Raw genomic sequence first — 57,671 nt, 5'->3', positions numbered from 1 at the left:
TTGGAAAAATTGACGGACAGAGAGTCGGAAGTGCTGGCACTGATCGGTGAAGGGTTATCCAATTCAGAGATTGCGAACAAGCTGCATCTCACACTGGGGACGGTCAAGGGGCATGTGCATCAAATTTTTAGCAAGCTCCAGGTAAAAAATCGGACACAAGCAATCGTCAGATTAAGAGAAAGTGAGATCGACCATTAGAATCAACCCCACCTTTACGGAGGCCACTGAAAACATGCTCGTTTTGCATGTTTTCAGTGGCCTCAGCCATTTTCGGGTGTTTGTTTTCTTTGCAAATTCATCTCATGTACACACAATGGTCACATCAGCCATCTATACTCATTTTGTAAAAACAAGGTTGGCGGTCATAGGAATGGCGACGAGATATGCATTCGTAAATGTCACGATAAACTGGTAATCTTTATGCAATAAATGCACAACCACGAGTAAGGAGTGCGGAAATGAAACGGAAAGTGTTACTCGTAGAGGACGACGAGCTCATACGTGAATTTGTATCGGATTATTTTAAAAAAGAAGCTTGGGAGGTGTACGAAGCGCAGCACGGTAAAATGGCGATGGAGCTTTTCGCTCTGCACTCTGTCGATTTAGTTGTGCTAGATATTATGATGCCCGAGATGGATGGCTGGTCGGTGTGCAGAAAAATCCGCCAACAATCCGACATTCCCATCATGATCATTACAGCAAGAGTAGACGACGATGACCAGTTGATGGGTTTCGAGCTTGGCGCGGACGAATATGTCACCAAACCGTTTAGCCCAAAAGTATTAGTGGCCCGTGCCAAAGCTCTGATGAAAAGGGCAGAGGGGAGTATCGGGAGGGGAGATGATATCGCTCAGTTTGGAGCATTAACGGTAAACAAACGAGCTCACACCGTTACGATTTCAGGCGTCCCGGTTTCATTGACACCAAAAGAGTATGAGCTGCTTCTGTTCTTCATCAAGCATGAAGGGACGGTCTTGTCCCGAGATAGCATATTGAATGGGGTTTGGGGGATGGACTACTTTGGCGACCATCGCACCGTTGATACCCACGTGAAAAAACTGCGTGCCAAGCTGGATACAGAGCAGCATCTGATTCAGACAATGATCCGTTTTGGATATAAGTTTGAGGCAAAACGATGAAACGCCATCGACTAAACGTTGTGACAAAATTATTTGCCGCCACTTTTGTTTTTGTCTTTTTGCTCTACGCTTTGATTTTAATAGGGGAAAAGTTTTTCTTTGAGCGGTTTTATTTAAATGCGAAAGTAAGCGAGCTCTCGCAAGCAATGGCATCTTTCCCAGATGAGTACGCCAAACTCCCTCCCGACAAGCACAAGCTGGATAAGCTGGTGGGTACATTGATGAATCGCACAGATGCCAGCATCGCGATCGTAGATGAGCAGCTCAGGCAATTGAATCTCGACCCCTATTTTCTGGAAATAAAAGTAGCAAATAAAAATCAAGTGATTACCTTGCCGCTAAAAGAAATGAAAAGCACCGATCTCCCTGAAGGACTTCATGTTGGAGACACGATTACCATCGACGGAATCTATATGGATGAGAACGATACGATCATGAAGCCGATACGGATTGCAAGGCAAAGTCCATCCACAAATTTGTCCGAAAATGGACTAACCCGGGTTACGGCTGTTATTTCTGAACTCATGCTGCCTAGTCAGCAGCGGGCACATAACCCCTTTTATCAGGATTCTCTCGTAGAGGATCAAATCGGACCATGGTTGACGCAGCAATACGACGAGATTACACAGATGAAAAGCGGATCATTCATCCAGCGGAAGTGGACTGATCCGTGGAGTGGTGTAAACTATGCCATCGTGATTCATCGGTTCTCCTATCAAAGCGGGGCGAATTACATGCTGGCGGTGACTACGTTGCAACCAGTGAGCGATGCGGTAAGTATGCTGACCAGCTATTCCCTATACGCGACGCCAGTCATCCTCGTCATCTTACTGCTGCTGTCCTTTGTCTTTTCGAAGATCATCACGAAACCATTAGTTACCCTGAATCATTCCGCTTCACGCATGGCTAATCTGGACTTCACAGAACTTGCTTCGATTCATTCTCAGGATGAATTCGGTGAGCTCTCTCGCCATCTGAATACGTTAGCAGGCAAGCTGGATCAGACATTAAAAGACCTGACGAGTGCCAACGTCACTCTTCGCGAGGATCTAGAGCATAAGGAAAAAATGGAGCAGCTTCGCAAAGAATTGATTGCAAACATCTCTCATGAACTCAAGACCCCGCTTGGCATTGTGAAGGGCTTTGCGGAAGGGTTAAAAGATGATGTCGCACATGAAAAGCGGGAGCGATACATGGACGTCATTTTAAGCGAAGTCGACAAGATGAACGAGCTCATTATGGATATGCTGGAGTTGTCCAAATTCGAAGCCAAAGCCATTTTGCTTCGTAGACAATCGTTTCCCGTATCGGAAATAGTAGATCGTGTAGCCGCTTCCTTTCAACTACAGCTGGCAAACAAGCAGGTACGACTATGGCTCGCCTTACCTGAAGAGATCAACGTATGGGCAGATCCAAGACGTATCGAGCAAGTGATCGTGAATTTGCTCGGCAATGCAGTCCGGCACGCCAATCCATCAAGTGAGATTCGGATTACGGGGGCCCGCGAGCGGGAGTGCATCCGGTTTCGAATTGAAAATGAAGGAGCGCACATCCCAGACGATCAACTAACGCGGATATGGGAGCAATTTTATCGAGTAGATAGCTCTCGCTGGCGGAAATCTGGCGGCACGGGTCTCGGATTGGCGATCTGTAAACATATCCTCGATCTGCATGGCAGTGATTATGGTGTGGAAAATACCGTGAATGGAGTCGCTTTTTCCTTCACGTTGGTTGAAAATGAAAACAAAGGTGGAAATGACAATGAATCTGAAAAAGAATAAAATGAAAAGCTTACTGGCAGTATTGTTCCTATCACTCGTTACTAGTGCTTGTGGCACACCGCTTCCTCCAGAATCGACTGGTCAAGTGCCGCCGCAAGTTCCTCAGGAAAACAAAGAAAACAAGGAGAAACCGAAGAACGTTGCACAAGACATGGCCGCAGAACAGCAGGAAAAAGAAATTCTCGTCGTGGTCGACCAGGAACCGAAACCCATCGAGGGGAATAGCTTCGATTTCTTTGTCGAACAGCTACCTGCCGGCTATTCGTTAGCGAGCATGCAGTGGAAGTCTGAGAAAACTGACATCGTAAACACGATAGAGCAAGCGATCAAAAACGACACAGAAGGTATCCCTGGTGGGAATGGCTTTTACATCAGTGGCAATGGACAGTTCACCGGTTTCTTTTACAAGGATGAGTTGAAGGGGGAAAAGGGGAAATTGATCTTGGTATTTCGAAATGAGCAAGGCAATGAAAAGACATGGGAGAAGGAGCTAACCCTTAAATAACGCCCGATCAATTGGAACCTCATTTTTGAGGTTCTTTTTATTTTGTTTGGCACATGTTAAGAATTTTTTGCTTTGCCAATTTTTCAGTGGCCTCCCTTTACGGTGGGGTTTTTTGTTGGGAAGAAAAACAATCATCAAAAGACATAACTTTAGTTAGTATTTTTTGCAAAAGACAGTTGTTACCATATTTTTGTTTCACCTCGTTGTTTTACTGGGGGAATGTGTCGGCAGTAGGGGGGAATTGAAATGATGAAGGAAGGAGGACAACGTTTATTGATGAAAAGAATGATTGCTCGTTTGTTGGTATTTACTTTGCTGTTTGCAATCGTCCAACCTGTGTTTTTTCAAGAAAAAGTGAATGCATCCGGTCTTACAGATATGTTTAAAGTAGAGGCAGACAAGTTCGTGGATGCATATGGTGCCTATCCTGAAGGCCTAGATTATCAAGGGGCTCCGAACACGTTGATCGTCGGCTATGCGCGAGACGCCGGGGGGGATTATGGAGCTGCGAATGCTGCCCTGCGTTTTGACCTGAGCGACGTGAAAAGTGAGAGGAAAATTGAGTCTGTTTCCCTGAAAATTTATGTGCATAAGGTAGAAACAACAGGCGGAGATGCGCCCTTTATTGATCTATGGGGCTCGTTTGATGACAGCTGGAACGATGATTATTCGACGGTGCTGCCTTCGCATCATGAAAGAATCATAACAAATGAGATGCTTCCAAGTAATTTCACAGGGTGGAAATCGTTTGATGTAACCAGCTTTGTCAAGAGCCAGATTCCAGACAAAAAAGCTACCTTTGTTTTAAGGGGACGACAAACAGCGCCACCTGTTCCCGTTTTGTATCAGCCTCAAATCGTTTTCTACGACAAAAGAAATCTTAGCTACGCCTCTCAGTTGGAAATCACTTATGCTCCTAACACTCCACCAACTGATATCCTCTTATCAACCAATTCGATTCCTGAAAACAATCAAATAGGAGCGGTAGTTGGTACGCTTTCGGCAGTAGATCCTGACCAAGGAGAAACCTTTACGTTCAGCATTTCAGACGCGCTGTCACCTTTTACTATTGAGGGAAATCAGCTAAAGGCGAAGCAAACGTTTGACTTTGAAACGCAGGCTACTTACTCTGTACCGATAACCGCAACAGACTCGGCTAGCAATACGTTGACGAAGTCGGTGACCATCCAGGTGACAGATGTAAATGAACCGCCTACAACAGCAACGGTTACGATCAATGGCGGTGCTGCCGTTACGAATTCAGCAAATGCGACGCTCACCATGACCCATGATGATCCCGACGCTGCCAAGCCTGAGTACCGCTTGACGAACGTGGAAGGTGGTCCTTGGAGTGAATGGAAGTCGTTTGAGACACCTGTTGCCTGGAGCCTCCAGGCGGGAGAAGGAACCAAAACGGTCTTCATGGAGCTGCGTGACGGAACAGGAACTGTCTTGCAAGCGCAGGATAGCATTGTGCTGGATACGACACCTCCGGCAGGGACAATCGAGATCAATAACGGGAACGCAGCCACTTCATCAGAAAAGGTAGAGCTTACCATTCAGGGAAGCGATGCGAACGGCCCGGTAGAACTGATGTTGTCGAATGATAACAGCTTTACAGGCAGTTGGATACCTGTTCCAGTCAACAACAAGCTGGAATGGAACTTGGCTAGTGGAGACGGACCAAAAACAGTCTACGCGAAGTTCCGTGATGGTGCAGGGAATCAGTTTACGACATCGGATACCATCGTGTTAGACAAAACGCCACCTGTTGTGACGGGGGTTGCGAATGGCAGCTTCTACACGGCGGATGTCACCCCTGTCTTCGACGATGGCACAGCAACATTGAATGGTGCTCCTTTTGCCAGCGGCACAAAGGTGAGTGTGGAGGGCAAGTATACGCTGATAGTGACGGATACAGCGGGGAATACGACTACGGTAACCTTTACCCTGGATAAAACCGCGCCTACTGGAACTCTTGTGATCAATAACGGAGCCACCCACACGAATAACCAGGATGTCACTTTGCAAATCGATGCCACTGACGTTTCCAGTAAGGTGAAAATGAAGCTGTCCAACGATAACATCACCTGGAGTGCGCCAGAGGATGTTGCGACCACCAAGGCTTGGAAGCTAACAAATGGGGATGGACAGAAAACGGTCTATCTACAGTTGATCGACGAAGCTGGCAACACCCATGATTTACAGGCATTGATTACACTCGATACGGTTGCACCTGTTGTCACAGGGGTAGAGATCAACAAGCTGTACAATCAGAGTGTTACGATCAGCTTCAACGAAGGAAAGGCGACCTTGAACGGAAAGCTGATAGCTGACGGAGAAATCGTCAATGAGGATGGAGCCTATACGCTGATTGTCACTGATGAAGCAGGCAATACAACGACTCTTCCATTTTCGATCGATCAAACGAAGCCGTCAGGCAGTCTCAAGATCAATGGTGACGCCAATTACACCAATACACTGGCAACTTCATTACAAATTGCCGTTACCGATTTCAGTAATGACCTACAGATGCGCTTTTCCCATGATACGAGTGATCCAGCCAATTGGACTTCTTGGGAAGCGCTGACCCCAACAAAGGCATGGACCTTGTCGACTGGAGACGGAACCAAGTCGGTTTACATGGAAGTAAAGGACAAAGCGGGGAATATCGCCAGCTTTACCGACCAGATCACACTCGATATGATCAACCCTGCGGGTGCTTTTGAAATCAATCAAGGTCAATCGTATACCAACACGAGCAAGGTTACGTTGAGTGTGGAGTCGGCTGATGCTCATGGTGTGGAAATACGCTTGTCGAATGACAACCTGACGTGGAGCGATTGGAAAACGGCACCGACAAAAGGCGACGTTCCATGGGAGCTGAGCGGTGGTGATGGAACCAAAACGGTCTATCTGGAGCTGAGAGATCCGGCCGGAAACCAATTGGCCCTTCAACAGCAAATCACGCTGGATTCTGCTGGGCCAGTTGTCACAGGAGTCACCCAGGATGGTGTCTATGCGAGCGACGTAACGATCACCTTCAGCGAGGGAACAGCTTTGCTGAACGGCAATCCGTTTACGAGCGGTTCTGTCGTCACTGTGGAAGGATCGTATGAGTTGGTCGTCACAGATGAGGCACAAAATCGCACGACGATTCGTTTTATGCTGGATAAAACACCACCGACAGGAACGCTCAGCATCGATAACGGAGCAGCGTTTGCCAAAACAGATGATGTGACGCTACACCTTACTTCCCCCGGGAATACAGACGATATCGAAATGCTTGTCTCTAACGCCGATGACAATTCGGGTACGTGGGAGCGTTTCGCGGAGTCAAAAGCATGGAAGCTGGCTGATGGCAGTACAAACGGCACCAAAACGGTTTATGTCAAGCTGCGGGACAAAGCGGGGAATGTCACAAAGCTAAGCGATACGATTGAGCTGGATGTGGTGCCGCCGACTGGATCGATCACGATCAATAACGGAGACAACTACACCAAGTCCCGTGATGTTACGCTCGCCATAACAGCGAACGACAGTACGAGCGATGTACAAATCCGCTTCGCCAATGGTGACAACGACTGGAGCGATTGGGAGGCAGCAACTGCGACCAAAGCATGGCAGTTGAAGTCCGGTGATGGAACCAAGACCGTCGAGATGCAGATCACAGACAGGGCAGGGCACATCACAACCGTTTCCGATACGATCGAACTGGATGCAGATGCGCCAGTTGTTACAGGAGTCGAGGACAAAGGAATTTACAAAGATGACGTGACCATCACATTCAATGAAGGAACCGCGACGTTGAATAGTGCTCCTTTTGCAAGTGGCGACCAGGTAACAAGTGAAGGCAAGCATGAACTGCGGGTCGTAGATGCTTCCGGACACGAAACCAAGATCACGTTTACCTTGGATAAGACAGCACCAACGGGAACGTTCGTCATCAACAATGATGATCGTCTAACCTACTCCACCAGCGTGAAACTGCATGTTACTGCCACGGACAATTTGGGAGAAGTAGAGATGCGCATCTCCAATGACCAAGGCAAGTGGAGCAGCTGGGAAAAAGTGACGGGAACAGTACCGTGGAACTTGACGTATGGCAATGGGATGAAAAAAGTTCTGATCCAGCTTCGCGACCAGGCAGGAAACACCGTCGAACTGGATGATTCCATTGAGCTATATGTGCCAAATGTGCCGAATCCGCCAATAGGAGAGCCGGTCACCGGAGTTGAGTTGGAGGAAGAGGAGTTAACGCTGCGTGTTGGCGATACAGAAAGCCTTCATGCCACTGTAAAACCAGCAAATGCCACCAACAAACGAGTCAAGTGGGAAAGCAGCGACTCTGAGATCGTCGAGGTAGATGAGGAAGGCAAGATCAAGGCTGTAGCTCCTGGGACTGCGACGATTACAGTGACGACCGTGGACGGGAACAAAACCGATTCGGTGGAAGTAACCGTTAAGGAAATAGGAGAGCCGGTCACCGGAGTTGAGTTGGAGGAAGAGGAGTTAACGCTGCGTGTTGGCGATACAGAAAGCCTTCGTGCCACTGTAAAACCAGCGAATGCAACCAACAAACGAGTCAAGTGGGAAAGCAGCGACTCTGAGATCGTCGAGGTAGATGAGGAAGGCAAGATTAAGGCTGTAGCTCCTGGGACTGCGACGATTATAGTGACGACCGTGGACGGGAACAAAACCGATTCGGTGGAAGTAATCGTAAAGGAAATAGCCACCTTCCAGTTGGAAACAAACGAACCGTCCTTCTGGATTAAGCCAAGAGTAACCACGACCTTACGACTTTATAAGGTAGAAGGCAAAAAACGCAAAGACATCACGCGAGACAAAAATGTTGAGTACGACACGGAAAACGGGTTGGTTACCGTCAAGCAGGGCCGCATTACGGCAGGCAAAGAAGAGGGAGAAGACATCGTTACCGCTCGCTATATGGGAGAGGAACTGGAGATTCCGGTGACGGTTTCTAAGAAAACGATTCGTTCGTTGACGACTTCCTTCAAGGATTTGGTGCTGGAGATCGATGAGGAGAAGCAGCTAACGCTGACAGCCGTCTTCAGTGACAAAAACACCGAAGAGGTGACAGAAAAAGCAACTTGGTCCTCAAGCGACGAAGAGGTCGTCGAAGTAACAAAAGAGGGAAAAGTGACAGCGCTGGCTGAAGGGAAGGCTGTCATTACTGCGAAATATGGCGGTAAAAAGGTAACCAATCGTGTGCTCGTCGTAGAGGAAAAGAAAGTGAAAGATTTGCGAGTATCGCGCTCTTCGCTGCGCTTGAAGGCAGACAATACTGGAGAGATCGTCCTGTATGCGGTCTATGAAAATAGATACGAGGAGATTGTCACCAAGGATGCCGAATGGACAGTAGAAGATCCTGAGATTGCGACTGTAGAAAATGGTGTCGTAACTGCACTGGAATCTGGTAAAACAACGATTACAGTGGAATACGGCGGCGAGACAATCACGATTAACATTACGGTCTGGTAAATGAAAAGGGGCTGTTCGATCTACCGTGGAGGGCAGCCTCTTTTCCATTCTGTTTAAAAGGTGAAGAAATATGGAAAATGCATTCATTGCTTTTGTCACTAGCATTTTAATTGGGGCTATTTTCTTTGGGATTTTATGGTGGGAAGGCTCGTGGTTCAGTCTTCGGTTTACGAAATGGTACTTCGGTATTTTATTGGCAGTCTCGATCGTAGTAGGAGGGTATACCCTTTTTCAAGGTTAATGGAAAAATAGACATGTTCAGCCTTCTTAGGTATCGATCAATTTCTACACCAACCTACCCGAGAAGGTAAACATGTCTATTTTTGTTTTATGATAAACCAATGTTTACGGCGGAGATTCCAGGAATCGTGACTCGTGTGGAAGATGTAGAGACCAATATTGTTTTCTTCGGATTGAACACCCAGTCCATACGTGGCAGACCTTCATAGAAGCAGCACAAGCTCATGGGCTGCGCGTAGCTGAGCTCGGTCACGGCAGAATTCAGCGGTGACTCATTCAGGTATTGAGACAGCGGATATCGACAAGTCGCTGAGCATTATACGTGAATTACTGCGGGATCAAGCTGTTTAGACAGGCATTTCACACCCCCTTCGTTAGAAGGGGGAATTGTTAAGGTTTATAAAAGAATATAAAATCATCTGATTTTTTCAAATCTTTTAAAGGGAAAATATTTTCAAATAACAGAAAATTATTTAATATTAAAAAGACAGGCCTTGGGATGTATTGCCCATTATGGAAAAGGCTTGAAAACATGTGAAAGAGGGGGAAATGATTTGAAAAAAGGGAAAGGTTGGTTGAAGCCGTTGGCGTTGCTCTCGTTAACCGGCGCGCTGTTGGTCGGTTGCTCAAGCGGGAACAATGCTTCGCCAGGAACTGCAACACCAGCACCAACAAAAAAACCGGTGGAGCAGGTGGCTCCTCAGGCGACCAGTACGGATGATGAGAAGCCAGTAGACGGTGGAACGTTCACGCATTCTACCACGTCTGACATCGTCACGATCAATCCGATTTTCGGAAATGACACGGCATCTGGCGACGTGATGGAGTACACCCAGGCGTATTTGTACAATCGAAACCCGTCTTTTGATTTAGCGGTTTACCCTTGGTCCCTTGCAGCTGAGTTGCCGAAAGTAAGCGAAGATGGCCTCACCTATACAATCAAGATGAAGAATAATGCGAAATGGTCGGATGGAACGCCAATCACGGCAGACGACTTGATTTTTACCATTAATGCCATCAAAACTCCTGAGACTGGATCACCAGAAATTACGAAATACGACAAAGTTAAAGAGATGAAAAAACTGGATGATTACACCGTAGAAATCAAATTGACTCAATTGTACGCTCCGTTTGCTTTTGGATTAATGCAAAAGTTGGCACCAGCCCACGTGTTGAAAGACGTACCGTTTAAAGAATTGCAAGCACATTCTTACGGAAAAGATCCAGCCAAGACACCTACTTCCGGACCGTACAAATGGTCGGAGTGGAAACAAAAAGAATACCATGTACTAGATGCTAACCCAGATTACTGGGGGGAAAAGAAGCCGCATATCCAAAAGGTTGTGTACAAAATCTATGCGGATCAAAACACACAAGTACAGGCTCTGATGAAAGGCGACGTTGACTTGGTAGATTCCATTCCTGTCACACAGCTCGAAGCGGTGAAGGCGAAAGGAACAATCAACATCTCGACGGAGCCAGGTCCTAGCTATGAATACTTTGCCTTCAACTTCGACAAGAAGAACTTCCCTAACAACTACGGGTTGTTTGAAGGTCAAAAAACGCGTCAGGCCATCGCTCACGCAATCAATCGTCAAGGTATTATCGACAATATCTTGAAGGGAACCGGAAAAATTATGGATGCACCGTTCCTGCCAGGTACATGGGCAGACCCGGGCGATGCAGCAGTCCATTACGAATATAGTGCAGAGAAAGCAAAACAATTGCTGAAAGAAGACGGATGGGTAGCCGGGTCAGATGGAATCCTTGCCAAAGATGGCAATCGGTTCTCCTTTGAATTTATTTTCAACTCGGGGAACAGTCGTCGTGAACAGGCAGCGGTCGTTATTCAGCAAAACCTGAAAGAGATCGGAATTGAAGCGAAGCCAAAAGCATTAGACTTCTCGGCTCTTGTCGATCAGTATGCCAACCCTGGTAAATTCCAGGTTCTGTTACTCGGATGGCAATTGTCTGATCCAGATCCGGATGGCATTTCTACTTTCGGGAAAAAGGCATTCCCGCCTGGCAACAACGCTGGCTGGTACGACAATCCGAAGCTGGATGCGCTCTGGGAAAAAGCTGTATCCACGGTTAAACAAGAGGAGCGCGCAGCGATCTATAAAGAAGTCGGAAAAGAAATCTCGACGAACCTGCCATACGTATTCATGTATCAGTACGGAACGCCACGAGGCATGACTTCTCGCGTCAAATATAAGGATGAGTTTAAACCAGTATCCATGATTCCATATGGGGAGACCTTTGGCTTCCTGAACTGGTGGATCGACGATACCAAAAAATAAGCTCGGCTGGTAGCGGTTAGCAATAGGAAAAGGGGGAAGGGCAGCCTTATGTCCCTTCCCCTTTCAAACGAAAGGAGGATGCTGATTGACTGAATATTTAGTACGCCGCGTACTACAAGCCGTGCTTGTTTTATTTTTGATCACAGTGGTTTCGTTCGGACTCATGCATGCAGCACCCGGAGGACCGCTAAAAGTCATGCTCTCACCGGGAATGTCTCCTGAAGCACAGCTCATCCAGATGAAAAATATGGGGTTGGATCAGCCAGTCCATATTCAATACATGAAATGGGTCGGTAATTTGCTGCAAGGAGATTTGGGCCATACCTTTAAAAACAACGTTCCGGTTGGTGATATTTTATGGCCGACGGTCTGGAATACGTTTGTGCTCATGTCTGTAGCGTGGGGGCTTTCCATGCTGATCGCCATCCCGTGGGGGATCTACAACAGCACAAAGCAATACGGTCTATCTGACCAGATCGCCTCCATCGTTGCCTATCTCGGATTCGCGATGCCGACCTTCTGGTTTGGGATTATGCTACAGCAGTATTTCGCAATGCAGCTGAATCTGCTCCCACTATCTGACATGTACACGATGGGGAAAGAGGGACAATTCAGCGACCTCATTTTGCACTTGATTCTACCTGTTACGGTGTTAACACTGGTGAACATTGCTGCCTATGTCAAATATACGCGCGCCAGTATGCTGGAGGTTTTGGAGCAAGACTATATTCGGACGGCACGTGCCAAAGGGATGAAGGAAAGACGCGTTATTTTCCGCCATGCTCTGCGGAACGCACTGATTCCTGTTGTGACGATCATCGGATTGGATTTGCCGACTCTGGTAGCAGGTGCAGCATTGACAGAGAGTGTATTTAACTGGCCAGGCATGGGGCGTCTGTTTGTGGAAATGGCTGTAGCGCGTGAGTATTCGGTGTTGATGTCGATTACGTTGCTGATTTCCCTGATGGTGATTATCGGAAACCTGCTTGCCGATTTAATCTACGCACTGGTTGACCCACGAGTGCAGCTTGGACGCAAAGGAGGCAGGGCAGCATGAGTCAAGTACAGCTTCAAGATGACACTGTCGTTGAAACGAATCGAACGGGCGGACAGCTCCCGACGAATCCTGTCGGCCAAAAGCCTCCTGGACTCTGGACAACCGCGGGCAAAAAATTCATGCGCAATCCGTATGCCGTTGGTGGCTTGATCGTGCTCCTGTTTTTTATTGGGATTGCTGTGTTTGCCGATTGGGTTGCACCGCATGATCCGGCAAAGGTTGATTTTATGATTACCAACCTGCCTCCTGGAACAGAAGGGTATGTGCTCGGAACAGACGAGCTCGGTCGTGATATCTTGTCCCGCCTCATTCATAGCAGCCGGGTGTCTATGCTGGTCGGCTTCAGCGTCGCTTTTGCTGCGGTTGTAATCGGGACGCTGATTGGAGCGATTTCAGGCTATTTCGGAGGCTGGATTGATACCTGCTTCATGCGTCTCGTTGACGTGATGAACTCCATTCCGAGTCTGTTCTTTAACATTCTGGTTCTGGCGCTCTTCGGAGCGGAATTTATCTACATGATTCTGATTTTGTCGCTGACGAGCTGGACAAGTGTGGCGCGTCTGGTGCGCGGGCAGTTCTTGCAGCTACGGGAAATGCAGTATGTAGAAGCAGCGAGAGCGATTGGCGTTTCGCACTGGGGCATTATTACGCGCCACCTGATACGCAATGCAATGGCTCCCATCATCGTGTATGCGACTCTCATGGTTGGTTCCGCCATTCTGTCAGAGTCAGGTCTCTCGTATTTAGGCTTGGGGATTCAACCGCCTGAAACAAGCTGGGGATTAATGTTGAGCAAGGCACAGGAATTCATGCTGGTCGATCCTTTGCAAGCACTTTATCCTGGTCTTTGTATTTTGCTCGTAGTGCTAGCGGTTAACTTCGTCGGAGACGGTATCCGCGATGCATTCGACCCACGGAAGAAAAAGAAGAACCCGAAAAGGAGGCTGAACAAGTGGAACGCAACATCCTCGAAATAAAAAATTTGACCACTTGCTTCTTTACGGATGACGGCACGGTCAAGGCCACGGATCGAGTGAGCATCAACGTTGGCAAAGGACAGACGGTGTGCTTGGTAGGGGAATCCGGCAGTGGAAAGAGTGTGACGTCACTTGCGGTCATGCGACTGATTGATTATGCGGGCGGATTTATTCAGAGTGGGAACGTCATGTTTCACGGTCAGGATCTGGCTGCAAAGGACTTGGATGAAATGATGCACATTCGCGGAAACAAAATCGCGATGATCTTCCAAGACCCGATGTCGGCTCTCAATCCGGTGTTTACGGTAGGCGATCAAATTGCGGAGAGCTTGATGCTGCATCAAAATATGAACCAGATAGATGCGTTCAAAAAAGCGATCGAGATGCTTCGTCTGGTTGGGATCCCTGCGCCGGAAGTACGAGTGAAGCAGTACCCGCACGAAATGTCTGGAGGGATGTGCCAGCGTGTTGTCATTGCGATGGCCTTGGCCTGCAACCCGGAAATGCTGATAGCAGACGAGCCAACTACTGCTCTTGATGTAACGGTTCAGGCGCAAATTTTGGATTTGCTCAGACGGCTGCAAAAGGAATTGGGCATGTCGATTTTGCTGATCACCCATGATATGGGGGTAGCAGCAGAGATGGCGGATCGTATCGCGGTGATGTATGCAGGAACGATTGTGGAGGAGGGAACGGTCGAACGCATATTTGACGAGCCCCGGCATCCTTACACGATTGGCTTGCTGCAGTCCATTCCCGGATTTGAAGGGGAGCGCGGCAAAGAATTGTACACCATCCAAGGCACCATCCCAAGCATTACCCAATTGCCGACGGGCTGCCGTTTTCACCCGCGTTGTCCGCATGCGATTGACAAATGCCGCAAAGAAGAACCTATTTTGCGCGAGGTTGTTACGGGACAACAAGTGGCTTGCTGGCTGAATGAAGATGTCAGCAATCACTTCAGAATAAATCAGCGTGCCAATTCAGTCGCTGGAAGCAAAGCAGAGGTGAACCGCCAATGAACCGGGAATATTTGCTCGAAGCAAATCAAATCAAAAAGTATTTTCCGATTAAGGCCGGCTTGTTGAGCCGTGTCGTCGGTCATGTAAAAGCCGTAGATGATGTATCTTTCGGAATTCGGCCGGGGGAGACATTTGGGCTCGTAGGAGAATCAGGCTGCGGGAAGTCGACGCTGGGGCGTGTCGTGCTGAATTTGCAAAGGGCGACGAGCGGAGAAGTGCTGTTTGACGGAACCGATATCCATCAGGTGAACAGACAAGAGAATTTGAAGCTGAGACGGGATATGCAGATTATATTTCAAGACCCGTTTGGTTCGTTGAATCCACGATTTTTGGTAAGCGATATTATTGGAGAGCCGTTACGGGTTCATTTGCGTGCATCTGCAAAGGAAATGGATGAGCGGGTAGTCGAGCTGATGAGTCTGGTGGGACTCGATCCTTCGAGGAGAAATCGGTATCCGCATGAGTTTTCCGGCGGACAGCGGCAACGGATCGGTATTGCGCGGTCGATTGCACTCTCGCCACGGTTTATTGTGGCGGATGAAGCTGTTTCTGCACTGGATGTGTCCGTACAGTCACAGGTTTTGAACCTGATGATGAAATTACAAAAAGAGATGGGGCTGACCTATCTATTTATCGCGCATGGTCTGAATGTGGTACGCCATATTTCAGATCGGGTAGGCGTGATGTACTTGGGGAAAATGGTGGAGATTGCACGAACGGATGACTTGTTTGCACAGCCACTGCATCCGTATACGGCGGCTTTGTTGTCGGCGATTCCGAAGCCTACTCCGCATCGGCGACAAGAGCGGATCGTCCTGCAAGGAGATGTACCTTCTCCGGCCAATCCGCCGTCAGGTTGTCGTTTTCATCCTCGTTGTCCGATGGCGCAGGAGAGATGCAGCAAAGAGATTCCTGAGCTCATAGAGGTTGGGCAAGATCGGCAGGTCGCGTGTCATTTCCCTTTAGCATAGAGAGAGAAATAGCCACCCATGATGGGTGGCTTCTTCTATTCTCAAAGTAACTCGATAACGGTATACTGACATTGGCTGTTTGGGGAGGGAATGGTTCTGCAAAAAAGACGGTTCCAATGAATGGTTGGAGTAATCCCTCCTGAAAATCATAAATAGAACTCGTCCCATTGTTCGAATGTGTTTTATATATATAGGAAGATGGAGAATTGTTACATATAAATCAGTATCGCCGGATTGTATAGGGAATGGGGATATCTCCGCTATGGCTATATTAGGCTATGAACGGGAGGGATGCATGGTGCAACATAAAGGAAAATGGATAATCACCATTGCGATGGCGGTGTGTCTGATTGTGGTCTCTGATTTTGGAAATCAACAAACAATGGCGACTGGGCCAACTAAAAAGCTAGTGATAAACGAAGGCTTATACAAAATCAAAAAGGATAGAAGCTCCCTTCAAAAGCTTAGCAGTGATTGGGCGGATAATTTGATGTGGTAGGTGACTGGTTATATCAGTTATTACGCAGATGGTTACGGTCCTTTGTACAGGATCGATAGGAATGGCAAAAATCAAAAGAAGCTGATTGATCAGTTTGAGGAAGTTTATTTCTATCAGGATTGGATTTTTTACACCATTGAGAGTCGTCAACTCTACCAAATAAAGCGGGATGGGACGCAGAAAAAGCTTGTAAGCCAAGACAAGGACATGGCGCTTGTCGGTCTGTCTGGCGATTTCATTTACAAGGAAGGGAAGACTGCTCTCGTCAAGAAAGGGTTGCCACCAGCAGAGAATCCGATCATTGTTGCCAGGAACTATTTATATTACATTTCCTTACTAACGGTAGGCCGAATGAGCTTGATAGAAGACATATTCAATGTGGAAAAGGTAGCCCAAAAGGCTAAGTAAGGATAAGAGCCACCCCAAGACGGGTGGCTCTATTGTTATGGGCTAATTCCTCGGGGCATGAAGCTGACTTCTTTTTCTCTCCCACTTCTTGTACAGGAGCACGGAGCCAAACAAGAATGTAGAAGCGACGAGCGCGCCTACGGGCAACATGACCACCATTTCATCCGGAAAGACAAAGGGAAGCAGGGGAAACGCGTAGGCGGCTGGGATACGCATGCCGACGATGCGTAACAAAACAAGCATCAAAATCATGTCGAGCAGCGTGACAATCACCCACGAATCAATGGCAAAGTAGAGCAAAGTACCAACTGTAGCCGAAATGGTTAACACCAGACCGAGCTTGAAGGCCATCTTGCCGTTGAACATCGGCTTGTGAAGGGATTCATAGACAACGACGAGTATGGGTGGAATAACTGCTAACTGTGGGTAACCAGCCATCCAAGATAAACCAATCCACACGAATATCAAAATCAAGAACACGAGCATATACTGATACGGTATCTTCACTTTCTTCTCCAGACCGTCATTCAGTTTAAAGGCGAGAACGCCAAGCATGATGATGAAGGAAAGCATTACGACGGAGATCATAAATGACCATTCAACTGCATTCGTGACCAGAGGTAATAAGCCAGTGGCAAGGGACGGTCCAAAATTCGACTGGATGATTCTTAAAAAGAGCATCATGAGTACGAGTGTGATACTGACCTTTCCAAGGTATGGCAAGTCTACTTGATTTATCGCAAATCCGATTGCAGCCGTAATAGACGGAGCCACAAAAATTGTAGAGGGCTGTCTGATCCATCCCGGTTCTCGGTATACCCATATGCCAATCGCCATTGCTGCAATTTCTGGTAGAATCACTTCGGGATCATCGAGTATGACGGAAGCCGCTACCATGAGCAAGATAAGCACTATGGCAATGATATAGGAAAGAATGGTTTCATTCTTCGCTATCACTGAGTTCATCCTGACTAACTCCTTTTCATTTTGTTTATCTTTTATTATTGCAAGGATTATGAAAGCCGATTGTGCCAATGGGAGCAACATTGTCTGTAACAAAACCGTCACTAACAGTGGAAAAGCAGCACCCAGAAGAGGGTCTAAACAAAATCAAAACGGCATAAGGTAAGGGGTATTACCAAGACAGATGAAGGTCAAGATGAGCATTTCGTGTTTGATAGCGGTGAAAAATGGGCAGACCAATAAGGGAGCTTTACGTTACGAATTACACCTAGTATACCGATAGGGGGAACGTGCAATTGTTGAGTTCATTTAAACCATTGAAGAGAATTGAAGAAAACAGCAAGATTGTACAGCAGACGATACAGTACATAGGTAATCAAAAAGTCAGTACGATTACGATAGAAACGCCTAAAAAACTACCTAAATGTAGGTAGTTTTTTCCTATTTGTAGAATCTCAATACAATGTTAAAATAATGTAAAATCTTACCAGAAGGAGAGGTTTACAGGTGCTAAAGAAACTCGTGCAGAGCCATGTGAAAATTGTTTTTTCTGTTCTTGGCATCTTGTTCGTTCTGGTCTCATGGCTCATATTTGAAATTTTAAAAGGTTTGCTGCCAGATTTGATAGCAGTCATACATAAGTGGATGTTTCAACCGATCGAATGGCTGTTTATCCTAGCGCCGCCAAATGAGGAAAACAAACTAGCTTCATTAGCCTCTGTTCTAGGCTTGTCTATCTTGTATTCTGCTATTTTGGCAGGAATGGTATTCATCGTCTTGTTCATTTGCAACAAGATTAGAGGGAACGAAATCGAGTTTCAGATGGAAGTGAAATATTGTGAGAAAGAATTGGCCAATGCGATTTACAGCTTGGATGGCAGTGGTCAATCAACTGCTATTATTAATGCGAATGCGATCATGTTTATGAAGGCATTTGAAATGGAAGTAAAGACGATTTATGGATTGAAACCGGACGAGCTATGCTGTTATTGGATCGTACCTACGAATAATGACAAACAGTTTGAAGTGTTCTACTTAACCGAGTTGAAAGATTTTGACACAGTACGTACGCTACTACTGTCTTCCATGCTTCAAGAGGATTGCAGAATTGCCGATAAACAAGTAAAGGGACGTATTCAAAACACGGATATTGAACAATTTGCAATTGTAAAAAATTTCGGTAAGTTCAGGCTTGGATTCGCGGTCGCTGTTTACAAGAATGACACATTTACTCCCGAAAATATGCAGGAGTTCGAGCGGTTGACTACGTATATGTTATTATTAGGATTTGTTACCAAGTTTGTGAATAAGGTCAAAACCTTAAAGAGAGCTAGTTAGGAGTGGGATACGATGAAATTAGCTGAGTTCTTCGCGAAAAGAGGCAACGAAACTGCTGTTTACTCGAAAAATCTCTCTTCCAAGAAGAAGATTCCCAACAGCAAATTTACTCCTGGCTTCGCTAGCTTAAAACAGATTGTAGATGAGCATAGTCCGAATGAGCGACATGATAATAAAGTGGTTGGAGGAAAATGACACTGCCTGTGAGCAGTGTTATTTTTTGTTTCGGGGTACTTGGGATAGAGGAAAAGCCACCTGATGAGGGTGGCTTTAGTTTTGGGAGATCTCTACACTTTGTTTGCTCTTTCTGTGGGACCAAATTAGGACAGGGACCAGCAACAGCGATAAAGCGCCTCCGGCAAGTGAAAGGGTTGCGTAGCTGGCATTGGCGACGACCATACCAGACAGGGCTCCGCCGGATGCACCAGCCAAGGCAATCAAGACATCAACCGTTCCCTGCGTTTTCGCACGAGTGGCGGGCTGTGTTGCATCCACAATAAGCGCTGTGCCACTAATTAATCCAAAATTCCAGCCCAGTCCGAGCAACACAAGAGCGGTGATGAGTAGCGGCATCGAATCGGCCGGCGCAAAAGCAGCAGTCATGCTGGCTGCAAGCAGTATGACACCTGATGCATATGCCATTGTGGAGCGACCGATCTTGTCAACGAGTACACCCGTCAAGAGCGAGGGGAGGTACATCGCACCAATATGAAAACCGATGACGATGCCTACTTCAGAGAGACCATGTCCGTGGTGCTTCATATGTACAGGTGTCATCGTCATAATTGCGACCATGACGATCTGCGTCAAAATCATGACAGTGGCTCCCACGATGATGCCCCGGTTGTTGCTTGCAAGATGATTCTCATTCATACAGGACGGAGAGCTCTGATCCACCTGTTGTGCTTCGGCGATTGCTTTCGATACGATGAACGGGTCCGGTCGAAGCAGTACCCAAAATACGAGACCAGCGAGGATGAAGGCTGCGGCTCCCAAGATGAACGGACCAGCCAGTGCGGGGACACCGATAGATGTAGCGAATCGCCCCATGACTTCCACCAGATTTGGTCCTGCAACCGCCCCGAATGTAGTGGAGACCATGGCAATACTCACGGCAGTCGCTCGCTGTTTAGGCTTTGCCAAGTCTGTGCCTGCATAGCGGGCCTGCAGGTTAGTGGCGGTGCCAGCCCCATACAGAATTAAGGAAGCAAACAGAAGGACAATACTGTTTGCGACGGCTGCGATAACCACCCCAATTGCGCCAATACCTCCGGCTAAGAATCCACTAGCGAGCCCCAAACGGCGTCCAAAGCGTTGAGAGAGTCGACCCACCAGCAATGCAGCGACAGCAGAGCCAAACGTGAGCAATGCGGAAGGGATGCCCGCGAGGCTTTCCGAACCGAGCATATCCTGAGCGAGGAGAGCCCCCACGGTGACACCTGCCGCAAGTCCTGCACCGCCGAAAATTTGTGAGATGACTACAATCCAGAGCGTTCGTTTGTATAGTCTTTGCTGTTTATCTGGGGAGTCGATGTAGCTTTGTAAATCTTTAGGTTTGAGTGACATCTGATCCACCTTTCTATAGAGCAAAAGCTTTCGTGAAGTTATGAAATTTCAGTCATCCCTGCGGGTGGAAGTGACTGGGGAATTTGCATTCAGTATAGTATTGGCGACGGGTAAACACAAGGAGAATCCAGCTTAGGAAACACTTTGCAAAAGCAAAAACACCGGACATTTTCGATCCGGTCAGCGTGTAGAGAAAGTCCCCTCCCTAAAAGGGGACTTTTCCATGTGGTTTTAGACGAGAGGTTCTCAAGCAAGAAGTGGGATGATGAAAGCAAACGGGCAGGATCATGTAATGCTAGGCACCATCTGTATGCCGTGGCACAACTGTGTTTAATACCTTCAGATCAAGATGACTTATGCGCTCAGGATCGGAGATTAAGTCGACTTCGGTAATCTTTCCGTGAGTCATTGTAAATTTGAGTACATAAAGCAATTTTCCTTGAGGAGCCACAATGATTCCTACTGTTCTGTTAACGAGGGCTAGTTGTGCAGCTTTCTGTGCACGTCCCGAAACTTGTTTCGCTAGAGCAACCGCGCCTCGCGTTACTCTTGAAGATCCTGTTTGACGATCGTCACGAAGAATAACGTGCGGATCGAGCGCGGCTACTAGAGTATCGAAATCGCCTGCATGCGCTGCAGCAAGAAAAGCTTGAACGACGTCGCGTTGGAGAGCAAGGTCTACTTCCTCCATTGCTTTCGCCCCGCGAACCCGGTGGCGTGCCCTGCTCGCAAGTTGTCTTGTAGCGACCTCCGACTTACCTAAAATAGGCGCAATCTCATTGAAGGGCATGGCGAAAACATCGTGCAGGACGAACGTGATGCGTTCCGCAGGGTTCAAATTACCAAGCACGACTAGCAGTGCAATACCGACAGAATCTGCCAATATGGCTTCTTGTTCGGGGTCAATAATATTCTCTTGGCTTGTGAAAGCATCGGGCAATTGAGTTTCTATCGATTCTTCGCGCCTAGATTTTCGCGATCGTAACATGTCGAGACAAACCCGTGAAACAACGGTGGTCAACCATCCTCCCATGTTCTCAATGCCGCTTGCATCCACACGACTAAGACGTAACCAAGACTCCTGTACCGCATCCTCCGCTTCGTTCAATGATCCAAGCATTCGATAAGCGACTGCCTGAAGGTGCTTTCGGTGTGATTCGAATATATTTGCCAACCAAACCTGTTCGCTCATCTTTCAAACTCCCTCGCACAAAAATAAAAAGGCCTATATAAATTCTGACGGATGAACTCTTAGCAATGTGACAAATACCGATCATTTAATTTTGTCACAAGTCCGGGGGGGCGAGCCGTCAACATAGTAAGGAGCCTAAATCGGTTCTAAGAAAAATAAGAGGAGTGCTTCACATGCAATCAAGAATGGATAGTCCGGCTATGATCGTTCCCGATGCGACTCAAGCTTTACAAGCCTTGGGCAAATCTCTATTTACATCCGCAGAGAAAACGGGTATTCCGAGCCGTACGCTCTTCCTTACCTATCTTCGGGCAAGCCAAATCAATGGGGACAGTGTATGCGTCGAACTTCATTCGCGTAATGCCTTGGCGGTAGGTGAATCTACAGAGCGTCTACTGGCCGTATCGGCATGGCGTGAAACACAATACTTTAATGATACCGAGCGTGCTGCCCTTGCTCTCAGTGAAGCTGTTACCCGGCTCAATGATCGAGTAGATCCCGTACCCGATGAAATATTTAATGAGGCAGCCCGACATTTTGATGGCCTGGCACTGGCGACTCTGATCGCCGGGATCGCCACGGCCAACCTATGGAATCGACTTAACGTTTCTACCAGACAGATCGTAACAGTTTCTGCGAGCGAATAATTGAAAGTGGGTGCTACATTATGGCAACAGTATTATATATTACGGCAAATCCACATGATTATGAAAAATCATACAGCATGTTAGTAGGTAAAGAGTTTGTACAGACTTATCGAGCTGCAAATCCAAATGATGCAGTTATTCATCTTGATCTGTATAAAATGGATGTACCGCAACTTGATTCCGACGTTTTTAGTGGTTGGGGCAAACTGAAAGCAGGTATTGCATTTGATCAATTGACCGAAGTGGAGATAAGGAAACTCAGCCGTATGGATGAGTTGGTTGATCAATTTGTTGCCGCAGATAAATATATATTTGTTACTCCGATTTGGAATTATTCGTATCCACCGGTTATGAAGTCATACATTGACTCCATTTGCATAGCGGGTAAAACCTTTAAATATTTACCGGATGTCGGCCGAGTTGGCTTGCTGAGTGATAAAAAAGCCGTTCATATTCAAGCTAGCGGAAGTTTCTTGTCACCATGCTCAGAGGATGCAGACTTAGAAATGGGTCACCGCCACCTGAAGGCCATTATGGAATTCGTTGGAGTTCCTACTTTTGAGGCGATATTTGTGGAGGGCATGGCCGCGAAACCCGAGCAAGAGCCTGCGATAAAAGAAAAGGCGATTCAACAAGCGCGCGAAGTTGCCATGAAATTTTGACGATTTTCCCCTTTTGGGGGAATGGAAAAAGAGGATAGCCTGCACCTAACTTGCTTTTGCTAGGTGTAGTGCTATCCTTTTTTTCATTCATTTTCCTACGATAAGCAATAGCTCACGGAGGTTTTGTATGAGAATTTGATTTTCCTCCAGCGTACCTACACTGATTCGAATATACTCCGGTAACCCCCAAGTGTCTCCGTAACGCAAAATGATTCCTCTTTCCAGCAGCTCTTGATAAATCCTACCTGCATTTGGTCCCAATTTTGCCAAGATAAAATTAGACATACTCACGGTATAGGGGATATTCATTTCATCGAATGCATCATACAGCTGCTTGCGGCCTTTGGTGTTTTCCGTGAGGGATTTTTCAAAATGCTCCACATCTCCAAGGGCGGTAATTGCGGCTGTTTGTGCCAAAGAATTGACGTTAAACGGCTCTTTTACTTTCAGGATTTTTTGGATCACGGATGGGTGAGCGACGCCAAATCCGACGCGAATACCGGCAAGCGCGTAAATTTTCGAGAAGGTTTGCAAGACGAGAACAGGATATCCTTGGCGGACGAATTCAATACCCGTTGTGTAATCGTCAGCCGTTGCATAGTGACTGTAAGCAGCGTCGAGTACCACAAGCACCCCGTCTGGCAATTGGTCTAGCAATGCCGTCAAGTCCTGACGAGTCAAATAGGTGCCTGTCGGGTTGTTTGGGGAACAAAGGTAGACAAGTTTTGTTCGATTTGTGATGGCTGCCAAAATAGCAGAGACATTGAATGCATAATCGGCCTTAAGCGGAACCGTTTTGATGACAGCTCCCATAATATGTGCGCCAAATTCATATTCGCTAAAAGTCGGCGAAGGCACGACGATTTCGTCCTCGGGCTCCAAATAGGTTTCGGAAATGAGCTTGATCAGTTCGTCACCGCCATTCGTGACGATTAAATGCTCTGGACTTAACTCAAGGTGATCAGCCAAGTGCCCTTTCAGCGTCGTTGTATGGGCATCCGGGTAACGATGCAGCTCCGGGAGCGCACCGAGAATGGCGCGGATGATCTTTGGAGATGGGCCGAGTGGATTTTCATTTGAGGCTAATTTAAGGATATGGGAGAGTCCGTACATTTTTTTCATCTCCCAAATCGGCATTCCAGGCTGATAGGATTGTATCTTTTCTAGTGCTTTTCGCGATTGTGTAGTGGGCAGTTGTTTCATCTATATGGCCTCCAAAACTTCATGGTAGCAACACTGTAAGTGAAATCTCCAGCAGTGTAACCAGCCAATTCGCGAAAGATGAAACAGACCAATTACGAGGAAGGACACAAATTGGATGGTTTATAAAAGTCAAGATTGGATCATGAAGGAAGGAGCTGCTTCCTTTATAATCAGCCCAGAAACATCACTCATTCAAACAACTCGGAAGGATAGTGAGGTGGGAAAAATGTTGATTCAAGGGCAAACGCCGCTCTTTAACGGGCTGAGAAAGCATGCCCAGAAGAATCCAATCCAATTCCATATACCAGGTCATAAGAAAGGGAAAGGGATGGATCCTGAATTTCGATGGTTCATGGGGAAAAATGCACTTTCCATCGATTTGATTAACATTGAACCATTGGACGATTTGCATCAACCAAAAGGAATTATCAAACAAGCGCAGGAATTGGCTGCTGAAGCCTTTGGCGCTGATCACACCATATTTTCTGTTCAAGGTACGAGCGGAGTCATTATGACCATGATTATGGCGGTATGTAATCCCGGCGATAAGATCATCGTGCCACGGAATGTACACAAATCTATCATGAGCGGAATTGTTTTATCGGGTGCGACTCCTATCTTTTTACATCCAGAAATAGACCCTGTCTTCGGGATCTCACATGGAATCACACCGCAAGCTGTGGAAAAAGCATTAGAACAGCATCCCGATGCAAAGGCAGTTTTAGTCATCAATCCAACCTATTTCGGAATTGCCGGTGACTTGAAGAGTATCGTGCAAGTTGCGCATGCCAGAGGAGTGCCTGTACTTGTAGATGAAGCGCATGGCTCACATGTCCACTTCCATCCCAAGCTTCCACTATCGGCGATGCAAGCTGGTGCAGATATGGCAGCAAGCAGTATGCATAAATTAGGAGGCTCTCTGACGCAGAGTTCGTTGTTGAACATTCAGGGGAATCTCGTTTCGATTCAGCGTGTACAAGCTATCTATAGCATGCTCACGACGACATCCACTTCCTATTTACTGCTCGCTTCGCTCGATGTGGCGAGAAAGCGGCTGGTTACATCCGGAAAAACGCTATTGGATCAAACGATTCAGCTGGCAAACGAAGCACGAGCACAAATCAATAAAATTAATCATTTGTACTGCATTGGGAGAGAAATTATCGGGACAAATGGAGCGTTTGCACATGATCCGACCAAGCTGGTCATCTCGGTAAAAGACCTCGGCATTACGGGATATGAAGCTGAAAAATGGCTCCGTGATCGCTATAACATTGAAGTAGAGCTATCTGACCTGTACAACATCGTTTGTATTATCACACCAAGCGATACGAAAGAAGATTTGCAAATCCTTGTCTATGCCTTGGAGGAGCTGGCTGCCGGGTCCGAGGATCAAGGAAACAGAAGAAGCCGCCCGAAAATGCAGCTTCCCAAAATACCGGTACTGGCTGTCACTCCTCGCGATGCATTTTACGCACCGACAGAAATGATTCCTGTTGAACAATCCGTGGGAAGAATCATCGCGGAGTTTGTCATGGTATATCCACCAGGTATTCCGATCTTTATCCCGGGTGAAATCATTTCGGAAGAGAACCTTATCTATACGAAGAAAAACATCGAGGCAGGTTTACCTGTACAAGGCTTTGAAGACCCCACGCTACAAACCATACGTGTTATCAAGGAATAACCGAACAATAGGAGGAAAGGCCGCCTTGGGGTGGCCTTTTTCTTTTTATGTCCAAAAAGTGTCCAAAATGCAGCGGATTCTTGAACATGGCTGGTTGATCCACTTTGTCATTGGCTGGTGACACTCCATTGGTCCGGCTTTAGAGTAAGACTTGTTTCAATAGTACCCGTGCATGGTGATAGGAGATGAGGACAAGGACATGAAGACGTCCAAGACAGTACGCTGTATGTCATTTTTGTTCATGTTCATCCTGCTGTTCTTGACGACCGGTTGCGCTGATAGCTATATCGTGCTCGATCCGAAAGGACCCATTGGTGAACAGCAAAAGGACTTAATGATTTTATCCACGCTTTTAACGTTAATTGTGATTGTTCCTGTACTAATTCTTACTTTTGTCATTGTATGGCGATACCGTGACAGAGAAGGAAGAAAGGCGAAGTACACGCCTAATTGGGAACACAGTACGAAACTGGAAATCATTTGGTGGGGCATTCCCATCATCATTATTACGTTAATTGGGATCGTGACAGTTCAGTACACGTATTCTTTGGAGCCATCCAAACCGTTGGAATCCGAGAAGAAACCGATCACGATTCAAGTGACGAATTTGGATTGGAAGTGGCTGTTCCAATATCCTGAACAAGGCATTGCCACTGTGAACTACGTCCAATTCCCAGAGGATACGCCAGTACGCATTGAAGTGACATCTGACGCCCCGATGAATTCATTCTGGATTCCACAGCTTGGCGGTCAGATTTATGCCATGTCCGGCATGTCTATGACTCTTTACCTGCAAGCAGATGAGCAGGGTGAGTACATGGGATCTGGTGCGAACTTTACCGGAAAAGAATTTGCGAGGATGTTCTTTACAGCGAATGCGACTTCCCAAGAAGACTTTGATCAATGGGTGAATCAGGTGAAAAATACTTCCCCTGAGCTGACGCTGGATGGTTACAAAGAGCTGACCAAACAAGGAACATCGGATGTACGCTATTTCTCCGCTTTCCCTGAAGGATTGTACGAGATGACTGTGACCAAATATGCTGCTTCACACAATCACGGCTTATCTACGAGAGTGCAACCGCCAGCGCGGGTGAAAGAATAGTCGGTTGAAATTGAAAGAGGGAGGAGAGAGACAACGATGTGGGAGAGTGTGAAAGAATTCGCCTCTGAATTTTTCGTAACAGGCGATCCACTTATTTACGGTGCGGACGTCAGCATTGTGCTCAGTATCATCGCAATCGTATCGGTGCTGACTTACTTTAAAAAATGGGGATGGCTCTGGCGCGAATGGCTGACAACTGTCGATCACAAAAAGATCGGTATCATGTACATTCTTGCTTCCGTTCTCATGCTGTTTCGAGGAGGGGTAGATGCTCTCCTGATGCGGGCTCAGCTCGTCATGCCTGAGATGCAGTTTTTGAGTGGGGATCACTACAATCAGATTTTTACGACGCATGGCGTCATTATGATTCTGTTTATGGCGATGCCGCTTATGTTTGGTTTGTTCAATGTTATCGTGCCACTGCAACTCGGTGCACGTGACGTAGCCTTTCCGTTTCTGAATGCGCTCAGCTTCTGGCTGTTTTTCTCAGGGGCGATGCTGTTTAACTTGTCCTTCGTCATCGGGGGTTCCCCGGATGCGGGATGGCTGGCTTATCCGCCGTATTCGGAGTTAGCCTTTAACCCGGGACCAGGTCAGGATTTCTACATTTGGGGGATTCAGATCTCAGGTATTGGTAGTTTGATGACCGGGATTAACTTTATTGTGACGATCTTGAAAGTGCGTGCTCCTGGTATGACGTTGATGAAAATGCCGATGTTTTCCTGGTCAGTTTTGTCGAGTTGTATCGCAATCGTTTTCGCATTCCCAATCTTGACGGTTACATTGGCACTGCTGTTTATCGATCGCTATTTGGGGGGACACTTCTTCACCTTGGATGGCGGCGGTAATCCGATGATGTACATCAACCTGATTTGGATGTGGGGTCACCCGGAAGTATATATTATTGTTCTGCCAGCGTTCGGGATTTTCTCCGAGATCGTTGCGACGTTCTCTCGGAAAAAGCTGTTTGGCTATAAATCCATGGTGTTCGCGATGATCATCATTAGCGTTCTCTCGTTTCTCGTATGGGCTCACCATTTCTTCACAATGGGCTCCGGTGCGGACGTCAATGCGTTCTTCGCGGTCACGACAATGTTGATTGCGATTCCGACAGGTGTGAAAGTGTTTAACTGGCTGTTTACGATGTTCCGAGGAAAAATTACGTTCGAAACGCCGATGCTGTGGACGGTCGGGATTATCCCGAACTTCGTCATTGGTGGGATGACGGGTGTACTTCTGTCCGTAGCACCTGCTGACTTCCAATATCACAACAGCTACTTCCTCGTTGCACACTTCCACCAAGTAATCATTGCGGGTGTCGTGTTTGGATTCTTCGCTGGCTTGTACTACTGGTGGCCGAAGATTTTTGGCTTCAAGCTAAATGAGCGTATTGGCCGTTGGGCTTTCTGGCTGTGGAACATCGGGTTCTACTTGTGCTTCATGCCGCAATACGCATTGGGCTTGATGGGTATGACACGTCGTCTTTACACGTATGGCTGGGACAAAGGCTGGTTCGAAATGAACCTGGTATCGACGATCGGTGCCGTAATCATGGGTGCTGCATTCCTTGTCCAGATTTGGGACATTGCACACAGTATCAAGCACATGAAGAAAGATACAACAGGTGATCCATGGAATGCTCGTACATTGGAGTGGTCGATTCCTTCTCCAGCTCCATTCTATAACTTTGCTGTAATGCCGCAGGTAACGTCTCAAGATGATTGGCATGAAAGAAAGCTGCGCATCGAGCAAGGCTTGGAAAAGCCGACGAAAGTAGAGCTGGAGCCGATTCATATGCCGAAAAACTCCGGTATTCCGATCGTGATGTCCATGTTCTGGTTCTTTGTCGGATTCGGTTTGATTTTTGATTGGCTATGGATGGCTGTACCAGGGTTTATCGGTGTACTTGGGTGTATGGTTGTTCACTCGTTTAACCACGACACGGACTATTATGTCACGGTGGAAGAGATTAAACGTACAGAGGCGGAAGCAGGGAGGGTGATTACGTAATGGCTAATGTGAATGCTGGACATCATGATCATCATCCAGACCAAGAGGAATTGCGCACGTTTGCCTTTTGGATCTACCTCATGACGGATGTTATCTTGTTCGCTACCTTGTTTGCGACGTATATCGTACTGCAAGGCAACACGGATGGTGGTCCAGGTCCTAAAGATCTTTTCCAGATGAATGGTATTTACGCGAGTACGTTTATTTTGCTGACCAGTAGCTTTACGAGCGGTCTTGCCATTCTCGCGATGAATAAGGGCAATCGTTTTGCTTTGATGAACTGGCTGGGGGTTACCGTATTTTTGGGAGCATCCTTCTTGTTCCTGGAAATCAATGAGTTCATGCACCTCGTAAGCGAAGGGGCAACGATTAGCACGAGTGCATTCCTGACTGCTTTTTACACGCTGGTAGGAACGCATGGCTTGCACGTGGCGCTCGGTATTGGGTGGATGATCATCGTCATCATGCAAATTGCGAAGCATGGCATTACACCAGTGACGAAACGAAAAGTAAATATTATCAGCTTGTTCTGGCATTTCCTTGATGTTGTTTGGATTTTCGTCTTCACCATCGTGTATGTGATGGGGGTGAATTAATTGAGCAAGCAATCTGTACATGGCACGACAGAACAACACGGCGGTCATGGTTCCCTGAAATCGTATGTGATTGGTTTCGTCTTGTCGCTTGTACTCACAATCATTCCCATTCTGGCCCTAGAAAACGGTTGGTTGGATAGCGATAAGAGACTCATCATCTATTTAGTTGCGGCTCTGTTCCAGTTTATTGTCCAGTTATTCTTCTTCATGCATCTGAAGGAAGAGGATAAACCACGTTACAACTTGATGTCGCTCTTACTCGGGCTATTTATCGTATTCCTCATCGTGATCGGGTCGATTTGGATCATGATGTACAACATGGTCGCCCTATAATGACGTAAATTCAATCGGGGGGCGTACTGCTGTACGCCCTGATTCTCGGTTGCAGGGCGTCCCTTTTTTGTAAGGTAACGTTATTCCCGTCTGAAAGGTAGGGGGTTTCTGTGAAAGCCATCAAGTATCTCATGATTGGTTCACTGTTCTTGGTTGCAACTGCATGCAGCAATGGCGCAACGGAAGAGCAAACAGAAGTTGCAGATGCAGATAAAAGTGCGATGAAGCTATACAAAAATAATTGCATGAGCTGCCACGGTAACGATTTATCCGGTAGGGTAGGTCCAGGCTTGCAGCAAGTTGGCTCGAAAATGACGGAGGAAAAACTCGTTGAAATAATTACGGTCGGCGCAAATGGCATGCCTGGTTATGAAAATGTGCTCAGCACCGAGGAAATCGGCCAGTTAGCGAAGTGGCTCTCTGAGAAAAAGGAATAGGAGAGGGGCGGTACCATGAAAAAAACAGCTTGGTTGATCATGCTCAGTATCCTGATGGTTTTGATAACTGCGTGTGGTCCAGCAAGATATGATCTAAACAATCCGGTTCATCCATTTGCGTATACAGATCAGGAAGGGAAGCCTTTCTCTTCAACTGATTTAGAAAACAAGGTATGGATCGCCAACTTTATTTTTACGTATTGTGGAACCGTCTGTCCGACGATGACAGCAAACATGGCCGAATTGCAGAAAAAAGCAAAAGAAGCGGGTCTGGATGTGGAGTTCGTCTCCTTTTCCGTCGATCCAGAAAGAGACACGCCAGAAGCATTAAAAACGTATCTCAGCAAATTCAATGCCGATTTCTCAAACTGGCACGCTTTGACTGGCTATACATTCGAGGAGATCAAAACGTTCATTCTCAAATCGTTTAAGACACCGATATCCAAGGACCCGAACTCCGATCAGGTTATCCACGATACGCTGTTGTATCTGGTCGATCAACAAGGGAATCTGGTTGGTCGCTATGACGGGATGACGGACGTGTCCTACGATAAAATTATCGAGGATATTAAATTGTTGCAACAGTAGGGGAGACCCTCGGATACACCGAATATAGGAGAACAAGCGAATTTCTTCTAGGAGAGCAGGGGAGGTCAATATGTCTAATCCGCAACAAAACGTTCGAGTTGCTGTTGTTCAAGCTGCTTCTGTCATCATGGACCTTGAGGCAAGTACGGAAAAGGCTGTTTCACTGACACTGGAAGCAGGAGAAAAGGGAGCGAAAATCGTTGTTTTTCCCGAAGCTTTTATCCCGGCGTATCCGAGAGGCCTTACTTTTGGGACAAAAGTAGGCAGTCGTTCCCATGAGGGGCGTAAAGACTGGTTTCGTTATTGGGACAATTCGATTGTCGTCCCGAGTGAAGAGACAGACAAGCTCGGGGAGGCAGCTCGCAAAGCTGGCGTGTATCTCGTCATTGGTGTGATCGAGAGAGACAATGAAAATAGCGGCGGTACCCTATATTGTTCCGTCTTATTTTTCGGACCTGATGGTGAGTTGCTCGGCGTGCATCGCAAGCTGAAGCCGACTGCATCCGAACGGTTGATTTGGGGCGAAGGGGACGGAAGTACTTTGCCGGTATTCGATACTCCTTACGGTAAGATCGGGGCCTTGATTTGTTGGGAGAATTATATGCCGTTAGCGCGAGCAGCGATGTATGCAAAAGGCGTGCAAATCTACATCGCGCCTACAGCAGATGCGAGGGATGCATGGCAAGCTACCATCCGCCATATCGCGTTGGAAGGCAGATGCTTCGTCTTATCGAGCAATCAGTACGTAACAAAAGATATGTATCCGACTGATTTGGCTTGCTACGAAGATCTGGCTTCTTCGCCAGACGAGATGAGCAGAGGTGGAAGTGCGATTGTGGGGCCATTGGGTGACTATATCGTCGAGCCTGTTTTTGGTCGGGAGGAGATTCTCTACGCTGATCTAGACATTCGCGATATCGCTTATAGCCAATTCGATTTTGATGTCGTTGGACATTACTCGCGACCGGATGTTTTTACATTGTTGGTGAATGAAGAGAAAAAAGAGAATGTGAAGTGGATGAAGTAGAGCTTATATAATATAAAAAAGATCTCCATTTGCTTGATACAAGCGGTGGAGGTCCTTTTTGTAGCTACCGTGGTGGGGGAAGAAGCGCATTTCCAGTCTACGCTTCGGCCTACGCCCTGCAAGGGGGGATTTGACTGTCCGCACCGGAATAAATGGCGGGAGCGCTTCAAACGTAGAGGTTTCAAAGAGGTATTCCATAGGTGAAGCTGAAATTCCCCGCCATTTATTCCGGTGCTGGGATGGGCTCCAGAGGCGCTTGGACTGGAAATGCGCTTCGCCTACGTTGCTTTGGCATAAAACTTGAACGTGAATCCAAAGCAGTAGATCAGTGAATCAAGCTCCCCTGTTCTAACAAGCAAGACGCTCAAAAAGCTGGAAATAACCAAAAGCTGTACGAAAGTCCTGTCACATGTTTGGAAGGAGACCGCCCGAACGTAGAGAGGATACAGGTGACTGGAAAACATGTGGCAGGGCTTCTCCCGACCACAATCGTTGGTGGACAACTTTACTATTACAAAACAGTCTTCAACGCATCCGCAAATTTAGCGACACCCAGCGTAATTTCCTCTTCTTTTGGTCGCGCAAAGGTAAAGCGAATGTAGCCGGAGTCTGAACCATACACACTTCCTGGCACAAAAACGACGCCTCTGCGAAGGGCTTCTTCAAATAATTGGTTGTCGTTCACATCTAGGTTAATTTTACACCACAAGTGTAATCCGCCTTGGGGAACGGTGAACGAAAGCTCATTGGGCAACTCTTTTTGCAGTGCCTCCACAAGCAAATCTCTTCTGTACTGTAAATGCATACGTAACCGCTCTAAATGCGGCAGGAAGTTATCGGAATGCAAAAACTGGGCCGCGATTTTTTGTGGCACCACGCTCAGACCAAAATCCATCTGCTGGCGGGCATCTGCCAAACGTTCGACAACGGAATGAGGCGCCACCATCCAACCGACTCGTAAACCGGATGCAGCAATTTTGGAAAAGGAACCGATGTAGAGAACGGAGCCAAGCTGATCCAATGATTTGAGCGGCAGTGGAGGCTTGCCGTCATAGGAAGTCAGACTGAAAGGATCGTCCTCTACAATCGGAAGACCAAGTTCGCTTGCTACATCCAACAGCTGCGTGCGCCGAGCGGGATCAAGACAAACCCCTGTAGGGTTTTGAAAAGTAGGATTGATAAAGATCATCTTGATCCGATGCTTTTTATATAAAGCTCGAATATCTTCTGGATTCATTCCGTTATTGCTGACAGGAAGGCGGAACAGACGAAGGCCAGCAGATTGAAACATAGGCAACGAGTAACAATAAGAGGGGTCTTCGATGGCAACTGCATCGCCGGGTGCAAGAAGACATTGGGTGATCAAATACAGAGATTGTTGAGAACCCGACGTGATGAGGATGGAAGAGTCAGTTGTCTGCACATTCCGGTATCGTGACAAATACGAGACCAGCTCTTCACGCAATGGTGTGAAGCCTTGCGGATTGTCGTATCCTAGATATTCGGTGAAGGGGTTTTCCTTCATCTGGGTACTGATTTCCTTGCCGGGTGAGAGCTGGGAAGACAATTCTCCACTCGCAAAATCGATGAGGCTGCTGTCTTTTTGCAAGGCCTCTCTGATCCGACGCAGATAAGATAAATTCGGGAGGAATTGACCACCTTCTACATATCGATGCCAGTTCGGTGTATGCTTCGGAGTTGCCTCCCATTTATTTTTACTCACACGAGTACCGCTTCCTGTTCTGCTCTCGATGATGCCTAATGCCCGAAGTTCCTCGTACGCTAAAATAACAGTGCTTCGGTTTACTCCTAATTGCTCAGCCAGTTTTCTCTCAGAAGGGAGCAGGCTCCCAGGAGGGAACTCTCCATATGAAATTCTACGTTCAATCTCATCGGCTATTTGGTGATATAGAGTTTGACTGCTCGACCGATCAGGCTTCCAAATGATAATCACAACCTTGCACATATTCATTGTTTGTTATATGGGGTAATCCATTTCATCATAACATTGTTAAGAAAAATACATGTGACAAAACCGTTCCAAACTGTTGAACAATGGATGGGGAAAAAATCATGAATTGGATGGTTCCATTTCTGAATGAGTATGATTAGGTTTCCATTTAGTGGTGATGAATAATCGTGATAAAAATAGATAGATTTTTCTTACAAAGAGAAAGGGTGTGTCAATCCGATCGAGAATGAGTAAAGACATCTGGCGGATTATTAAAAAGTAGGGAAAGGAGGCGTGATCAGCATTGAGTAATTTGACGTTACGGTATTTGAAGGTTTTGGTTGTAGCATTATCCGCAGCATTTGGAACAGCCATTTTCTTAGGAAATCTTATGGACTACCATTCCAATTATCAATTTGTCCAACATGTTCTGTCCATGGATACCACGTTTGAGGGGAACGCACTTATGTGGCGAGCGATTACTAATCCGACTGCTCACACCATTGCTTATATCGGAATCATCATTGCGGAAGGGGTGTTTTCACTTTTTGGTTGGATTGCTGCCGGAAAGATGCTGCGTTCTGTAAAGAAAGATGCAAAAACGTTCAATAACTCTAAAGCATTCGCATACATCGCTTATATGGTTGCTTTTTGCATCTGGTTTTTCGGTTTTGCGATTGTTGGCGCAGAGTGGTTCGCTATGTGGCAATCACAAGTATGGAATGGTCAGCAGGTAGCGTTTAACATTACAGAGGTAATGATTGGATTCGTTGTCTTGGTTTCCTTGCGAGATCGAGAATTAAATGATACGTAAAACAAGAGCCACGTTCCTTTGAGAGCGTGGCTTTTTGGTTTGAAACGCATTTTTTGTTCGGAGTTAAATATGCGAGGGAATCACGAACGTCGGGTTATGCTGGTTCAAAATATCTTCCATTCGCTGACGCACTGTCTCTTTATACGAGGGATCTGGCAGAATGTAAAAGCGATTGCTCTTGATCGCCAGGAAGGTGTGATCAGCTACTTCTTTCGGAGAAATTCCTTGCTCAACACCTGAGCGAATGAACTGGTCGATGGCGGTGGTCATCGGTGAGGGCTCCACGATATCTCCTGGTTTGCTGTACTCGGCTGGACGATTGCGATTGGCATCACATATTTGCGTCTGAACAAAGCCGGGGCATAAAACGGAAACACCGATTTTGGATTGGATCATTTTCAATTCGTGGTAGAGGGTTTCCGACAGACTGACTAACGCATGCTTGCTTACACGATAAATGCTATTCCCAGGTCCGGACTCAAGGCCAGCGAGAGAGGCGGTGTTCACGATGTGGCATTCAGTCCCTTGTTTTAACATCATGGGTATGAAAATTTGTGTAGCGTGAATAGCTCCCCACAAGTTCACATTCATGACCCATTGCCAATCAGCGAGGGTGCTTTGCCAGATTGTCGAGCCTGCCCCAACTCCTGCATTGTTGAACAATAGATGGACAGCACCGAACGAGTCTAGCGTTTTCTGTGCAAGAGTTTGGATATCTTTTTCTTTGCTTACGTCCGTTACAACGGCGAGGACAGTTGCTCCTGCTGCCTTTAACTCTTGCTCTACTCGTTGGAGCGCCGCTACTTCCACATCGGCAAGAACAACCTTCATCTGCTCCTCAGCACAGCGCGTTGCCAAAGCGCGACCGATACCACTGGCCGCTCCGGTAATGACCGCTACTTTGTTTTCAAACTGATTCATGATAGGCCTCCTTCAAATTGAAAACAAACATTTGTATATGATGTTTTGATTATAATAGACATTTTAAATAAATGTCTATTTTTAATTGTGTGCGAGTGCAATCGGATATACTGCGAGCTTGTGGTGAAGCTTGTTGATTGGGTGGCAAACAGGCGGGGGATGGTCGAACTTAAAGCATTGCAGTTTCCCAATCCGTATCCTTCACGGGAGGCTTTGCTTCATTGGAAGAAAGAGTTGGATGCAGCAAACAGAAAAAGCTAAAAAAGCACCCATTTGCGGGTGCTTTTACTCAGTGAGGGGGAATCGTTGTTTCCTTATTGCACTTTGTAAGACATCAAAATTTCTTGCGCGAGCGGCTTCCACTCTTCCATTTGTGCCTCGGTGCAATTGAAGGTGGTCATCAGCATTTTGCCGTCGAGTTCTGTAAAGAAAATGAGGTTGTAAATTTTCGTATCAGCGCCAGGTGTCAGCAGTTCAAACACACCAACGTTTTTCCCGTTGATTTGGATTACTTCATCGCGATACCAGGTTGCATCTTTGTACAAATTGGAAAACGCTTTTTTCATCGGGTCTTTCATGTCTTTGATAAGGCTGTCCTCTAGAATAGGGGTTTCCGTATGACTAAACGCGATGTTAATGGTGCCTTTTTCATCGGTATAAATCAAGGAAGGGCGATTGTCCATTGGGTATTTTACTTTCGCCATCTCTTCAGACATGACAGTAAAGCCTTTTGGAATCAAGATTTCTACTTTGTCGTTCAGAACCTTTTTCGCTTCCAGCTTGTCGTTTGTTGTTGCAGTTGGCGCTGGTGCAGCAGAATCTGTTTTTGGCGCTTCAGTTGTTTTAGCAGCTTCTGTTGTTTGTGCTGCATTTTGCTCAGCTGGCTTTGTATCAGCTGGCTTGTTCGAACAAGCAGTGATAGCCAACATAGAGAGCAGCAAAGCTACGGATACTAGTTTTTTCATCTGAATAGATCCACCTTTTTAAACATAATTGGAAATGTACGGAATTTCCTTTCCGATTCTATCACGGTGTGTATAATAATGGAAATAGATAAGGATAATTGAGAATATTCTAATAATGATCATTCTCTCTTACATGCTCATAGGGACTAGGACAAAATACACCCATTCAACCAATGGTGAAATGGGCGTATTTTCCTATTTTCATATATTGTGTGTCGTCATATAGCGGTTGCGAATCTTCTCTCCCAAATAATTTACCGCAAAACGGACAAACGCCCAGTTCCAACCCATATAAATACCGAAATTGTTCAACTGTGCAACATGCCCGAGCATGACAAAGCGCTTGAAACGAGCCTTCCGACCTTTTGGCGCTTGCAGTCTGCCATTGATGCGAAGCGTACTCCATCCCCACAAATGGGTGAAGCAATAATGCAGGGCCTCAGATGACAGCTCCACATCACAATCGAGTGGATCGCATGTGGATTCAATCAACCCATCTGCTAGGGAAAAGCGAAAAAATATATTTTTTCAGGGATTTGTGTCACAAGATGTGCATGATGAGGATCGTAACAAGTGAACAGCAATCAACGAGTCGAAAGGATGAACCCACATGAAAAAGCAAGCACTTGTTACCGTTAGCATGGCAGCACTCCTTCTCTCAGCGGTATCCCCAGTTGGGATCGCACAAGCGCAAACCAACATGGTAGCCGTAGCGAATAAAGCCCAAGCAATCACTTTTGATCAGCTCGTCAAAGAAATGGACAAAAAACAGCCTGTCTCCATGTACATCGAATCCACGCACACATCGAAAGCGAAGCAGGGCACCGAGACCCAAAAGGCAAAAACATGGGATAACACAATCAAAGGAGAATGGAGAGAGGAAGTCTCAGACGGGAAAAGGGTTCAGCATGCCGTAGGGAAGGCTGGACAGGTGGCGGCGTATCAAGAAGGCGGCAGAGGATTTGTCCACTCCGCAACGATTGGCACATACGATAACGAAATCAACAAGACGAAGCGAGAGCTCCAGCGCTTGAAAGTGGCGTTGCCAGATTCGAAGGTCGCGATTACCGTGAAGGAAGCACAACTGTTGAATCGAGCCGTGTATCACGTCGTCAAAATAGAAGACGCGAAAATCGATGGCAAGCCTCACCATTACCAGGATGACCTGTGGATCGACAAAGAGACAGGGCTGCTGCTCAAGCGCACCTTCACCCATAATCAAGCACAAGCATTTTCCTACACCGTAGACAAGGTGGATTTCCAACCGGTTTTTGATGAGAAAACATTCGAAGTAAGCATTCCAGCGGGTGTGGAGCAGCGCAAATTTTCCCCTGAGGTGGAAAAGGAAGTAGCCGAGGTGACGAAGCTTTTCCCAGACACTGCACAATTTTCCGATTATGATGATTACGGCATCGAAGGTAACTGGCAACTCCTGAAAATGTTTGAAGCGCAAAAACGGGTGTACAGTCCGACTCCTCGTGCAGAAGCTTTCGTTATCATGGATACCCGTACAAACGAATTGAGTAAAGTAATGATCCAAAATCCAGATTGGGTGTCGAAAAAGCTCCCTGCCGAGAAGATGGCAAAAGAGAAAGCAGCCGCTTTCCTGAAACAGTTGGTGGGCGATCAAGCAAGCCAGTATAAAGTAGAGGCAAAGGTTGAGCAGGGCGGTGGCGGTGCCATTTTTGAAGACTACGTCTATGGGTTTGTGACAGCAGACGTGACGTTCCGTCCAGCCAAAGGCAAGGGGATAACTATTTCTGTGGATGAAGCAGGTCGTATTGTAGGCTTTCAGTACGGGGAATAAGGTTTAGTATCAACCTGACAGCTGTCGTTTTGTGCGATGGCTGTTTTTATGTTGCATATGAAACAAAGTCGCCATTGTTGGCGACTTTGTCATGTTTATTAGTTTGGTAACACGTAAGTATATACGGAATAGTTGAAGTTATTGTTGTCCAAATCATAAGATACGCCTTCAACTAGGAGGTTGTATTCTTTTCCAGCTACTAAGTCAACATCGAAATAGTCCTTTTCCCGAGTTGTTGCGTATTTGTAGTTACGGTTTAACACTAGAGTGAATTCTTGCTTATTAGCTTTAGAGTAGGCGATTTGAAAACGGACTTTTTGATTTACGGCAGGAGTAAACTTGAAGTAATCTTGCGGGTCTCCGTTTCTATTCAGTTTACCGTTAATTTGGTTTCCATCAGCTACATGAAAAACATTTGCTGTGTCTTTGGTATTGTTTGGTTCATTATCAGGGTATACGGCAGCAAATGCGGATGCAGATGTACTTAGTACGAGTGTTAGGGCAAGTAGACCAGTAGTAGCAAACTTCTTCATGTAAATACCTCCTGAGTATGTAAAATTTGGGACAAATACAACATATCAATTATTTGGATAATTGTAAATATGTTCTAATTACGTTCACTAATCTTTCACATTTATTGATTAAGGAAGACTCACTGAAATTTATATAAAACGACAAAAAGCATTCGGAATTCGAATGCTTTTTTACGTGGAGCCAATCGTTGGTTTTACCCGATAAAACGAATAATCTCTTCCTTCGTTTGTCTGGTTTTCGCACGAGGCTCATTTTTCCGGTAGCCAAAGGCCACCATGCAAGCGATGCCGAAGCGTTCTCTGTCGAGGAGTCCCTCCGCCGCGAGGATATCCTCGACCTTTTCTTTTGCAAAGCCTTCAATGGGGCAGGAATCAATGCCGATCATGGCAGCAGAGGTCATCATATTGCCAAGCGCGATGTAGGTCTGTCTGGATGCCCATTCGAACATGACTCGCTCGTCGTCAAACAGGGCGAAATCATTTTTCAGGAAGTGATCGTAAGCCGCTCCTTTTTGCTGTACGACGTTTTCCGGCAGATCCTGCGTGTCTTTCATCATATGCTGGATATAATCGGAATCAGCGGCCATTTCTTGTTTGGTCCGCGCCAGTACGATGACGAAATGACTTGCGGTCGGCAGTTGTTTTTGCGCACCCCATGTGACGGGTAGCAGCTTTTCTCTAAGAGCTGGATCTTGCAGCACGAGGAAGTTCCATGGTTCAAAGCCAAAGGAGCTGGGCGACAGGCGAGCGGTCTCCATAATAAAATCAAAGTCTTCATTCGTAATTTTTTTAGCTGCATCAAACTCTTTGCAGGCGTGTCTGAATTGATAAGCTTCTATGATTTGATCTTTACGCATGATGTCATCCTACTTTCAAATAAATTTATGAAACCGTTGATAGAAAATGGGCGATTTCCTCGATGAGGGTCTCTCCTTTAAAAATGTTTTACAAAACTGAGCATACCGAATACACTAAAGAAAAGTAAGTACGCACTTTTTCGGTTAATACTTACGAAAAGGGAAGTGAGTGGGATGAAGAAGAGGCCATCGATGATGTACCTATTAAATGGCAAGGAATATCCTTGCCCGATCGAGCTTGCTGTCTCGGTTTTTGCGGGAAGATGGAAGGTATCGATCATTTGTCAGTTGCTTAAAGGGAAAAAAAGATACGGAGAGTTAAAGAAAAATATAATCGGTGTGAATCATAAAATGCTGGCAGAGCAATTGCGGGAGCTGGAGGAAGCAGGAATCGTCAAGCGAGAAGTGTATCCTGTCGTTCCGCCAAAAGTAGAGTACGAGTTGACAGAGCTAGGGCAAGGCTTGGGACCTGTCATTGATTATTTGCGAGAGTGGGGAGCTCATTTTCAAACAGATGCTACAGAAGAGTCTCTATCTACTGCTCATGGGTCATGAATACCGCCACCTGAAAAGGGTGGTTTTTTATTTTGTAACCTCCTTGTGGTTTTTCCGACTATTACATAGGACAAAAAAACAAACACAAAATTCCTTGGGAGGGAACAACTGTGAAACATACAAAGAAATTGGCAAGAACGTTATTCATGGCAAGTTTGTTGGCGGCAACTCCGCTATGGCTGCAACATCCAATAATGACCGTACAAGCTGCGACCAATCAAGGGCAGGGTTTGAAGCTCTCACCAGCAGCAGAAAAAACACTCCAGACGCTCTACGCCATCCAGCCTGGATTAAAAAGCATGGACAAAAAGATTAACGGATCGAAAAACGGTGTGTACGAGCTGCGCTTTGACAAAGGAGTTGCCCCAGGCAGGATGGAGCTGTATGCCATGGTGGGCCTGGAAGCAACGACAGGTGCTTTGCATAGCTACGAAAACGAACAGGAAATGCAGAAGCAAAACAATCAGCCATCGGAAGCGGTTGCCAAACAAAAATCTGCGGCATTTTTGCAAAAGCTCTTGGGCGATGATTTCAAAAAGTACAAAGCCACCCAGACAACCAAGGGTGAATGGGATGCTGTCACCTACACGCGCCACGAGCATGGTGTACCTGTGTTCACCGATCGTTATGTCGTTGGTGTCAACAGTTCGAGTGTCATGTACGTGAACACGTTTGAAGGCGCCACGCTCCGAGCAGCCTCCTCTTTGTTTGCCAAGCCAGGAAAGGTAATGTCCAAAGAAGAAGTGACGGGGAAAGTCGCTTCGCTTATGGAGCTCACTTATTCCGCGCATAAAAAGGAGACAGGAAAGCCGGCTTTGAAATACTCGCTGGAGTCGACCGGATACTTGGATGCTGTGACAGGAGAAGAAATTGAGAGTGCCTTCTCCCTTAAAAGTCGTTACTCGGATGTCATTGCGGTCAATTCAGGCGGCAAAAAGCTCACAGTCAGCAACGCCGATGAAGCTGCGAAGGTGCTGACAGAAGAATTTCAAATCAAGATGGATGGAATCACGTTAGAGACAGATACGCATACCCCAGCGGAAATGAAGGGGGAAGGGGAAACGATTTACAGGTCCAAGGGAAGAGACGGCAGGATCACGGTCTATACGAACAACAACGAAGTAACCGGTTTCCAAGTCCGTGGAAAAGTCGAGATGGCCAATGTTATACAGCATGGTAATAAACCGGCAAATGCCCAGCTTTCGTACGAGCAGGCAAAGGAAAAAGCGGTTCAGTTTTTGCAGCCGTACCTCGACGCTAGTGTGAAGGAGCTGAAGATCGATCAGACCAAGATCATGATGCCTTCTGCAACGGCATACAGCTTCAGCTTCTACGCTCTGCATGACGGTGTGGTTGTGACAGACCAGCAATACCTCGTCAACGTAGACGGACAGACCGGGGAAATCGTAAATTTCATGGACTACTTTACGAAGCCTGCTGTTCCTTTCCCGGACAAAAAGACCGCCATTTCCAAAGAAGCAGCCGCCAAACAGTTTTTGAAAGACCGTCCAGCTGTGCTCGGGTACATGTTCCCTGTTCAGAACGAGAAGGTGCAAGCAAAGCCAAGTCTGGTTTATTCTATCGACACGGTCTCTTACTTCTTGCTTGATGCGGTAACAGGAAAGTCATTCAAATAATCGTATTCGATCCCGCTTCCCATTATAAGAAGCGGGATTCCATCATGTCCTGTCGCGAGAAGAGGAGGAAGAAGCCTTGGATGCTCGAGAAGATCGAGGTCAGCAAGACATATCAGGGATATACAGGATGTATTCCAAAGAAGTCTATCAGTATCTCTATCATTTTATCGGAAGTCGGGAAGCCGCAGAGGATTTGACCCAAGAAGTGTTTGTACGCGTCATTAAATCCTTGCATAGATTTGAGGAGCGCTCGAGTATGCGCACTTGGATTTTACATATTGCCAAGCATGTCGCCATCGATGAATACAGAAAGAAACGGCTGCAAACGATTTTTGCCGGGACCTTGCTAAAGCTGTTGCCCAGCACAGAGGGTTTGCCGGAAAAAGAGCTGCAGGATAAAGAGGAACGTACTCATTTTGAAAAAGCGCTGCTACAGCTGAAGCCCAAGTACCGAAACGTCATCGTATTGCGGGGAATCAGAGAGTATACGGTGAAGGAAACAGCGGAAATTCTCGGCTGCACAGAGGCGAAGGTCAAGGTAGACTTTCACCGCGCGATGAAGATGGTAAAAGAAACGGCGTTACACATTTATGAAAAGGGGGCTGGTGTGCATGAAATTTCCTAGCGATGAAGAAGTGTTACAGGAATTTCGGAACAGACCGGATGCAGTCCCCCGCAGCGAGTTTTTGCACACATTGGAAAGAAAGCTGGTCGAGGTCGATCAACAGCATCGAAGCAGAAGTAAAACGCGACGCACGACAATTCGACTAGGATTATCCGCAGCGGTGCTGCTCGCAGTCTTTTTGTTGGCGCCGATTTTTACCCGGTTGATTACCCATCCGGAATCCATCACGACGACGCAGCCAGAAGTTCCGCTCGTGTTGAAGGGTCAGCAGTTGAAGCTGGCGGAAGTATCCCCTGCCGCGAAGCAAACCTTGGAAAAGCTGTTCAATCTCGTTCCGGAACTAAAGGCGATGGAACCCAAAGTCATCGGAATAGAAGATGGGATCTATGAGATTGTCTTCTATCAAAAGGGGCAAGGAAAGGAACAGCGGTACGCATCTGTGGAGATGGTGGCAGTCACGGGGAAAATGAGCCGCTACGAAAATGAGAAAGCGATGAATGAAGGGGCCCCTTCGCCTACAGAAGAACAAGCGAAGCGAGTATCTGCTGCCTTTTTACAAGCGCTGTTGGGAGACGAGTTCAAGCAGTACCAAATGAGTCAGACCAGCGGCAATGATTGGGATGCGGTGACCTATACGCGCTATGCAAATGGGCTTCCCGTTTTCACGGACCGATACATCGTTGGCGTCAACAGTAATATTGTCACATATGTCAATACGTTCGAAGCTGCGCCACTGCAAATATCGTCGGAGTCGTTTGCCGAGCCGGACTCTGTATTGTCCGAAGAAGAGCTCTCAGAGAAAGTGGCTTCGCTCATGGAGCTTACCTATTTTGCGAGTTCGAGAAATACGGGGAAGCCGTCATTGACGTATTCTCTTCAGACAACTGGCTATATGAACGCAGTGACAGGAGAAGAGGTATGGGGAGAAGCGTCGGATAAAAGCCTGTACTCAGATCCCATCCCGGTAACGCCTGGAGGCAAGAAGGTCGCTGTACAAACGGAGGAAGAAGTGGCGAAGGCTATGGCGGAACAGTTTCAGGTGAAGCTGGATGAATTTATCCTCACTGGTGGCGATAAGAAGTTGAAGGGCGAGCAGATGACGACCTACAAGGCCAAGGAAGGGCTAGGCAGAGTCACCATCTACTCAAACAACGGGGTAATCACAGGCTTTCAGGTGCGCCGCAGTAAAGAGATGGCCAGCTCCACACAGCATCAGAACCATCCAGTAAATGCCCAGCTTAGCTATGAGGAGGCCAAGGAAAAAGCCGTTCAGTTTTTGCAGCCTTATCTGGACAGCCGTGTGAAGGAGCTGAAGATCGACGAAATCAAAATTGCGATGCCTTCTGCAACGGCGTATAGCTTCAGCTTCTATGTTCTGCATGATGGTGTGATCGTTGCTGACCAGCATTACCTCGTCAATGTCGATGGGCAAACTGGGGAGATCGTGAATTTCATGGACTACTTCACGAGTCCGACTGAATCTTTCCCGGAATTGGACTCAGTCATATCGAGGGAAGAAGCAGCCAAGCGATTTTTGCAGAGCCATCCGGTCGAATTGGGGTATGTGCTTCCGGTAGTTGGTGGGAAGCTGCAACAAAAACCACTTCTGGTTTTTACGGTGGACACGATTTCTGGCTTTAGGCTGGATGCGCTAACAGGAAAGGCATTGAAATAAACATACGTGATCCCGCTTCTCATCATGAGGGGCGGGCTTTTTATTCACTCGGGGTTAGTAAATAAAATAGCAATCCATAAGAAACATGCTATCCATGAAAGCTCTAGAATTAACAGTAATTCACTGTCCGATAAGGAGGTATTCCGAATGATGAATGAACATGTCAATCATATTTCTCAAGAGGTACCCGAGCCTGATCCGGCTCTTACACGACTGAACATTTTTGTGGGGAAATGGGTGACAGACGGACTGATTATGGAAAGTCCTGCTGGGCCAGCCGCGAAGTTGAAAGCAATCGATACCTACGAATGGCTGCCTGGGGGATATTTTCTCATTCACCATGTAGATGGCATGATGGGGGATAAAGAAGTCAAGACCATTGAGATCATCGGCTATGATGCGACTAGTCAAATGTACTTCACGCACGCATATGACAATTATGGAAGCAGGAGTTCCTACTCTGCGAATTTATTGGGCACAGATTGGACGATCACAGGGAAAACCGAACGTTTTACCGGTAAGTTCAGTGTTGATGGCAACACGCTCATTGGCACTTGGGAATGGCTGGGCAATAATGAGAGTTGGGCACATTGGATGGATATTCGATTAACGAAGGTGGAGTAGAAGGATGAGGACACGAGCGGGAGCATCAGGTGAGGATGCTCCTTTTTTATGGTTGAATTTCATTTTATTAAAAAATACTTGAATAAAATTAAAGTTTTGGTTAATATAATTAAAGGCGGGAGGCGAGGCAATTCATGGAACGCGACGAAATTCCATCTTGGGTGTTAGCTCTGGACAAGGAGACCCTCGAATTTATCAGGAAGTTTATTATCAGTTCGGGCTCTCTCAAGGGTATGGCTGATGAGTACGGTGTATCGTACCCAACGGTGAGGGCCAAGCTCGACCGAATCATTAAAAAGATCGAATTACATAGCAAGGAAGCGGAAGTAGAGTTCGTGCAAATGATCAAAAACCTGGTCATTGACGAACGGATGAGTTTGGAGGTAGCCAAGCTCGTTATTGAAAAATACAAACAAGAAAGAGATGAAAACAGATGAGTACGGGGATGATTCAATTTTTGGTTGGGCTCGGTATTGTGGGGATGCAAAATTTACTCGGCAGACTGAATCACGCTTATTGGGGGGCGATCTTCCCTGGTTTCTTTCTAGCGTACCTGGTTTACGGTTATGTCACTGGTTTATTTAAAGAAGGCAGTGAACTGACTTTGATCTTGGTAGCACTTGGTGGGATCGCGATTCTATCATTGGCTTGGTCGGAAGGCAGAAGAGCGATGAAGGCGAAGAGGAAGAAAGAGATGGAGAGAATGGAGTTGCTTGATTTGTAGTGACTGGAACCACCTGAGTAGGGTGGTTTTTTGTTTTGATAATAGTAGCTGTTGTGGGGGAAAAAGCGTATTTCCAGTCTGCGCTCCCGCCATTTTTTCCTACGCTGGGGCGGGCTCCAGAGGCGCTTGGACTGAAAATGCGCTTCTTCTTACGCGACTTTTGTACACCAACTTAAACGTCGATTCACGAAGATGTAAACGACAAAATTAAAAAATCTTCTTCAACGGTGGAGATAACAAAAAACAGTCCCCGCAGAATGTATTCCGCAGAAACTGTCTTCAAAATCATACTTACTTCATAAATTTCGCTACCCCGTTAAAAATCCAATCTGCCCCATCTCCCGTAGAGTGCTGAATCAATTGCTCAGAACCGTTCATTTCTGCATACTGCTGTTCCTCTGCGGTAATCGGAATCATCCATAACAGATTCACAGGATCGCCAGTCATGAGCGGAAGGGGAATGGTCGGGGCATCCACAGGCTTTGCAAGCAGCATGGAGGAGAAGTGGCTGGTGATCTGACTGATTTCCTGGCACGGAATGGTATGACCTTGTGCGAGGAAGGTCATATACGACCACGGCAGAGAGGTTTGGCCACTGATGTAGGCGAACAATTGCTGTTCGTTTTGAGCAAGCCATTTGGTTTCGCAGGCAAAGGCCAGCTCGAATCGGCGTAATTGCTCCGGTTCTTCTGCATACTGCTCGACTTTTGGCTGACGCAATATGGACACGCCGAGCGTCATCGCATAGGTAACGTCTCCTTTTTCGATGGTCACTAATGCTTTCGGGGGCCAGTGTCCGCCGTCGATGCCGTAATACTGTTTAACTGGGCCGAGAGTCGAGGTAATCGCGTCCATGAACTGGTGCTGGATGTCAGGCCAAGGGTTGCCATCCCAGCTCGCCCAAAAATGCTGGGCAGCCTCGATGCGGGCAAACATGGCGTTCGTTTCTGGTGTTCCCAGCGGAAAGCATAAATGAGATTCTCCGGTGCAATCTCGCGCATACGAAGGATAGTGCGAGCCGTCCGGGGAAGGGCCAGCCCAGCCGGGAATCACACACAGCACCTCATCTTCATACAAAAGTGCCGCTGCATCGCCTTCCTCCAGCCAAACGATCGAGAGCTGTTCCGGGTCTAGCCTGTCTGCTCCATCCGGATGAGCGCAGCAATCGCGTGGAAGCATGGGAGCTTGACCATCCTGCATGGCATCGAAATCGATCGAGTCCGGTGCAGATCCGTAATTTCTTACCCAACAAGAGCGAATGCTGGCATGCTCCTCACCGGGATAATCCCACAAATAAAAAAAGACGCCGTTCTCGTCCTCTTCGACAAAAGCTTGAATCGGACAAATGGGGGAGAACTCCTCTAATAGGATGTTTTTCATAGGTTTCACCTTCAATCATCGTGATAGATTCGCCGATAACTATAAAGATTTGTGCTTGATTAAACAGGGTTAGAATACCATAATTGACTATTGATTACAAAATTCAGCACTGTGAAAATTTTTCCCCAGCTAAGGAGGTTACCTGATGAATCAATGCACCATCTATGTCTCCATACAACAATGCGAGAAGGTTGTCGCTGCGATTGTCGAGGCATTTCGTGATCAATTGGTAGAGGTATCCGCAGACGAGCGGGCCGTGACCGTGACAGATAAAAAATGGTTCAGCAAGAGCAAGATCACCTTCAATCTTATGCGCGAGGACGATGACCAAGAAGCGTTTCTCCAGATGAAAAAAGGGATGTACGGCTACTTCGCACAGATTGAAACGGAACATGAGAAAGTCCAGCAAAAGCTGTTGTACCAAATTACAGCGCTCAATCTGGCGGTAGGAATCGTGGCGAGTAAGGAGATCGATCAGAAGACGTTTGCGTCCATTATGGAAATTGCCAATGAAGTGCACGGGATTGTCTTTCTCCCTACCGGAGACATGCTCGATAAACAAGGAAGGCTGATTCTCAATACGGCAGGAGAATCCGAAGTGGACGATTTTCTGGTGACAGTCAGCGTAGACCTGATCGATGGACTTATTCAGCCCTCCCAATCAGGAGAAGCACGTAAGGAGCGGAGCATCAAGCTATTGCAGGAGCAAGGCATTCCGTACATTCCGCATCTTCCTGTCATCGTAGGAGACGAGGAAGTTGTCATCAGGAGCAAGGATGAGATGGTTCAGCGAGCGATTGCTCTATGCTTGATTGCGGTATATGCCGGAGGGATCGCCGAAAACGGACAAATCAAGGAAGAGCGGGAGTTCATCGAGGGAATTATTGAACAGTTTGGCGCTGCTGAATTCTTTACCGAAAAAGAGAGAGACTTCTTGAATGACCCACAGCCAGATCGAACCGATATGATTCAGATGGTGTGGATGTACGAATGCTACTGGGTACTGCTGTGGGCACTCGGCTATGTGGAAGAGCTCCATTTCCCAGATGAGATTTGTGATGTAAACACCGCGATTGACGCTCTCAGAAGCGCAGGTGATTATGGCACCTTCTACAGCAATGCGGTTGTGAGAAGCAAACAAGAGATTCTCGACCAAGCAGATTTAATCTACCGCTATGACTGGGCATGCGTGGATGCCCGCATCAACAATCGCACGGTTGCGGGCGGTTTGAATGACGAAGTAGTTGTTGAAAGACACAGAGCATTGAATTGGCTGGTTCGTTACATGGAGGATGACTGGGATCATGTGTCGACGGATACATAGGCTGTATTCGCGAAAAAGTGGGGCACCTAGTGTGATCTTCATAGCAGGAATGGGCGATAGCGGTGAGACATGGAAGATCGTTCAAGACCGTATCTCGCAGGAAGCGTCTACCTTATCCTACGATCGGGCGGGTATAGGCAGGAGTCCAGCGGCAGCGGTCGTCCCGCGGACTTGTCGCGACCTGGTCGAGGAGCTGTACGATTTGCTGCAGGAGATTGAGGTGGAGCCACCGTGTATTTTAGTCGGACATTCTTTTGGCGGTTTGGTCGCTAGACTATTTGCTAGTCTATATCCGCAGCTTGTTTCGGGGATGGTTTTGGTTGACGCCGCTCCCGAATATAAGGAGCTCGCATATGAAAAGGTTTTGCCTGACAACCTGATCGTAGCCAACAGGGAATATTACGAGAATCCGATGCTCAATCGAGAAAAGATCGATAAGATACGAAGCTATCAAGAGATCGTTGACTATTTTCGGCAAAGTGACATACCTGTCTCGATTATCACGAGAGGCTTACCGGACGTGTGGAACGAGGAATGGCCGAACGAGGAAATCTTAACAATCGAACAACGTCTGCAAGCCGATTTCAGGCGGCTTTCAACCTCAAGCAGGCAAAGAATGGCTACTCGAAGCGGGCATTATATTCATCACGATGAACCGGAAATGGTAATTGAGGAAATTTTGATCATGTTGAGGGAGATAAACACGTGAGCGATACAAGAACCCAGCTCATGCTGGATTGCTGCAATACATTGGGGACCCTGACCCGGAATTGCGGGATAAGTATTTACGAGGACATTCTCTTCGTTGCCGATTGCATTGATTTTGCGCCGTCACAGACAGAAGCCTTTTTTGGAACGAGCTGATTTCCAGCACGTGAAAACGGCCATGCTCCGCTATTTTCAAGAGGAGAAGGATTTGCGCGGCTATTTGTCCGAGGGAGGTTGGGCTCACAGTACCGCACACGGTGCAGACGTATTCGTAGAGCTAGTGCAGTGCCCAGAGAGCGACGAAGCCGTACAGCGAGACGTTCTTCATGCGATCCAGGGCGTGCTGCATAACGAAAAGCACATTTTCAATGAGGAAGAGGACGAACGACTCGCGAGCATCGTAGATACCATGATAGACAAAGGTTTGCTTACCGAGCAGGAACTCACTGACTGGATCAATGATTTGGCAAGCTGTGCCGAGCTTCCAAAAAGTCGTACTCAAGTTATTGCTCGGGTGAACAGCAAGAACTTTTTACGCTGTCTCTATTTCAGAAGGGCACGAGATAGCCGTGAAAATGAGCTGGTGATTGCCATGCTTGCTGCCTTAACGAAATGTAACAGGTTTGCGATCAGTTAATGGATGAAGGTTGATACCGTGATAGACGGTATCAACCTTGTCTTTTTTATACGAAGTTTTAAAAGTAGCGATTGAACCAACAAAGCTGGTAAGAAGAAAAAGCGTAGGGCTCGTAAACCTTGACAACGCCTACCCAGTCGGAACTTCAAAAAGGGGACCACGCTTGTCGAACACTTCTTCTTTGAGAAACGTCCGCCCGTAGGGTGGCTTTGGCTCGACGGTCCCCTTTTTGAAGTGTAGACGGACAGTAAATCCCCATTGCGGGCGTGTCAGAGTCGAAGAGAACTGCGCTTTTTCTTCTCCTCCACTGATTGACAATCACTCGTTAGTACTATATAGTACTAATCATGAAACGAACCTCAAACCGTGACCATGTCATCGCCACTGCATCCGATTTGTTTTTGCAAAAAGGACTCATGAATACCAGTATGGATGACGTCGTGGCACATAGTAGAGTCTCCAAGTCCAACATTTACTACCACTTCAAAAGCAAGGAGGAGCTCGTCGTAGCTGTACTCGGCTACAGAATCAACGTCCTGAGAGGAGCACTGGAAGCCATCCTGCAACGGGCAGACCTGTCTGTTTCTGCACGCGTGGGGCTGATTTTTACCACCATCGCAGAGGAACTGGAAGGACGCTCCTGCGTAGGAGGCTGTCCGATCCTTTCCTTGCTGTCGGCACAAATACCAGAAGTTAAAGCGCGAATCAACGAGTTCCTGATCGAATGGCAGAACCTAGCGGAAAAGCTGCTCGTGGAGGGAATTGCCCGTGGAGAATTCAAGGAAAATATCTCAATTCAGCAAACGGCAGTCTTGCTCGTGACTATTATGGAAGGAGCGATGCTCATGGCTGAATCGCAGGGGCATGCACAGGTACTCGTAAACGCTGGACAGACACTTCTACACTTGATTCAAGTGTAGGATTTTTTTGGAATGCACTAGTACTAATCAGTTCTAAAAATAAAGGAGGCAGAAACAATGGCTGTCGTTTTTGTAACAGGTGCGACTGGATTTATCGGCAAGGAGGTAACAAAGCAGCTGGCGAGGTCTGGTCATACCGTACTGGCGCTGGTTCGTTCGCCCGAGAAGTGGGATGAATTGCTGATGCAGATGACACCAACAGAGAGGTCCAATTGCAATGCCGTGCGGGGTGATTTGCGAAAGGAGGGCTTGGGATTATCAGCGAGCGATTACGAGCAGGTATTGCGCGCAACTATTATCATCCATGCAGGTGCCCCGATGGATATTTCGCTGGATGAAACGGTGGCGAGGGAATTGATTTTACAAGGAGCAAGTCACCTTGCAGCAGTAGCGAACGAATTGCATAAACAACAGCGTCTACAAAAGCTGATTCATATCGTTGGCTACATGAGTCCGTTTGACGATGAGAGTGGAAAGCTGGCGACAGATGTTTTTGCGCCAACCGATTTTTATCAAGAGGCAGGGGGCTACGAGAAATACAAGTTTCTGGCAGATCTATACCTCAGACAAGAGGCGTATCAAAAAGGAATGCCGCTGGTCGTGGTAAATCCGTGTACGATCATAGGCCCGCGAAGCACCGGGAACACAGAACAAACAGATGGATTCGGGCTCGTGATCAGCTCCATGCGGCGTGGTAAGATCCCTGTTCTTCCCGGTGGTAAGGAGTGGTGGCTGCCCTTGCTTTCCGTCGACGATTTTGCCCAGGTCATTGTGGGGATTGTAGAGACAAATCACATCGAGCATCAAACGTATTACGCCTTAAATGAGCGGAGTGCCACGCCAGCTTTTTCAGAGCTGATTTCGTTGATGGCTAAAGAATTACGGATGAAGCCACCAACCATTCCTTTCCCGGTATCGGTCTTGAAAAAAATCTTGCATAACGGCGGCAGCGGCTTGCTCGGGGTACCTGCCAATTCGATGGATTTTCTCGTAAAGAAAGACTTCCCGCTCGCTCCCTTTCAGCAAATGAAAGAGAAAAAAAGCATCGATGCATACGACGTAGCGGCGTATCTTCCCAGTGTGATTGCCGATCTCGACTACCGTTTGTCGGTCAAGGATCAGAAAGTACCTCCTTGCTTTCACCGAGAGCAAATCGCAGGCATGGCCGCGTACAAGAAAGAAGGCTCGGGTACTCCGTGGCTGCTCGTGCACGGGCTTTTCAGTGAGATGAGCGATTTACTCCCGCTCGCTGAACAGCTGGGTGAACAGGAAGTATGGTTACTGGATTTACCCGGATTTGGCAGATCGCCCTATCACCATCACGAAAAACCGCTCGAGGGCTTTATCGAGGTATTGGCCGAGGCATTGCGACAGCTGCCATCTCCGGTTCATCTTGCAGGACATTCATTTGGGGGGCTTTTGGCATGGGAGGCAGCAAAGCGAGTACCGGAAAAAATCGAGAAGCTATACCTTTTGCAGCCACCCCTGCATGCCCCGAAGTATTCTCGGCTGCAGGCGGGATTGGGGAAGAGTCCAGCCCTCCTTCAGTTTTTTTTGCAAAAGCAGTTAACGTCAGCCAAATTGGAAAAAGAAATGCTTGAGCAAGGGGTATTTCAGTCTACGAAGGAAATGCCAAAAGGCTATGTAGAAAAGGCAGGGAAGCTCCTGCAATCCCCGCGCATCAGCAAGACGCATACAGACGTGCTGCGCTATTTTATGAATGAATTCCGGCAAATGGCGGTAACTACAAAGCCGTTCCCTTTTCCAGCCCAGATCGTATGGGGGACACAGGATAAAACGTATCAGCTAACAAAAGGAACAGAGGATGCTTTCATGAAAGCAAATGTAGAGATCGAAAGGCTCTCTGTCGCTCATCATTTTCCGATCAGTCACCCACAGCTAACGGCAAACGTATTGCTACAGATGAGGCACGGCAAGGAATGACGACGGAGCAATTCTTCAGAAGGGGCATGGTAGAAAGGGACCATGCTCTTTTTGAATGGGGGCAAGAAAAAACGAGTTGAACTTTCTGTAAATTTGAAATAGACTATTTTTAACTAATGACGACACTATAACGACAAGTGTCGTTAGTGAAGAAAAAGGGAGGAGAGCAAAGTGCCGGAACGCAACAGGAGGAAGCTAGTTTATTCGGTTTCTCACATCTGGGTGAAGACCTCATGAAGCAATATATAGTGAAGCGCTTATTGTCGGGCATCATTGTCCTGTTTGGACTCTCCGTTTTTACGTTTCTGCTCATTCATCTCATCCCCGGTGATCCTGTGCGGATCATGCTAGGGCAGCGGGCGACTGTCGAACAAATTGAGTCGCTTCGCGGAGAGCTGGGCTTGAACAAACCGTTGGTCGTCCAGTATCTCGACTATGCTTCTGGTGTTTTGAAAGGGGATCTCGGCACTTCCCTGAAAACGGGCCGGCCTGTCAGCACAGAAATTGCCGATCGTTTTCCCGCGACAGCAAAAATGGCAGTAGCCAGCCTCGTGGTGGCAGTTGTGATTGGTATCGGGCTGGGTGTCCTAGCGGCGAAATACAAGGATACACCCATCGACGGAGCGATCATGACCTTTTCCACCTTTGGTATGTCCATACCCGGTTTTTGGTTAGGGTTGCTCGTCATTCTTGTATTTTCCGTCCATTTGGGCTGGTTTCCGATTGCGGGAGGGACGGGGCTAAAAGACATGGTTCTTCCAGCGTTTACCTTGGGGACATTGCTGGCGACGGCACTCAGCCGACTCACTCGCGCTGGTATGGTAGAGGTTTTGTCCAATGACTATATTCGAACAGCACGTGCGAAAGGGATGAATGAACGAATTGTGCTGTTGCGGCACGCTTTTCGTAATGTGATGATTCCGATTGTGGCTGTCATTGGCCTGGAACTGGCTGGCTTGCTGGGCGGGGCTGTGATTGTCGAGCAGGTTTTTGGCTGGCCGGGAGTGGGTACTTTGGCGATTCAAGCGATTAGCTCGCGGGATTTTCCGATGATTCAAGGAACGACGCTGTTTATTGGAGCTGTGTATGTCGTCGTTGTCATTTTGATTGATGTCCTGTATGCGATTCTCGATCCTCGCATTGACTACGCAGCGAAGGAGGGGGTGTAGCGTGTTCTGGAGCAGGCAATGGTCTATGCCTCGTTTGGAATTATGGGAGAAGATCATGCAGCAAAAGAAAGCGAAATACAGCTTCCTGATGATGCTCTGCATTGTTTTGCTGGGAATCATCGGGCCGTGGATTGCTCCGCATGATCCTACGAAAACGTACTACGAAGCATTTATGCAAGGGCCGTCGAAAGACTTTTGGCTAGGGACAGATGCGATTGGCCGCGATATTTTATCCCGGATGCTGTACGGGACACGAGTGACACTGACCGTAGCTGTGCTGGCGTCTGTCATGACGTTTGTAGCAGGAACGCTGATTGGTGTGACATGTGCTTATCTCGGAGGAATTGTTGATAATCTGATCATGAGAATCATGGACATCATGCTGGCATTGCCCGGCATTGTGCTTGCTCTAGCAATTGTAGCTGTACTCGGACCGAGTCAGGAAAATGCGATGATCGCGATCGGAATATCATCGATTCCGGCCTTTTCGATTCTGATTCGTGGTGCGGCACTTTCGATCAAGCAATCCGGCTATGTGGAAGCAAGCCGCTCCATCGGCAGCTCGAATTGGTGGATCATTACGCGCCAGTTCATTCCGAACATCTCGAACGTGCTGATCGTCTATACGACCATGTTTATTGGCAGTGCCATTTTGGGGACCTCGGCACTGGGCTTTATCGGTTTGGGTGCCCAGCCTCCTATACCGGAGTGGGGAACGATGCTGAATGAAGGGAAAAATTACTTGCGAGAAGCTTGGTGGCTCGCTACTTTTCCCGGTCTTGCGATTACGGCAGTCGTTTTTACGGTGTATTTGCTCGGGGATGCTTTGCGCGATATCTTTGATCCCAAATCATAGTTGACGAGCTTCCGTTCCCGAAAAAGGAGTGAGTAACGTGACAAACGTGTTGGAAGTGACAGGATTGACTACTACGTTTTCAAAAAATGAAAGGGCTTTCAAGGTGGTGGACAATCTTTGCTTACAGGTCAAAAGAGGTGAATCGCTCGGGATCGTTGGAGAATCAGGATGTGGAAAAAGCGTTGCCTCTCTATCCATGATGCGCTTGCTCAGTAAAAACGGAAGCATTGCAGGCAGTATTCAACTGAACGGAGCCGATCTCTTGCGCTATAGCGAAAAAGAGATGCAGAAGATCAGGGGAAAAGAGATCGCTATGATCTTTCAGGAGCCGATGACTTCGCTGAATCCCGTACTGACCATCGGCAAGCAATTGAGCGAAGGACTGGAAAAGCATGAGGGCATGAACCGAGTCCAATCGAGAGAAAGAGTGCTCGAGCTGTTGACGCAGGTAGGCATTTCACGTGCCAATGAAATCTATCACGAATACCCGCATCGCTTGTCAGGAGGGATGCGACAGCGTGTGATGATCGCGATGGCGATTGCCTGCCATCCAAAGCTGCTGATAGCGGACGAACCGACGACTGCACTAGACGTAACGATCCAGGCGCAAATATTGGATGTCATGAAAAAAATCCAAAGAGAGCTGGGCATGTCGCTCATCATGATCACGCATGATTTGGGCGTCGTCGCCGAGACATGTGACCGGGTACTGGTGATGTATGCCGGGCAGGTTATTGAAGTGGCCGATGTTCGCACACTACTGCGCAGCCCCAAGCATCCGTACACGATAGGCTTGATCCAATCAACGCCACATAATGCCAAGGGCCAGAAGAGATTGAACAGTATCGCGGGAAGTGTGCCGACCCCCGATAATTATCCGAAGGGCTGCCGTTTTGCTCCGCGATGTGAGAAGGCGATGCCTGTCTGTTTGGAACAAAATCCCCCGTTGCTGGATGTAGATCAACAGTCGGAGTGCCGTTGTTGGCTGTATCGAGAGAACAGGGAAAGCACGGCGGTGAATGGATGAAGACGCCTCTTTTGCAAGTGAAGAACCTGAATAAGAAGTTCCTGGTCCGCAAAGGGTGGTTCCAGCAGCCGAGTTACGTGCATGCCGTCCATGGAGTGAACATGACTGTCAACGCAGGTGAAACCTTGGGAATTGTGGGAGAGTCAGGCTGTGGCAAATCAACACTGGGCAGATGCATTTTGCGCTTGATCGAGCCGACAGACGGCGAGATCGTGTTCGAGGGTCAAAATATCCGCAGCTTACAGAAGGCAGACATGCAGAAGCTGCGGCGTGATATGCAAATGGTGTTTCAAAATCCATTTGATACCCTCAATCCAAAGCTGACGATCCAGCACATTTTGTCAGAGCCTTTGATTGCCCATGGTATCCCAAAGCGCGAGCGAGCAGCCATGCTCGAAGAGACGCTGGAGATCGTCGGTTTGAACAAAAGTCATTTGTCGCGATACGCGCATGAGTTTTCCGGAGGACAAAGGCAAAGAATCGGGATCGCTCGCGCCTTGATGCTCAGGCCAAAGCTCATTATTGCTGACGAGCCTGTGTCCGCTCTGGATGTATCGATCCAATCGCAAATTCTCAATTTGCTTCAGGATTTGCAGGAGCAGTTTTCGCTCACGTACCTTTTTATCTCGCATGACTTGAGTGTCGTCGAGCATATCGCTGATCGAGTAGCGGTGATGTACTTGGGAGAAGTGATTGAGCTGGCAAAAAAAGAAGAGCTGTTTCAGCGTCCGATGCATCCCTACACACAGTCGCTTCTCTCCGCCATTCCCATCACTGATCCTGACGAGAAAAAAGAACGGATCATTTTAACAGGGGATCTGCCGTCTCCATCCAATCCGCCGCAGGGCTGCAAGTTTCACCCGCGCTGTTGGGCGTGCATGGATGTATGCAAGACAGAAGCCCCTCCATTAACAGAAGCAGACGGCAGACTGGTTGCGTGTCATCTCTATGAAAAATAAGGGAACAGGAGTGATGGATAGATGTTGGACCCACGTCTTACGAAGCTGGCGAATGTGCTGGTGAATTACTCAACGAATGTGCAACCGGGAGATAACGTGCTTATCGATGCGATGGAGGTGGACACCGCTCTGATAAAGGAGCTTGTCAAAGCAGTTTCGCGAGCAGGCGGACATTCTTTTGTGAACCTGCGTGAATCCTCGATTAGCCGTCAGTTACTGCTAGCGGGAACAGAGGAGCAATTCCGTTTAGAGGCAGAGATGGACAAAGAGCGGATGGAAAAAATGCAAGCGTGCATCATCATCGAGGGTGGGCTGAACATCAATGAAGTGTCCGATGTCCCGGATGAGCAGATGAAGCTGGCTACGTCCTTTTTCAAAGAAGTAAGTATCGTGCGCCTCAAAAAGAAATGGGTCTATCTCCGTTATCCGACGCCTTCCATGGCGCAGCTAGCGAATAAGAGTACAGAAGCATTCGAACAGTTTTACTTCGATGTCTGCACAATGGATTATGCCAAAATGGCAAAAGCCATGCAGCCGCTCAAGGAGCTGATGGAGCGAACTGACCGTGTGAAAATCACGGGACCTGGCACAGAGCTCACCTTCTCAATCAAAGGCATTCCAGCGATTCCGTGTCCGGGGCACTATAACATACCAGACGGTGAACTATTTACGGCCCCTGTTCGCGACTCAGTGAACGGTGTCATATCGTTTAACACGCCCTCGCCTTATCAAGGCTTTACCTTTGAAAAGGTACGGCTGGAGTTTGTGGACGGGAAGATCGTTAACGCCACAGCCAATGATACGGAGCGCTTGAACAACATTTTGGATACGGATGAAGGTGCCCGGTATATTGGGGAGTTTGCATTGGGGGTTCACCCGGTCATTCGGGAGCCCATGCAGGATATTTTATTCGATGAAAAAATCGACGGCAGCTTCCACTTTACCCCGGGACGATGCTATGACGAGGCATCCAACGGTAACAAGTCGAACATCCATTGGGATATGGTCATGATTCAACGCCCGGAGTACGGTGGCGGTGAGATTTGGTTCGATGACCATTTGATTCGCAGAGACGGACGCTTTCTCTTGCCAGAGCTTGAACCACTTAATCCAGAAAACCTGAAAGAGTAGGAGGAGCATGAGACATGACACATGGAATCGACGCGCATTTTGACCTTTTGCTAGATGTCGCTATTCAACGCGAGCACGGCAGGCGAAAAGTAATAGAATCGGAATACTTACCTGATTTCGTGGCGGGCGGGGTGCAGACGGTTGTCGCAGCGATTTATATCGACAACAAATTC

The 57,671-nt window shown here is 47.3% G+C and carries 54 protein-coding genes and 1 pseudogene (2 of these 55 cut by a window edge); 44 read left to right on the top strand and 11 right to left on the bottom strand.

Annotated elements, in window-relative coordinates; translation table 11 throughout:
- From ACKKE8_RS28255 to ACKKE8_RS28200, 12 genes are all read left to right on the top strand, one after another.
- Nucleotides 1-198, top strand: the end of a protein-coding gene (locus ACKKE8_RS28255; protein WP_409175929.1) for a LuxR C-terminal-related transcriptional regulator. It extends 2,373 nt beyond the left edge of the window; only the last 198 of its 2,571 coding nucleotides appear in the window; the start codon falls outside the window, past its left edge; it ends in the stop codon at nucleotides 196-198.
- A 260-nt stretch (nucleotides 199-458) separates the two neighbouring features.
- Entirely contained in the window at nucleotides 459-1,139 is a 681-nt protein-coding gene (locus tag ACKKE8_RS28250) for a response regulator transcription factor (protein ID WP_409175928.1), read from the top strand.
- Nucleotides 1,136-2,920, top strand: coding sequence for an ATP-binding protein (locus tag ACKKE8_RS28245; protein WP_409175927.1), 1,785 nt, complete (start codon nucleotides 1,136-1,138; stop codon nucleotides 2,918-2,920). Before ACKKE8_RS28250 ends, ACKKE8_RS28245 begins: the two co-directional genes overlap by 4 nt.
- Nucleotides 2,901-3,425, top strand: a complete 525-nt coding sequence (locus ACKKE8_RS28240) for a hypothetical protein (RefSeq protein ID WP_409175926.1) — start codon at nucleotides 2,901-2,903, stop codon at nucleotides 3,423-3,425. Before ACKKE8_RS28245 ends, ACKKE8_RS28240 begins: the two co-directional genes overlap by 20 nt.
- Before the next feature lie 276 nt (nucleotides 3,426-3,701).
- Entirely contained in the window at nucleotides 3,702-8,927 is a 5,226-nt protein-coding gene (locus ACKKE8_RS28235; protein ID WP_409179219.1) for an Ig-like domain-containing protein, read from the top strand.
- Between the two features lie 794 nt (nucleotides 8,928-9,721).
- The gene (locus tag ACKKE8_RS28230; protein ID WP_409175925.1) at nucleotides 9,722-11,467 is read left to right on the top strand and encodes a peptide-binding protein; all 1,746 of its coding nucleotides are present in this window, start codon (nucleotides 9,722-9,724) and stop codon (nucleotides 11,465-11,467) included.
- Nucleotides 11,468-11,552: 85 nt separating this feature from the next.
- Nucleotides 11,553-12,524, top strand: coding sequence for an ABC transporter permease (locus tag ACKKE8_RS28225; RefSeq protein ID WP_409175924.1), 972 nt, complete (start codon nucleotides 11,553-11,555; stop codon nucleotides 12,522-12,524).
- Nucleotides 12,521-13,501 carry an ABC transporter permease gene (locus ACKKE8_RS28220; protein ID WP_409175923.1) on the top strand — a complete coding sequence of 327 codons (981 nt, stop codon included), beginning with the start codon at nucleotides 12,521-12,523 and terminating at the stop codon, nucleotides 13,499-13,501. The genes ACKKE8_RS28225 and ACKKE8_RS28220 overlap by 4 nt, the downstream gene beginning before the upstream one ends.
- Nucleotides 13,477-14,523, top strand: coding sequence for an ABC transporter ATP-binding protein (locus ACKKE8_RS28215; RefSeq protein WP_409175922.1), 1,047 nt, complete (start codon nucleotides 13,477-13,479; stop codon nucleotides 14,521-14,523). The genes ACKKE8_RS28220 and ACKKE8_RS28215 overlap by 25 nt, the downstream gene beginning before the upstream one ends.
- Complete coding sequence (locus tag ACKKE8_RS28210) at nucleotides 14,520-15,494, top strand: ABC transporter ATP-binding protein (protein WP_409175921.1); 975 nt, start codon at nucleotides 14,520-14,522, stop codon at nucleotides 15,492-15,494. The genes ACKKE8_RS28215 and ACKKE8_RS28210 overlap by 4 nt, the downstream gene beginning before the upstream one ends.
- 295 nt (nucleotides 15,495-15,789) lie before the next feature.
- Nucleotides 15,790-15,993 carry a hypothetical protein gene (locus tag ACKKE8_RS28205; RefSeq protein WP_409175920.1) on the top strand — a complete coding sequence of 68 codons (204 nt, stop codon included), beginning with the start codon at nucleotides 15,790-15,792 and terminating at the stop codon, nucleotides 15,991-15,993.
- Complete coding sequence (locus ACKKE8_RS28200; RefSeq protein WP_409175919.1) at nucleotides 15,994-16,401, top strand: DUF5050 domain-containing protein; 408 nt, start codon at nucleotides 15,994-15,996, stop codon at nucleotides 16,399-16,401. It begins immediately after the preceding gene.
- A 42-nt stretch (nucleotides 16,402-16,443) separates the two neighbouring features.
- On the opposite strand, the gene ACKKE8_RS28195 is transcribed toward ACKKE8_RS28200, so the two are convergent.
- A complete protein-coding gene (locus ACKKE8_RS28195) occupies nucleotides 16,444-17,367 on the bottom strand; it encodes a hypothetical protein (protein ID WP_409175918.1) in 924 nt (307 codons plus the stop codon).
- Between the two features lie 504 nt (nucleotides 17,368-17,871).
- Between ACKKE8_RS28195 and ACKKE8_RS28190 the strand changes: the two genes are divergently transcribed.
- Together ACKKE8_RS28190 and ACKKE8_RS28185 are read left to right on the top strand one after the other, a co-directional pair.
- On the top strand, nucleotides 17,872-18,702 hold the full coding sequence (locus tag ACKKE8_RS28190) for a hypothetical protein (protein ID WP_007723977.1): 831 nt from the start codon (nucleotides 17,872-17,874) through the stop codon (nucleotides 18,700-18,702).
- A gap of 12 nt (nucleotides 18,703-18,714) precedes the next feature.
- Nucleotides 18,715-18,897 carry a hypothetical protein gene (locus tag ACKKE8_RS28185; protein WP_007723975.1) on the top strand — a complete coding sequence of 61 codons (183 nt, stop codon included), beginning with the start codon at nucleotides 18,715-18,717 and terminating at the stop codon, nucleotides 18,895-18,897.
- Between the two features lie 75 nt (nucleotides 18,898-18,972).
- Here the strand turns inward: ACKKE8_RS28185 and ACKKE8_RS28180 are convergent, their stop codons facing one another.
- Together ACKKE8_RS28180 and ACKKE8_RS28175 are read right to left on the bottom strand one after the other, a co-directional pair.
- The gene (locus ACKKE8_RS28180) at nucleotides 18,973-20,268 is read right to left on the bottom strand and encodes an MFS transporter (RefSeq protein WP_409175917.1); all 1,296 of its coding nucleotides are present in this window, start codon (nucleotides 20,266-20,268) and stop codon (nucleotides 18,973-18,975) included.
- Between the two features lie 295 nt (nucleotides 20,269-20,563).
- Nucleotides 20,564-21,460 carry a sigma-70 family RNA polymerase sigma factor gene (locus tag ACKKE8_RS28175; protein ID WP_409175916.1) on the bottom strand — a complete coding sequence of 299 codons (897 nt, stop codon included), beginning with the start codon at nucleotides 21,458-21,460 and terminating at the stop codon, nucleotides 20,564-20,566.
- A 173-nt stretch (nucleotides 21,461-21,633) separates the two neighbouring features.
- On the opposite strand from ACKKE8_RS28175, the gene ACKKE8_RS28170 reads away from it, so the two are divergent.
- Both ACKKE8_RS28170 and ACKKE8_RS28165 read left to right on the top strand, forming a co-directional pair.
- Complete coding sequence (locus ACKKE8_RS28170; protein WP_409175915.1) at nucleotides 21,634-22,107, top strand: carboxymuconolactone decarboxylase family protein; 474 nt, start codon at nucleotides 21,634-21,636, stop codon at nucleotides 22,105-22,107.
- Nucleotides 22,108-22,127: 20 nt separating this feature from the next.
- Nucleotides 22,128-22,769, top strand: coding sequence for an NAD(P)H-dependent oxidoreductase (locus tag ACKKE8_RS28165; RefSeq protein ID WP_409175914.1), 642 nt, complete (start codon nucleotides 22,128-22,130; stop codon nucleotides 22,767-22,769).
- A gap of 87 nt (nucleotides 22,770-22,856) precedes the next feature.
- Here ACKKE8_RS28165 and hisC read toward each other — a convergent pair whose 3' ends face one another.
- Nucleotides 22,857-23,972 (bottom strand): histidinol-phosphate transaminase, encoded by a 1,116-nt coding sequence (gene hisC, locus ACKKE8_RS28160; RefSeq protein WP_409175913.1) that lies wholly within the window; start codon nucleotides 23,970-23,972, stop codon nucleotides 22,857-22,859.
- Between the two features lie 229 nt (nucleotides 23,973-24,201).
- On the opposite strand from hisC, the gene ACKKE8_RS28155 reads away from it, so the two are divergent.
- The 8 genes from ACKKE8_RS28155 to ACKKE8_RS28120 all read left to right on the top strand — a co-directional run bounded on the left by ACKKE8_RS28155 (nucleotide 24,202) and on the right by ACKKE8_RS28120 (nucleotide 31,755).
- Nucleotides 24,202-25,659, top strand: coding sequence for an aminotransferase class I/II-fold pyridoxal phosphate-dependent enzyme (locus ACKKE8_RS28155; protein WP_409179218.1), 1,458 nt, complete (start codon nucleotides 24,202-24,204; stop codon nucleotides 25,657-25,659).
- Between the two features lie 199 nt (nucleotides 25,660-25,858).
- Entirely contained in the window at nucleotides 25,859-26,764 is a 906-nt protein-coding gene (cyoA, locus tag ACKKE8_RS28150) for a ubiquinol oxidase subunit II (protein WP_409175912.1), read from the top strand.
- 36 nt (nucleotides 26,765-26,800) lie between these two features.
- Nucleotides 26,801-28,774, top strand: a complete 1,974-nt coding sequence (locus ACKKE8_RS28145; RefSeq protein WP_409175911.1) for a cbb3-type cytochrome c oxidase subunit I — start codon at nucleotides 26,801-26,803, stop codon at nucleotides 28,772-28,774.
- Complete coding sequence (gene cyoC, locus ACKKE8_RS28140) at nucleotides 28,774-29,370, top strand: cytochrome o ubiquinol oxidase subunit III (protein WP_409175910.1); 597 nt, start codon at nucleotides 28,774-28,776, stop codon at nucleotides 29,368-29,370. The genes ACKKE8_RS28145 and cyoC overlap by 1 nt, the downstream gene beginning before the upstream one ends.
- Nucleotides 29,371-29,703: a cytochrome o ubiquinol oxidase subunit IV gene (gene cyoD / locus ACKKE8_RS28135; protein ID WP_007723955.1), complete on the top strand. Its 333-nt coding sequence runs from the start codon at nucleotides 29,371-29,373 to the stop codon at nucleotides 29,701-29,703.
- Nucleotides 29,704-29,813: 110 nt separating this feature from the next.
- Nucleotides 29,814-30,140, top strand: coding sequence for a c-type cytochrome (locus ACKKE8_RS28130; protein ID WP_409175909.1), 327 nt, complete (start codon nucleotides 29,814-29,816; stop codon nucleotides 30,138-30,140).
- Nucleotides 30,141-30,155: 15 nt separating this feature from the next.
- Nucleotides 30,156-30,728, top strand: coding sequence for an SCO family protein (locus ACKKE8_RS28125; RefSeq protein WP_409175908.1), 573 nt, complete (start codon nucleotides 30,156-30,158; stop codon nucleotides 30,726-30,728).
- Between the two features lie 70 nt (nucleotides 30,729-30,798).
- On the top strand, nucleotides 30,799-31,755 hold the full coding sequence (locus ACKKE8_RS28120) for a carbon-nitrogen hydrolase family protein (protein ID WP_409175907.1): 957 nt from the start codon (nucleotides 30,799-30,801) through the stop codon (nucleotides 31,753-31,755).
- A 511-nt stretch (nucleotides 31,756-32,266) separates the two neighbouring features.
- Here the strand turns inward: ACKKE8_RS28120 and ACKKE8_RS28115 are convergent.
- On the bottom strand, nucleotides 32,267-33,727 hold the full coding sequence (locus ACKKE8_RS28115; RefSeq protein WP_409175906.1) for a PLP-dependent aminotransferase family protein: 1,461 nt from the start codon (nucleotides 33,725-33,727) through the stop codon (nucleotides 32,267-32,269).
- Between the two features lie 283 nt (nucleotides 33,728-34,010).
- Between ACKKE8_RS28115 and ACKKE8_RS28110 the strand changes: the two genes are divergently transcribed.
- A complete protein-coding gene (locus ACKKE8_RS28110; protein WP_409175905.1) occupies nucleotides 34,011-34,520 on the top strand; it encodes a DUF2165 family protein in 510 nt (169 codons plus the stop codon).
- A 63-nt stretch (nucleotides 34,521-34,583) separates the two neighbouring features.
- Here the strand turns inward: ACKKE8_RS28110 and ACKKE8_RS28105 are convergent, their stop codons facing one another.
- From ACKKE8_RS28105 to ACKKE8_RS28095, 3 genes are all read right to left on the bottom strand, one after another.
- Complete coding sequence (locus ACKKE8_RS28105) at nucleotides 34,584-35,441, bottom strand: SDR family NAD(P)-dependent oxidoreductase (RefSeq protein WP_409175904.1); 858 nt, start codon at nucleotides 35,439-35,441, stop codon at nucleotides 34,584-34,586.
- A 314-nt stretch (nucleotides 35,442-35,755) separates the two neighbouring features.
- Nucleotides 35,756-36,406 carry a hypothetical protein gene (locus ACKKE8_RS28100; RefSeq protein WP_409175903.1) on the bottom strand — a complete coding sequence of 217 codons (651 nt, stop codon included), beginning with the start codon at nucleotides 36,404-36,406 and terminating at the stop codon, nucleotides 35,756-35,758.
- Between the two features lie 201 nt (nucleotides 36,407-36,607).
- Nucleotides 36,608-36,898 (bottom strand): hypothetical protein, encoded by a 291-nt coding sequence (locus ACKKE8_RS28095; RefSeq protein ID WP_409175902.1) that lies wholly within the window; start codon nucleotides 36,896-36,898, stop codon nucleotides 36,608-36,610.
- A gap of 118 nt (nucleotides 36,899-37,016) precedes the next feature.
- On the opposite strand from ACKKE8_RS28095, the gene ACKKE8_RS28090 reads away from it, so the two are divergent.
- Nucleotides 37,017-38,213, top strand: coding sequence for a hypothetical protein (locus ACKKE8_RS28090; protein WP_409175901.1), 1,197 nt, complete (start codon nucleotides 37,017-37,019; stop codon nucleotides 38,211-38,213).
- Between the two features lie 98 nt (nucleotides 38,214-38,311).
- Here the strand turns inward: ACKKE8_RS28090 and ACKKE8_RS28085 are convergent, their stop codons facing one another.
- Nucleotides 38,312-38,746, bottom strand: coding sequence for a hypothetical protein (locus tag ACKKE8_RS28085; protein ID WP_409175900.1), 435 nt, complete (start codon nucleotides 38,744-38,746; stop codon nucleotides 38,312-38,314).
- Between the two features lie 194 nt (nucleotides 38,747-38,940).
- Complete coding sequence (locus ACKKE8_RS28080; RefSeq protein WP_409175899.1) at nucleotides 38,941-39,603, bottom strand: NAD(P)H-dependent oxidoreductase; 663 nt, start codon at nucleotides 39,601-39,603, stop codon at nucleotides 38,941-38,943.
- Nucleotides 39,604-39,795: 192 nt separating this feature from the next.
- Between ACKKE8_RS28080 and ACKKE8_RS28075 the strand changes: the two genes are divergently transcribed.
- From ACKKE8_RS28075 to ACKKE8_RS28045, 7 genes are all read left to right on the top strand, one after another.
- A complete protein-coding gene (locus ACKKE8_RS28075; protein ID WP_409175898.1) occupies nucleotides 39,796-40,158 on the top strand; it encodes a winged helix-turn-helix transcriptional regulator in 363 nt (120 codons plus the stop codon).
- Nucleotides 40,159-40,268: 110 nt separating this feature from the next.
- Entirely contained in the window at nucleotides 40,269-41,795 is a 1,527-nt protein-coding gene (locus ACKKE8_RS28070; protein ID WP_409175897.1) for a YcdB/YcdC domain-containing protein, read from the top strand.
- Nucleotides 41,796-41,871: 76 nt separating this feature from the next.
- Nucleotides 41,872-42,420: an RNA polymerase sigma factor gene (locus tag ACKKE8_RS28065; protein WP_219663291.1), complete on the top strand. Its 549-nt coding sequence runs from the start codon at nucleotides 41,872-41,874 to the stop codon at nucleotides 42,418-42,420.
- Nucleotides 42,407-44,095: a YcdB/YcdC domain-containing protein gene (locus ACKKE8_RS28060; RefSeq protein ID WP_409175896.1), complete on the top strand. Its 1,689-nt coding sequence runs from the start codon at nucleotides 42,407-42,409 to the stop codon at nucleotides 44,093-44,095. The genes ACKKE8_RS28065 and ACKKE8_RS28060 overlap by 14 nt, the downstream gene beginning before the upstream one ends.
- 147 nt (nucleotides 44,096-44,242) lie before the next feature.
- The gene (locus tag ACKKE8_RS28055) at nucleotides 44,243-44,719 is read left to right on the top strand and encodes a DUF1579 family protein (RefSeq protein WP_409175895.1); all 477 of its coding nucleotides are present in this window, start codon (nucleotides 44,243-44,245) and stop codon (nucleotides 44,717-44,719) included.
- Between the two features lie 134 nt (nucleotides 44,720-44,853).
- Nucleotides 44,854-45,156: a DUF2089 family protein gene (locus ACKKE8_RS28050; protein ID WP_017251752.1), complete on the top strand. Its 303-nt coding sequence runs from the start codon at nucleotides 44,854-44,856 to the stop codon at nucleotides 45,154-45,156.
- A complete protein-coding gene (locus ACKKE8_RS28045) occupies nucleotides 45,153-45,443 on the top strand; it encodes a hypothetical protein (RefSeq protein WP_409175894.1) in 291 nt (96 codons plus the stop codon). Before ACKKE8_RS28050 ends, ACKKE8_RS28045 begins: the two co-directional genes overlap by 4 nt.
- 291 nt (nucleotides 45,444-45,734) lie before the next feature.
- Here the strand turns inward: ACKKE8_RS28045 and ACKKE8_RS28040 are convergent, their stop codons facing one another.
- The gene (locus ACKKE8_RS28040) at nucleotides 45,735-46,823 is read right to left on the bottom strand and encodes a suppressor of fused domain protein (RefSeq protein WP_409175893.1); all 1,089 of its coding nucleotides are present in this window, start codon (nucleotides 46,821-46,823) and stop codon (nucleotides 45,735-45,737) included.
- 145 nt (nucleotides 46,824-46,968) lie between these two features.
- Between ACKKE8_RS28040 and ACKKE8_RS28035 the strand changes: the two genes are divergently transcribed.
- The 11 genes and pseudogenes from ACKKE8_RS28035 to ACKKE8_RS27985 form a co-directional block, all read left to right on the top strand.
- Nucleotides 46,969-48,147, top strand: a complete 1,179-nt coding sequence (locus tag ACKKE8_RS28035) for a DUF4272 domain-containing protein (protein ID WP_409175892.1) — start codon at nucleotides 46,969-46,971, stop codon at nucleotides 48,145-48,147.
- Nucleotides 48,128-48,856, top strand: a complete 729-nt coding sequence (locus ACKKE8_RS28030) for an alpha/beta fold hydrolase (RefSeq protein WP_409175891.1) — start codon at nucleotides 48,128-48,130, stop codon at nucleotides 48,854-48,856. Before ACKKE8_RS28035 ends, ACKKE8_RS28030 begins: the two co-directional genes overlap by 20 nt.
- A gap of 72 nt (nucleotides 48,857-48,928) precedes the next feature.
- A pseudogene (locus tag ACKKE8_RS28025) lies at nucleotides 48,929-49,492 on the top strand (DUF2785 domain-containing protein); the annotation flags it as partial.
- A gap of 347 nt (nucleotides 49,493-49,839) precedes the next feature.
- A complete protein-coding gene (locus ACKKE8_RS28020; protein WP_409175890.1) occupies nucleotides 49,840-50,412 on the top strand; it encodes a TetR/AcrR family transcriptional regulator in 573 nt (190 codons plus the stop codon).
- A 57-nt stretch (nucleotides 50,413-50,469) separates the two neighbouring features.
- On the top strand, nucleotides 50,470-52,356 hold the full coding sequence (locus ACKKE8_RS28015) for an alpha/beta fold hydrolase (RefSeq protein ID WP_409175889.1): 1,887 nt from the start codon (nucleotides 50,470-50,472) through the stop codon (nucleotides 52,354-52,356).
- Between the two features lie 233 nt (nucleotides 52,357-52,589).
- The gene (gene nikB / locus ACKKE8_RS28010; protein ID WP_409175888.1) at nucleotides 52,590-53,525 is read left to right on the top strand and encodes a nickel ABC transporter permease; all 936 of its coding nucleotides are present in this window, start codon (nucleotides 52,590-52,592) and stop codon (nucleotides 53,523-53,525) included.
- A gap of 1 nt (nucleotide 53,526) precedes the next feature.
- Nucleotides 53,527-54,381: an ABC transporter permease gene (locus ACKKE8_RS28005; protein ID WP_409175887.1), complete on the top strand. Its 855-nt coding sequence runs from the start codon at nucleotides 53,527-53,529 to the stop codon at nucleotides 54,379-54,381.
- A 37-nt stretch (nucleotides 54,382-54,418) separates the two neighbouring features.
- Nucleotides 54,419-55,408, top strand: coding sequence for an ABC transporter ATP-binding protein (locus ACKKE8_RS28000; protein ID WP_409175886.1), 990 nt, complete (start codon nucleotides 54,419-54,421; stop codon nucleotides 55,406-55,408).
- Nucleotides 55,405-56,367: an ABC transporter ATP-binding protein gene (locus tag ACKKE8_RS27995; protein WP_409179217.1), complete on the top strand. Its 963-nt coding sequence runs from the start codon at nucleotides 55,405-55,407 to the stop codon at nucleotides 56,365-56,367. Before ACKKE8_RS28000 ends, ACKKE8_RS27995 begins: the two co-directional genes overlap by 4 nt.
- A 21-nt stretch (nucleotides 56,368-56,388) precedes the next feature.
- Nucleotides 56,389-57,498, top strand: a complete 1,110-nt coding sequence (locus ACKKE8_RS27990; protein WP_409175885.1) for an aminopeptidase — start codon at nucleotides 56,389-56,391, stop codon at nucleotides 57,496-57,498.
- 14 nt (nucleotides 57,499-57,512) lie between these two features.
- On the top strand, nucleotides 57,513-57,671 hold the 5' end (the start) of the coding sequence (locus ACKKE8_RS27985; RefSeq protein ID WP_409175884.1) for a dipeptidase. 846 nt of this gene lie beyond the right edge of the window; 159 of the gene's 1,005 nt are visible here — the first part of the coding sequence; its start codon is at nucleotides 57,513-57,515; its stop codon lies off the right edge, out of view.

Origin of the sequence: Brevibacillus fortis (genome assembly GCF_046196545.1) — a bacterium.
In the GTDB taxonomy this organism is placed as follows: domain Bacteria; phylum Bacillota; class Bacilli; order Brevibacillales; family Brevibacillaceae; genus Brevibacillus; species Brevibacillus fortis_A.
The sequence above is the reverse complement of the archived record's forward strand: the minus strand, read 5'-3'. Positions and strand labels throughout refer to the sequence as shown.

Coding starts and splice junctions, on each gene's coding strand:
- ACKKE8_RS28060 (WP_409175896.1), top strand. CDS start 42,407: ATGAAATTTCCTAGCGATGAAGAAGTGTTACAGGAATTTCGGAACAGA.
- ACKKE8_RS28180 (WP_409175917.1), bottom strand. CDS start 20,268: ATGTCACTCAAACCTAAAGATTTACAAAGCTACATCGACTCCCCAGAT.
- ACKKE8_RS28050 (WP_017251752.1), top strand. CDS start 44,854: ATGGAACGCGACGAAATTCCATCTTGGGTGTTAGCTCTGGACAAGGAG.
- cyoC (WP_409175910.1), top strand. CDS start 28,774: ATGGCTAATGTGAATGCTGGACATCATGATCATCATCCAGACCAAGAG.
- ACKKE8_RS28085 (WP_409175900.1), bottom strand. CDS start 38,746: ATGAAGAAGTTTGCTACTACTGGTCTACTTGCCCTAACACTCGTACTA.
- ACKKE8_RS28100 (WP_409175903.1), bottom strand. CDS start 36,406: ATGAAAAAACTAGTATCCGTAGCTTTGCTGCTCTCTATGTTGGCTATC.
- ACKKE8_RS28105 (WP_409175904.1), bottom strand. CDS start 35,441: ATGAATCAGTTTGAAAACAAAGTAGCGGTCATTACCGGAGCGGCCAGT.
- ACKKE8_RS28240 (WP_409175926.1), top strand. CDS start 2,901: ATGAATCTGAAAAAGAATAAAATGAAAAGCTTACTGGCAGTATTGTTC.
- ACKKE8_RS28235 (WP_409179219.1), top strand. CDS start 3,702: ATGAAAAGAATGATTGCTCGTTTGTTGGTATTTACTTTGCTGTTTGCA.
- ACKKE8_RS28185 (WP_007723975.1), top strand. CDS start 18,715: ATGAAATTAGCTGAGTTCTTCGCGAAAAGAGGCAACGAAACTGCTGTT.
- ACKKE8_RS28045 (WP_409175894.1), top strand. CDS start 45,153: ATGAGTACGGGGATGATTCAATTTTTGGTTGGGCTCGGTATTGTGGGG.
- nikB (WP_409175888.1), top strand. CDS start 52,590: ATGAAGCAATATATAGTGAAGCGCTTATTGTCGGGCATCATTGTCCTG.
- ACKKE8_RS28195 (WP_409175918.1), bottom strand. CDS start 17,367: ATGAACTCAGTGATAGCGAAGAATGAAACCATTCTTTCCTATATCATT.
- ACKKE8_RS28145 (WP_409175911.1), top strand. CDS start 26,801: ATGTGGGAGAGTGTGAAAGAATTCGCCTCTGAATTTTTCGTAACAGGC.
- ACKKE8_RS28220 (WP_409175923.1), top strand. CDS start 12,521: ATGAGTCAAGTACAGCTTCAAGATGACACTGTCGTTGAAACGAATCGA.
- ACKKE8_RS28205 (WP_409175920.1), top strand. CDS start 15,790: ATGGTGCAACATAAAGGAAAATGGATAATCACCATTGCGATGGCGGTG.
- ACKKE8_RS28020 (WP_409175890.1), top strand. CDS start 49,840: ATGAAACGAACCTCAAACCGTGACCATGTCATCGCCACTGCATCCGAT.
- ACKKE8_RS28210 (WP_409175921.1), top strand. CDS start 14,520: ATGAACCGGGAATATTTGCTCGAAGCAAATCAAATCAAAAAGTATTTT.
- ACKKE8_RS28125 (WP_409175908.1), top strand. CDS start 30,156: ATGAAAAAAACAGCTTGGTTGATCATGCTCAGTATCCTGATGGTTTTG.
- ACKKE8_RS28055 (WP_409175895.1), top strand. CDS start 44,243: ATGATGAATGAACATGTCAATCATATTTCTCAAGAGGTACCCGAGCCT.
- ACKKE8_RS28245 (WP_409175927.1), top strand. CDS start 1,136: ATGAAACGCCATCGACTAAACGTTGTGACAAAATTATTTGCCGCCACT.
- ACKKE8_RS28075 (WP_409175898.1), top strand. CDS start 39,796: ATGATGTACCTATTAAATGGCAAGGAATATCCTTGCCCGATCGAGCTT.
- hisC (WP_409175913.1), bottom strand. CDS start 23,972: ATGAAACAACTGCCCACTACACAATCGCGAAAAGCACTAGAAAAGATA.
- ACKKE8_RS28120 (WP_409175907.1), top strand. CDS start 30,799: ATGTCTAATCCGCAACAAAACGTTCGAGTTGCTGTTGTTCAAGCTGCT.
- ACKKE8_RS28250 (WP_409175928.1), top strand. CDS start 459: ATGAAACGGAAAGTGTTACTCGTAGAGGACGACGAGCTCATACGTGAA.
- cyoA (WP_409175912.1), top strand. CDS start 25,859: ATGAAGACGTCCAAGACAGTACGCTGTATGTCATTTTTGTTCATGTTC.
- ACKKE8_RS27995 (WP_409179217.1), top strand. CDS start 55,405: ATGAAGACGCCTCTTTTGCAAGTGAAGAACCTGAATAAGAAGTTCCTG.
- ACKKE8_RS28040 (WP_409175893.1), bottom strand. CDS start 46,823: ATGAAAAACATCCTATTAGAGGAGTTCTCCCCCATTTGTCCGATTCAA.
- ACKKE8_RS28035 (WP_409175892.1), top strand. CDS start 46,969: ATGAATCAATGCACCATCTATGTCTCCATACAACAATGCGAGAAGGTT.
- ACKKE8_RS28165 (WP_409175914.1), top strand. CDS start 22,128: ATGGCAACAGTATTATATATTACGGCAAATCCACATGATTATGAAAAA.
- ACKKE8_RS28015 (WP_409175889.1), top strand. CDS start 50,470: ATGGCTGTCGTTTTTGTAACAGGTGCGACTGGATTTATCGGCAAGGAG.
- ACKKE8_RS28080 (WP_409175899.1), bottom strand. CDS start 39,603: ATGCGTAAAGATCAAATCATAGAAGCTTATCAATTCAGACACGCCTGC.
- ACKKE8_RS28030 (WP_409175891.1), top strand. CDS start 48,128: ATGTGTCGACGGATACATAGGCTGTATTCGCGAAAAAGTGGGGCACCT.
- ACKKE8_RS28170 (WP_409175915.1), top strand. CDS start 21,634: ATGCAATCAAGAATGGATAGTCCGGCTATGATCGTTCCCGATGCGACT.
- ACKKE8_RS27990 (WP_409175885.1), top strand. CDS start 56,389: ATGTTGGACCCACGTCTTACGAAGCTGGCGAATGTGCTGGTGAATTAC.
- ACKKE8_RS28115 (WP_409175906.1), bottom strand. CDS start 33,727: ATGAATATGTGCAAGGTTGTGATTATCATTTGGAAGCCTGATCGGTCG.
- ACKKE8_RS28175 (WP_409175916.1), bottom strand. CDS start 21,460: ATGAGCGAACAGGTTTGGTTGGCAAATATATTCGAATCACACCGAAAG.
- ACKKE8_RS28090 (WP_409175901.1), top strand. CDS start 37,017: ATGAAAAAGCAAGCACTTGTTACCGTTAGCATGGCAGCACTCCTTCTC.